Here is a 57,671-nt window from a genome sequence, read left to right on the forward strand (position 1 = left end):
GTGACAGGGAATTCAGATTCTTATCTTCTGTCACTCATGTAATTATTATTCTATTTTAAATTTAATGAATTTACCCATTCTTGAATTTCTTTTTCAATGTTATTTTCTATATAAACGTCATACACATTTTTCCACATTATCTGTGTATACTGTTATTTTCAACCCCATAATTATAACTTGGTACACGCTATACACTACTATAAACTGTACTCCATTTTAGGGAATCCCAGAAGGATCTCGTCATAAGAACTCATATCCATCTCTTTTTTCATAATCGCCGGTCTATATTTTTTATCACTCATTTCCACACTGCTTCTGGATTTTTTATTCATCCAGTCAAGATCAGGCTTTGTATATGGAACTTTCGGCTCAATCTCAAACAAATCCGCTTTTACTTCCTCTGCGATCATCTGTGCTACTTTTTTTGTTGTTCCGCTTGCACTGAAAAATGCCACTAATTTTTTACTCATAATAAAAAGCCCCTTTCTATACGTATTTTTCACAAAAAATAGATGTATAAGATTTACATTCATCTTACACATCTATTTTAAGCTCTATCGCTTCATTATGTCTAATGCTTATATTGAATTTTGTTTTATGCCTGAAAAGCATTAATCTCCTCGATCATTTTACGGACCGCCAAAGAATATGGAATATTCCGTCGCCAGGCAATCACCGTACTGGTCGTGATTTCAGGAGAAATTCTTCGCTGTACAAGAATATCCTCTCGCCAATACTTTGCAGCACCCTCAATTGAAATTGGATACCCCAGTCCATTTGCCGCCATAACTCCGGCATTCGTTCCAAGATTACTCGTAAAAGCAATCTGTAATTTTGAAAAGTCTTTCCCAAACCAGTTGGCAAGTTCACTTTGAACGTTCATTCTTTCCGGCAGGATCAAGGGCTTTCCAATAAGATCTTCTTTTTTTATAAACTCTTTTTCTGCCAGCGGATCATCTGGTCGCATTCCGACACACCAGTGATCGCAATCTGTAATTCTGATATAATCCAGCCCTTCGGTGTCCACCGGCTCCATGAATAATGCAATATCTACAAGTCCTTTGTTCATCATCTCATACACTGCATCTGCTGTTGCAGTATGCAATACAATCTGAACCAGCGGATATTTTTCTTTATATGTTTTACATATCTTCGCCAATGTCTCCACTGCTGCAAATTCACCGCATCCAATGGTTATCGTGCCCTCTACAACCTCTTCTTTTCCTTTCAGTTCCTCAAGCGTCCTTTCCTCAAGATTAAGAATCTCCAAGGCACGCCTTTTTAATAAAATTCCTTCATCAGTGAGCGATATTTTCTTCCCGTTTCGAATAAATAATGTTATTCCCAGGTCCTCTTCAAATGCCGCCATTTGTCTGGATAGCGTTGGTTGGGTAATATGCAATTGTTCTGCTGCTTTTGTAAAGCTCTGTTCTTTTGCTACTGTTAAAAAATAGCGTAATAATCTTAATTCCATATCTTTATATTCCTACAAATTTTTCTTGTAACCATTCTATCATATTGCGTCCCAAGCATCATCTATATTTACATGTAATATCTGCACAAAATACCGTGGGTTATTTTTCAACTGTCTATGCCTTCCAGGCCTTAATTTTACTGGCTTTTTGGCGAAGCTTTCAAAGAGTGCCGTGGCAAATGAAAAGTACTTTAATCATAAAATTCTCCTATTCTGAAATGCCCTATAATGCCGAGTTTTACAAGGTTTTATCGGCTTTTTCGAGCATTGTATTTTTCTTGTTAATTACTACACTTTTTGCAAACCACTTCAAAATAGGGCAAGGTATACTTGCCTTCATGCTTTTCATTTACAAAAACATCGTCTTCCGATATGTAGAAATACTCCTGCATAGCTTTTCGAATAGAAACAAGAGTATCCTGCCTGCATTCTAACAAATATCCCAATATTTGGTTATACAATTCTTGTATTCCAGGTATTCCCATTTTCCTTTCTCCTTTATTCTATCCAATAAACAAAACAAAAAATCTCTTAACTGTTCATAATAAAAAATTGTATAGAATGTTACTCCTATCATCTTTTTATTTTAATGCATTTTTATCCGTCCCCACTTGAACAAGTTCAGACTCAAATAATTCATATGGGCTTTTATTCAATTCGACAACAAGTCCATTGATTATTTTTATCAAACCATCTATCTCTCTTATTGTTTCTACCACCTCATATTTTTTTTTCAATTCATCGGTCCAATATTCAGAAACATAATATTCCTGCTCCACTTCTTCACTTAACAAAATATATGGTGTGTCCTCGTCAATCCATGAGTCACAAGAATTAACACCCATTCTTTCCTTATGATACTCCTCATAATAATCCGCAAAAAACTCTATCTGTTTTTCATATCCTGAATCAAATGCATCGTAGATCTGGCGACTTATATCCTCCATAACATTTTGCACTCCACATATATCTGATAATACAGTTTCCATTAGCTTTCCATCACAAGATTCAAGTTGCATAATAACTTCCTTCATCTTATTCAAGAGCATCATATATGTTTTCTTCATATTGTCTGCATTTTCAGCCCTATCCTCAAAATAATATATAAAGATATCAATATCCATTTTTAAATTTTCTAAGCCCTCAGCAATTGATAATATTTTCAATCTGATAGTATCGTATTCATCTGCATAATACCTAACGGCCACGATTTCATCAAAATATTTTTCATAAATCTCCTTTATAACAGACTTATCCCTTATAATCATACCTGCTTCATAATTTTGAACGCTATTATCAGAATAGTTTGCAGAACCAATATAAAGAACATTTTCCGTCCCAATTAACTTGGCATGATTTTTAAAGCAGACATACATTTCTACATCCTTTGACGAATATTGGCTTATATCAAATTGTTGCTTGATTTTACCCAATTCCATCACGATGGAGTCCTCTCTAAACTGGTTATGTTCATACTGACCATCAATCTTTGGATTCTTTAATCCAGGTAATGCAACAATAATACATAATTTTGTTTCAGGTGATAGTGTTTGTAATTCTCTCAGTTTAAGATTATTATTTCCATAACCTATTCTACTATATGTTAATATTCGGACTTCCTTAGCATTTGGAAAATCGTCAACGACCTGAGCAAATCCGTATTTTCCTTTTGTCCCTACAAACATTGCTGTTATCTCAGGTATTTCAACATTTATTTCAGCTTCATTATTCATAATAGTGATCCTTCTGTATACTAAATACAACCTTTATAACATCAGTTAACTGCTGCCTTGTTCTATCTTCGTCCTCTTCAAATATAAACGGCATTCTTATAAAATGAACATTTATATCTCCGCTAGGACTTTCACTCACCGCCACAGGAAATTCTTTCTCTTTTTCCTCGTACCTGTACATTGGGTAAAGCAAATAAACATCTTGAATATCACGCTTTCTCGCATATTCAAGGACTTGGTATAAATCACCTTGTTTATTGTTAATGATTGTTTTGGATACTGATACATAAAATAATCCACAAATAAAAAGTCCCACCGGGTTGCGCATAAAAATCAGAGGCGTGGTGGGTTCTGTTAACATTATTGTACAGCATTCAATGTTACTGTCAAGATTTCTTTTGTAAAAAATCGGCAACTTCCCATTGTTCCTTAAAATTATGCCAGCATTCTTGTCTCCGTATGTTCCCACGGTTCTCCCGAAAAATCAAGCAGAGACACAGACTGCAATCCCACATAACCGTCATCTGAAAGTGTAAATGCCACAGCACAATCATCACCCACTACAAGATAATAGTCCCATTCTTTGATCCGGAACTTTGGTGCTTTGATCTGTGTTCTTGAATATTGCTGCAACTGCTTTCTCGACCAGCCCGGCTCCGCAATATTGCCATATTCATCTAAAAGCTGCTGACTTTTTATAACTTCATGATTTCTTTCTGACATATGCGTTCTCCTCCTTCCAAGGCGCATTGAAGTGCTGTAACCACAAAAATTAGCATCAACGGCTTTACTTATATACTCCAGACTTAAAAGCTTGTTCTCCATAGCGGTATCACATTGATCACCGGTTCTTCATACGGATGTACCTTCTTCACGGCTTCAATCGTCTTATCGACATTTTCTGTATACACTGTTACTTCCACCTTCAACTCCGGTTCGCAGCTGATCTCACCGTTGGTTCCGATATACGGATCACATCCGTCAAGCGGACGCCAGTAACCCGTTACCGGACTTACCGACATGCACGAATCATAGTTCCCGATATGTCCCGCATCAACCTCCTGCAGTGCTTTCTGCACAACTTCCAGATGCGTCGGCGGGAGAAATATTTCTAATTTACAGTATTTAAACTCCATGTTCTATACCTCTTTTCTACACCGTTCTCTATGGTTTTATCTGATCTCTACTCCGGCCATATAAAATTACTGTTTCCTGCTTCCAGTCCATCGATCAGAATATTCTGGCCTGTGCAGAATCTGTTTTGCACCGCCATAAAATAAATCCATTCTGCAGCTTCTTCCACACTCATCCAGCGTTTTAAAGGAGTCAGATCCATGATCGCATTCCACAGTTTTTCATCTTCCATCACCGGTTTATTTAACTCTGTCATCACTCCGCCGAAATCCAGACTGTTGCAGGTCGCCTGATACGGAGCAATTCTCATCGCAACATTTTTGGTATATGAAAGGACCCCACCTTTACTTGCCGCATATTCCGGGAATTCCGATCCGGTATGGCCGCTTGCAGATCCAATCATAATCACAGATCGGATCTCCGGCTGTACTGCGTAATGTTCTGTGACCGCAATGGTTCCTTTCAGATTGATATCAATATCATCTTCATTTTGTACACCTGCGTTGTTGATCACGATCTGCATGGGCGGAAGTTCTGGATACATCTCTTTATCACGGATGTCCAGACAATAATGCTTATAATCCGGATGTTCTATTGTAGATTCTTTCCGGTCAAATCCATAAACTTTATGTCCGTTTTTCAGAAAATATTTCGCACACCCTTTTCCAATTCCGGAACTTGTACCTGTTATCAATACATTCACTTTCTACCTTCTCCTCTATAAGTTCTCTTTTTAATTTCTCTATAAATTTTCCTCTATATAATCGCCTTTATGAACTTTTCTCTACAAATTTTCCTTATAAGGTCACCTTATAATCTCTCCATCATATTCCTTGGCAATGCCTTTGTAAGCGCGCTTACCACGAACAGACAGATCACACGGTCAATATAATCTGTAAAAAACTGAACCACAAAGCATGCTCCTACCATTCCCATCGGGGTTTTGGCAAGAAGCTGCACCAGAACCGTAGAACCTGATGATGTAATCCCGCCAAATAAGAATGCCGTAATGCAGGAACTTACAATGGTTGACGGTAATGTAATTACCAGCGCTGCCACAAATATCCACCATTTTTTCGGCTTATATTTCTGATATACCAGACCTGTCACCAGACCAAGAATGATACCGACAGGTGCATAGTATAAAGAATATACGTCAACCGTCATTCCCATGAACAGACCACTGATCACATTCGGAAGCATTCCATAAATCGGACCTAATGTGGATGCAATGAATACGGTTCCGATACTGTCCAGGTAAATTGGAAGCTTCAGAAATAATGCAATCTGTCCTCCGACCAGATTAATGCAGATTGCAAATGCAACGATGCAGATTTTATATGTTGATACTCTATATGTTGATGTTTTTTTCATGACTTACTTCTCCTCACTTATAATACATTTTCCAAAATATCCAGACTCTCAGGTTCTACTTCCAGTACTCTCGAAAGCATCATTTCGAAAAAACGATATGTATCTACCTGTGTCAGTACTTTTGCATTCGGTTCTTTCCGGTAAAAATTCATCGAATCGACAACCGACTGCCCCAGTGATATCCCTTCTGTCTCAATCTGGACAAAGGATTCAAATCCTTCACAGATCGAAGGATCAATAAAATATGCTACAGCAAGAGGATCATTGATCACACATCCGACGATGTGTTCCCACTGCCAGTGAAAATCAAAATAAAACTTTGTGATCTTCTTAATAAATACACCTCTTTTTGCATTTATCCGGCACATATACTCAAGAATCGTTGGTGTCAGAACAATTTCTCTCGTCACATCCAGACCGATCATATGGATCTTCCGTCCATTCTGATACATTGCATCATATACTTTCGCTGCCGCATCCGGATCACACCAGTAATTGTATTCCGCTACCGGCGAACAATTTCCATGGCTTTTGAACGTTCCGCCCATAGACACGAATTCTTCGATCTGATCAAACGCAACTCTGTCTTGTTCGAGCAATGTTGCAAGATTCGTCATCGGTCCAAGTGCTATTACGGAAATGTGTCCTTCTTTCAGCTTTGATGCAAGGAATTCCACTGCTCCCATCTCCTGACGGAATCCTTCTACTTCTGGTAAAAAGCTTTCACCAAGTCCATCTTCTCCATGCGTGTCAAGTGCGTTGACATACTCCCGGCGCAGCGGTTTTTCTACGCCTATATAGACAGGAACACCTAACCTTCCCATATGCTTCAGCACTTTTTTCGCATTTCCGAATCCCATCTCTACCGGACAGTTCCCGCATACAATGGTGATTCCAACTATCTCGAGTTCTTCCGACTGCAATGCCAGCATGATAGCCAGGCTGTCATCGATACCCGGATCACAGTCAATAATTACTTTTCTTTTTTTCATTTTTCTTTTCCTTTCTCAATCTTCTACAGGACCTACCACTGGCAGCTCCTTACGAATACACTGCAATTCAAAAGGCAAAAAAATACTTTTGCTTACAGAACCCCCATAAACAAAAGTAATCATACATGTTATGTACTTTGCCTAGTTTTTTATACTGGGAGGTTTGCGAACCAGTTCAAAGTCATATTGTAGCATGTTTGCATAATCATGACAATATATTTATCCTTCCGGCCTTTACATTCCGGCTTTGTATATTTGATTACCGGATGCCAACGGGGACAGTAAAAAAAGCCATTTTTTCACGTCCCCGTGGTCCCAGAGTTATGGCAAAAATCCCTTACTCGTCTTCACGATCACTTTATCAAATACCATAAACATCGACGGCAATACAAAGATAACCACGATCATACTGATGATCGCACCTCTCGCCATCAAGATACACAGTGAGCTGATCATATCAATATTCGAATACAATCCGACACCGATCGTTGCTGCGAAGAAGCTCAGTGCACTTACCATGATCGACTGTGCCGATGTGCGGTGTGCAGTTGTGATCGCATCATATTTTTCTGCTCCGTGATTGCGTTCTCTCTTATATCTTGTCGTCATAAGGATCGCATAATCTACGGTAGATCCAAGCTGGATCGTGCCGATAACAATCGATGCAACGAATGGCAGCTTCGTTCCTGTATAATATGGAATTCCCATATTTACAAAGATAGCAAATTCAATCACGCCAACCAGAATGATTGGAAGTGAAATAGACTTGAACAGTATTAATATGATCACAAAGATGATACCGATTGATACCACACTGACCGTCTTAAAATCTGTATCTGTAATGTCGATCAGATCTGCCGTCAGCGGTCCTTCACCGATCAGCATACCGCCTTTGTCATATTTGTGCAGAATCTTATTCAGTTCTTTAATCTGGGCATTCAGTTCATCCGATGCAACCTTATACTCTGAATTGACCAGAAGCAGCTGATACTTATCATTCTTCAGCATCTCAGTTACGGAATCCGGGATCATACTCTGCGGGATTGCCGGTCCGATCAGCGCGTCCAGGCCAAGTGCCCATTTGACACCATCCACATCATCCATCTTGTTGATCATCTTTGCCACATCTGCGGATTCAACCGAACTGTCCACGAGGATCATGTGTGTCGTGTTCATGTCATAATCTTCCTTCAGTTTTTCATTTGCAATGATACTCGGAAGATCCTTTGGAAGCGTCTCATCCAGATTGTAATAAACGGATGTATGATTATTTCCATAGATTGCCGGGAATAAAAGTACAAGGAAAATGATCACATAGATCATATACCGTTTTGTAACTTTATCCGATATCCTTCCGATGTCCGGAAGAAACGGCTTATGCATGGTCTTCGTGATCCATTTATCACAGCACAGGATCATGGATGGAAGGATTGTCACACAGGCGATCACGCCGAGGACGACACCTTTTACCATAACCACACCGATGTCCATACCAAGCGTAAATGTCATGAAGCACAATGCGATAAATCCGGCTACCGTTGTAACGGAACTTCCGATTACGGATGAAAATGTCTGGGATATCGCATGTGCCATTGCACGCTCTTTGTCTCCGTTATATCTTGCCTGCTGCTCCTCATAACTGTGCATCAGGAAAATGGAATAATCAAGTGTAACGCCAAGCTGCAGTACCGCCGCCAACGCTTTCGTAATATAGGAAATCTCTCCTAGGAAATAGTTACTTCCCAGATTATAAATGATCGCCATTCCGATACTCAGCATAAAAAGTAACGGGATAAAATACGAATCCATCGTAAGTCCTAATACGATCACCGCCAGAACAACTGCGATCAGTACATATAACGGTGTCTCTTCCTCAGCCAGGTTCTTCGTATCCGTAACAATTGCAGACATACCACTTAAGAAACACTGCTTTCCGGCCAGTTTACGGATCTCCCCGATTGCTTCCATCGTTCCATCGGAAGAAGTACCCTCATCAAAGAAGATTGCCATCATCGTGCCCGTATCTGAATTGAATACTTCGTAGACATCTTTCGGCATCATGCTCTTCGGCATGCTGATATCTGCAAGTGAATCGTACCACAGAACCTTCTGCACATGATCTACTTTTTCGATCTTTGCTTTCAATGCCGATACATCTTTATCTTCCATTCCGTCCACGATAAACATTGAAAAAGCACCGGTTCCAAAGTCTTTTACCAGGATATCCTGACCCTGCATCGTCTCAATGTCTTCCGGTAAATATGTCAGCACATCATAATTGACTCTTGTATTCACATATCCAAGTCCCGCCGGAATCAAGAGTAAGATACTGATGATCAGTATCGGAATTCTGAACTTCACTACCTTTTTACCAAATGCAACCATATTCATAACCGCCCCTCCTTTTATGACCATTTTTTTACATCCTTTTTTATTTCTTCTTACTCTTATCATCATTTTTGACTATTGGTCATTTTTTGTATCTAATTGCAATATACATCAAAAAAAACCAACAGTCAATACAATTTTTGACTATTGGTCATTTTTTATTCTTATATTTCCAGCATCCCAAGTCTTGCCAGAACTTTCAGATCCATGTTCTTTACATTGTCTCCGAACTGGATACGGATGTGCTCACCTTCCATGTCTACAACGACGCCCTCACCGAATTTCTTATGCTTTACAATCATGCCTTCACCAAGTGCATCCGCAAGTTCCTGATAGCTTTTTCCAGGTTGCTTCTGAGATCCATGCCCGGTGCCATATCCATGATACATTCCATTTCCCTTTATGCCATATGTTCCCGCCGGACTATAATCTCCCCATTTTTTTATTCCTGCATATTCTTTTTGCTGATTCTCTCTCAGATTCCTCTTTCCCAGCAACTCACTGCAGAATTTGGACGGCTTATTCGTCGTAAATACATTCAGCTGATTCTTTGCTCTGGTCACACCTACATAGAAGAGTCTTCTTTCTTCCTCATAAGTTTCAAGTTCTTCCTTTGATGCCGTCCGCGGATTTGCCAGTACTTTTTCCGGCAATATCCCATCCATAACATCCAGAAGATAGACAGTATCATATTCCAGTCCTTTACTTGCATGCATGGTAGACAGAATAAACGGGCAATCCTTATCTGATACTTTTTCCTGAATGATCGTTCTCAGTTCTTCCAGTCGTTCCAGTAATTTTTCCGGAGATTCTACCCTGCTTCCGATCAACTTGACCGTCTCCAGCTTGTTGGCATTCATGCCCATTTTCTTCAGATAATCCTGATATCCCATATATGTCAGGATCTGGTTGACAGCCTCATCCCCCGGCATATTTAAGATACGTACCATCTGCCGTTTCAGATTACGGATATTATCTTCCTGATATTTCTCCAGATTGCCGTATTTTAATGCCGCATCCAGCACCTCCATATCTTTCTCCTGACTGATCTGTGCATATCTTAATGCATCTTTCTTGTTAAAGAACAATTTCAGCCGGTAATAGATCTGCATGAACAGTTCCGTATCTTTTGGATCCATTGCAAACCGGATGATATTCTGTACATCCAGAACCGTCCGGTGGGTAAAAAAGGAAAGGTCTGCATTCCGCATGCGATACGGAATATTCTTTCTTTCCAGCAGATCGATCAGTGGAATCGCACACTCATTATCCCTGTACAGAACTGCTGTCTCCGTCACCGAAGCATCTGCCCTGCCCCTATGTTCCTCCGATCCGCTCATGCCGGCCATTCCGGTCGTACATTCCTGTGCAGCTTTCATCAGATACACATACTGTGCTTTCCTCGATTTTAGAGAAATTTCCCGGATATCCGCTCCGGCTTCTCTTGCCGCTCTCATATGCTTCTCATGTCGGAGTGTATTCTTCTGAATGAATTTATCTGCCGCTTCTACAATCTTTGCATTTGAGCGGAAATTTTCTTCCATCAGAAGGACTTTTGCTCCCGAATGCTTCTTTTCAAATGACAGCAATGCCTCCGGATATGCCGCCCGGAATCCATAGATACTCTGGTCTTCATCTCCAACCATAAAAAGATTGCCTGTTCCGGCTGCCAGCAGCGCAATAATCGCATGCTGGATCTTTGATGTATCCTGCGCTTCATCCACACATATATATGGATATCTATTTTGAAAATATGCAAGCACACCCGGATCTTTTCGCAGAATATTATAGGCATACAACATCTGATCGTCATAATCCATCAGCTTCTGTTCTCGCATCTGCCTACAGTATTCACGGTAGATTCCTGCAATCCGAATATCTGACTCTTCCTCTAATTTTTGAAGTTCTTCTTCGTTCAGCATCATATTTTTTATATATGTGATCAACGTTCTTACATTCTTAAGATCACTCTCCGTCGGATATCCCATGCCATGATCCTGACAGATTTTGATCAGCATCCCCGTCGTTGCCTTTTCATCCTTCACAAGTTCAAACGGTGTCTTTCCGATCCGTCTTCCGTAATACTGGATAATCATTGCGCAGATTCCGTTGATCGTCCGAAATTCCAGTCTCTTTGCCATATCCTCGCCAAAACGGACTGCAAATCTTTCGGACATATCTTTTGTCGCTGCCACCGTATATGTAACCGTAAGTATGCTCTCCGGAGGAATATTCCTACAGTAGATCATATAACCAAGACGTGTCACCAGTACCGTGGTCTTTCCTGATCCGGGTACGGCAAGAAGCAGTACCGGCCCTTTTGTGCTCTGTACTGCTTCTTTTTGCTGTTGATTTAATTTTACCGAAAATGTTGTTTCAAATTCTTTCCATTCCATACTTCTTTTTATGTTAATTTGTGAATCCACTTATAGCTCCTAAATCGTAAAAATACCGGAATTCCTTTGAACAACTGATCCGACTGCACTGCAGCCACGACCAGTTCCACCGGGAGTTTCCACACGAATGCCGCCAAAAATGACAGCGGCATCACGATCCCCCATGTAGAGATCAGATTCGTGTACATAGAGAACTTTGTATCTCCCCCGCCTTGAATGACACCTACCGATACCGGCATCTGATATGACATTCCTACCATAACTATGCTCATGATCATAATGAAATGATCTGCCAGGACTGCTGCCGTATCTGTCAGTTTATACATGGATAACAGCGGTCCTCTCAATACAAATAGCAGAGAAGCAAGCACTACACCGATCAGAAGATCAATCACAGAAAGCGTTCTTCCATCAGATTTTACTCTTTCTATATCTCCCTCTCCGATATCTTTCCCGATCACAACTGCAGATGCAGATGATATGGCGATTACGATCACCTTCAGATACTGGAAGAATGTGCTGGATACAGAATTTGCAGCAATTGCATCTGCGGACAAATGTCCGAGAATTGCCGTCTGCATCGGTACTGAGATTGCCCAGATCATCCCTGAGCACATGATTGGAAATGCAACTTTTAAGAATGCCATCCATATCTTTCTATTCACCGGCGCAAATATGATTCTGATCAAATTGACGTCAAATAACCGGACTTTCGTATCTATCTTCCACACATACACCACAATGATCAATAGTTCCAGCATTCTTGCAGTTAACGTTCCCACTGCTGCTCCCTTGATCCCCATCTCCGGAAATCCAAAATGTCCAAAAATCAATGTGTAATTGATACAACCATTTGTGATCAATGACACTACTGATATGACAAATGAAATCTTCACTACCTCTACACTTCTAAGCATAGCAATCAGCAGATTACTTATCATGAAAAGTAAAAATGTCCACTTCAGGAGTCCCAGATATGCCTTTCCTTCCGCAATAATCTCAGGTGACGTCGTAAATATTCCCAGGAGCCGCTCCGGCATGCACGTACAGGCTGTCACGACCACTGCTGCGATCAGAATACTGAGTGCCAGTGCTGCTCCTGTCAGCTTCCGGATTTCCTCAGTCTCCTGCTTTCCCCAGTACTGAGAACAGATTGCTACCAGTGCATTTCCAATAGACAATGCCAGCTGGTTCACAATAAAGAATATCTGGTTCACCGTTGCCGCACCGGACAATGCATTCTGGCTGTAACTTCCAAGCATGATATTATCAAGCATATTCACACTGTAAGCCACCAGATTCTGAAGTGCCACAACCAGCATCAACCAGAAAAATGTCTTATAAAAATTTTTATCTCTTGTAAAAAATGTTGTTCTTGCAGTTTTCATTATCTCAACAGATTTCTTACCATTTCTGCATCAAATGTAACAGATTTCACATGATCTACCTCAATCTGATACAGGGCATTCGCCGCAATGTGTTCAGCCGCCTGCTCCAAATCACGGATTCCGGATGTATTAGAATATAACTTGATCAATTCATCCAATCCTTCCTCACTCATGATACACTCGTCTTCCTTAAGGCTCATTCTCTTTAATACCTTCGGAAGTGCGAATTTGGAGAAAATCACTTTCTTCTCTTCCGGTGTGTAATCAGGGATATCGATCACGGCAAATCGTGACATCAGCGGTGCACTGATCTGAGACTTGTCATTCGCAGTCGCAATCGGATATACTCCTACGGTCGGAATCATACACTCGATATAGTTATCTGTAAATCCAAGATTATCCAGTAATGTCAGAAGTACATCGGCCGGATTGCCATTTCCTTTTCCGGATGCTGCTTTATCCAGCTCATTAATGATGAATACCAGATTTGATTCTCCTGCCATGGCAAAGGCATCCATGATGATACCTGTCTTTGCATTGGCATAGATACGAGAACTTCCTGTCAGCTGCTCAGGATCATTGATCGAACTCATATCCAGAGTCGTCCATGGAAGCTTCAGGATACGTGCCACCGCATAGGCAATCTGTGATTTACCGGTTCCTGCCGGTCCCACTAACAGAAGTCCATATGCCGGCAATGTATGTGTACGGTTGATCTGGATTATGGTCTCGATGATTCTCTGCTTTACGCGCTCCATTCCGTAAAGTTCTTCATCAAGAATTCTGCGCGCTTCATCCGGATCGATCGCTTCAAAATAATTGCTCTTCCACTGTACATTCATCATAATAGAAAGCGCTCTCTGTGCATGACGTCTTTCTTCCGGTGATACTTCATGAGAACGTGCCACGGCAAGATTACGTCTTGCCCAAAGGCGGATATTATCCGGAAGGGTTCTTCCCGCACAGTTCATGAAGTCTGTGATACTCTGAAGACTGGTAAGCTTCATATCATCTCCTGCTTCGTCTTCATCTTCATCATTCTCCTCTTCTGCCGGTGCATTACTTGCCAGAAGACGCTCGATCATAAATTGCAGGAATCCATCTTCTGCAGATAACTTTGTACCGCCGCCAAATGCAATCTCGCGGATCTTGTATACTGCATATCCTTCTTCTGTATTCTCTCCTGAGAGACGCACATTAATATGATTCTCTCCGAGCCATTTTAACAGACTTACAAACCTTGCATCGATCTTTAAGATGTCTGCACTTACGGTTCCGTCTTCCTGCTGAAATTCGAATGATGTCCTCTTGATCGGATTGGTAAATACGCCGCAGGAATGATGTTCCCATTTACATTGCTTATTATCCAGGATCATCATTGGTTTTTCTATAGTTGCTTCATTTTCATTAGAGCGGATTACCGTATATGTACATTCCGCTGGTTTCTTCTCGTCCGGTGTTGCATTAAAATCAAAAACTGGCATATTCTTTTCTCCTTTTGTATATTCTTACATTTCCATGCATAATTATTGTTCATACTGCATTAGTGTAACATAATACACGCTCTTCTTCCAGAAGTATTTGTCAGGCAGCCTGCCTAACTCGTTGCGCCGCCTCAGCTGGAACCGGCTCCCGCCGTGCATGCATAACAATGCTTATCCATCCGTATTTTACGAACCTGATATGGCTTTCCTGTCACATCAAAAATTTTCTGATTTCCAACAACCGGAATTCCTGCCGCAAGATTAAAATCACAATCATACAACTGTCCATCATAATCCACGGAAATCTGCGTCCTGCACATCAATGCCCCCACTGTATCTGCATTGAATGCATCGAATAATTTTTTCATATAACGCTTTAAATTTCCCGATCTTTGAAGAAATGCACCGAATCTTCCCATTGGATTATTATACAATGTATAAAGGCTGTTAAATTCAATGCCAAAATCCTGCAACAATTTCTGCTTATATTCTTTTTCCATTGCTTCCTGATCAGGTGGGAAGAAAGCACCTGCCGGATTATAGACCATATTCAATACCAGTTCTGGATTTCTTCCATATCCTATCGCATTCAGGTGTTTGATTACTTCAATAGCCTTATCAAATGATCCTTCTCCGCGCACCTTATCCATCTCTGCCGCACGATAATACGGAAGAGAACACACAATTTCTACTTTATTCTTTGTATACACTTCCATTAGCTGTTCATATTCTTCCTCCAATAATATGACCAGATTCGTTCTGATGATTACATGGTTACAGATTCTACTGCTTTCTTCTATCAGATATTCCAGATGTGGATTCATCTCTGGTGCACCTCCGGTAATATCTATCGTTGCAATATTCTGTTCCTTTGCAAATGTAAGACAGGCATCCATCACTTCTTTTGACATTTCTTCTGTTCTTGCAGGTCCGGCATTCACATGGCAGTGTTTGCAAAGTAGATTACATTTCCGTCCGATATTCATCTGCAATACATCCAGATGCTCTTCTGTATCCATATACTTCTTATCCGGCACCATCTCCTGAAATACCGGAATCTCTGTCAGCTCATGAAAATCTTTGATGATATCATTCATTACACAACCTCATTCAATATTTCAATGGTATCTCTTACTATTTCCGGGCAGAAATCAAACAAAAGTCCCTCTTCCAGTATCTTCTGCATGCCCTCTGGATCTGCAATATCATGTTTTAATAATCCTTTACAGCTACAGACACCATATTTTTCCTGAAATTTTGTCAGGAACTCTGCTCTTTTGGCATTCATGATATCTTTCTGTTCCATATGCTCTGTATCACAATGTCCAAATTTCATTCCCAGTACGATCATTGCACCAACTACTGCACCGCAGGTTTCACCGATTCCCATTCCACCGCCAAATCCTGCAACCATCTTATATGCTTCTTCCTGTGTGATCCCCAGTTCTTCTGCAAATGCCCCTGCTACAACCTGAGAACATTCAATCCCTTTCATAAAAAGTTCCGCAATTTTTTCTTTTTCCATCTCTTTTCTCCTTATTCTCACTTACATTATTGTTCCAAAAATATTTCTATTTTTTCTAAAAATCCATCACTCAGATAATCCTCCAGCTTCCGATATGTAGATTCATTTATGATCAGTTTATCCGGCTGCTGATACTGCACCCATGCCATTGCGCACCAGGTGATTCCTCTTAAGCATGTAATCTCCATAAATACTTTCGTTCGTTCTTTTAATCCCGTTATATCAAAACGCGCCCTCACACATTTCAGATATTCATTCAGAAAATTTTCTATCTCTTCTTCCTTCAATATCACATCCGTTTTCCAAAACGTCGTTGTCGGTGCAAGGAAATGTCCCAGATCCTGTGCCGGATCTCCAAATAACGGCTTTTCCCAATCAATGAGATAGTTCGGCTTTCCTTCTCCTCCAATCAAGAAATTCGTGGAATTCAGTTCTGTATTAATACAGCATTGATACGGTGAATCTTCCATATGGAATTCTTTTGCCTTTTTCCATGCCTTATCAAGCAAATCTCGGATTTTCCTTTTCATCCTGTCTTTTCCAAGCGGTGAATCCATATATATCTTCACCATCTCTTCGCACTCTTCCAATATTGCGATCAGTGGATTCTCTGGCCGAATCAAACCCGATTCTGATTCCGGTATTCTGACACTATGTATATCAGCCAGACACTCTGCCGCATATTTTAAATCCGTATGATAGTCTAATGCTTTTCCCGGCAGATATTCCATTACCAGTACTCCGTGATCTAAAAATTTCCTGCTCCCGTCTACATAAAGCACTTTTGGCGTTCTTCCCGATGCTTCCAGCAATTGCAGTGCATGACATTCATACCCGATCTGATTTTCCAGATGCATCTGACTCCCACAATTGACACGTAACAGAAGTTTTTTCCCTGTCTTTGGATGCGTGAAGCTGTAATTAATATTATACTCTCCCTGTGCAAGCATTGTATATTCTTCTTCCTGTTCATTCGGAAGATTTAATGCTTTCCTATACTTTTCATTTTTCACATATTCATTTAATCCTTTTATACGTTCCATAATCCCGATCCCCTATTGGCTATATTGTTTCCTGACATTTTATCTTACATCTTTATATAACTTCGATATCGTCTCTATCGGCACACCATCCCGGTACATTTTTCTTAGCCGGTTCATCTTCCACATCACTTTTAACTGAGGAATCACCTTTTTAGGGAATCTCCGGTCTGACGTATAGATTCTGTGCCTAGCAATGCCAAGCTTTACTCCCATTTCCTTTAACGTAAGCGAAAACTGGTAATCTTCCATAATCGGAAGAGCCGGAAACATCCCCGCTTTGAAGAACAGTTCTCTTGTGATAAAAATCCCCTGATCTCCAAACATCACTTTTCTGTCTTTTATCCTATGATTTGAAATAACTCTGCATGTCCACATAAAAAACTGTCTGGAATGAAATGCAATGCCAAAGCATCCTGCTTCATGATCTTTTATCACTGCTTTGATTTCTTCCAGCGGTCTTTTCGGAAGTTCGCTGTCACTATGAAGAAAGAAAAGAATATCTCCGGTACTTTCTTTTGCGCCAAGATTCATCTGGTTCGCCCTGCCTTTTTCCGAATGCAGTACTTTAAATCCCGGTCTGATCATCGACAATGTTGCGTCTGTACTCCCACCATCGACTAGAATAATCTCACACTTTCCCTGTAAGTTTTCTAATTGCTCCAACAGTTTCTCTATCGTTGTCTCTTCATTATAGATCGGCACAATGATAGAAATCTTCTGTTTTTTTAGCAGGTAACGTCCAGTATGTGTGTTCTGAAGTAACTTCTGCGTCCTCATCCGGCTCCGATACGCCGTAATATCATCTCTGTCATCCATATCCTGCAATCTTCTTACATATCCGATTGTCAGTCCCATTTCCTGTAATGGCTGCACGGTCTGCTCCAGTACATTTCCTGTTCCATATGTCTTCTTTTCAAACACTTCACATACCGGTCTTTTCATTCCGACCAGATAATACCCTTCGTCTACGGTGGGACCAAAGACTACATCATTTACATCCAAAAGCCTGAACGCATACTCCAAATCCGAACATTTCAGTTCCGGTATATCCGTTCCTATTAATACACAGGAATCATACCCTTTTTCCAGTACATATTCGATTGCCTGATACATCCTTTCTCCCAGACCTTCCCCTGTCTGGGGAATATATTCTTTTGCTTTCCTGAATAATTTTTCCAGATATGCTTTCCCTTTTTTCGGTGTGTAGCATACGAATATGTCAGCATTTACTTTTTCGCATTCCTGTGCAATATCTTTCAGAAAATTCTCATGAAGTTTTGCACATTCTTCCGGCGAAAAATATGGCATCATTCTTGTCTTTGTCTGTCCCGGAATGGGAACTCTGGTAAATACGATCACTGCCCTCTTCATTTCCGTCGTTATCCCCTTATATAAATTTTGTTTTCATTCTATTCAACATCGATTTCCCTGTATCGGCTTTTTCATCTGTTTCTAATATTTCTGTCAAAATATGAGTGACATTCTTAGATCCGTTCCGATTTAGATTGCCTGCACAGGACGCACAATAGCTGTAAATCTTCTGCCCGCCACTATTTTTTAACGCTGCTCCCATATTTTTTGCAAGTTCTGGCTCTTTTACAGGGGCACAGCCACCTAAACCACAGCACTGTACCTCTTCGATTGGAATCAACTTTCCTTCTATGTATCGCTCTATCTCTCCTAACAGTTCTTTCTTTTCCCTGTCAGGACATGGAAGGAACACCTTTGCCGGAAACAGATTCTTCTTTCCGATTTCGAATTCCTCAAGCTTTTCATAGATGCTTACAACCTTTACTTCTTCCATTCTTGGTTTTAAATATGCATAGCAGTTCGGACAAAGCATGATTACTTCTTTGATTTTTCTTTTATGCAATTCTGATTGTATCTGACCTATAATCCTTTTTTCATCCTCTTTCATGCCAAGTTCTACAATCGGCTTTCCACAGCAGTCATATGCCACTCCTATGCCATATTTTTTCAGTTCATTTACCAGCCTCTTGGTCGTCTTTGGATAAAAAGAAGGAAAATTACATCCCGGAAACAGAATACTTTCCCCTTGTGCATGTCTGTAATTCCGGTATATATAATCTTTTTTTTCTTTTAACAGCATCCCATATCCTTTTTCTTCCAAAGTTCCACCGGATTTTTCTACTTTTTCTCTCCGGAGATTTAGAATATACTCTCTTCCATCAATATTCTCAGGGCATACCTCTGTGCACTTTCCACACAGGAAACAATGATAAGAAAGCTCTTTTAACTTCTCTGTATCTCCGATATCTATTCCGTACTTTTTTAGAAATTCACACTGATTCTGGCAGACATGACAATGGGTACATGCTTCTACTGTATTGTTATTCTTCATTTTTTTCCTCCTGCACATAGTGCTTCTTAAGAAACGCACCAAGCCCTATTACAATCCCTGCCAGAACAATTGCTATCCCGATATAAAAAATACGGTTCTCTTTGTCTGCAAGTCCTGCCATTCCAACCGTATACATAGCTGTTCCCGGAAGCATGAAGATCAAAGAACAAATGGAATATGTTGAAAATTTAATATCTGTCACACCATAAGCAAAATTCTGCAGATTATACGGAAATAATGGAACCAGTCTTGTGATCATTAGAATAAATACTTCATTATTTCCAGACTCATCAAATAACCATTTTTTTAAATATTTGTTCTTCATCGCCATCGGCTTAATAATGTCCTGTAAGAAAAATCTTCCTGCAACAAATGCTACCATAGCCCCAAGTGTAGTCGCTACGGAACAACAGATGGTTCCAAGTACCGGTCCAAATACCAGACCTGCAACGATTGCAAATGTCACCCCCGGAAGTGCAAGTACCACACAGCTTATGATGGTAAGTATGGTATAGATGCCAATCGCCAACACTAAATTTTCCTGTACCATGTTTTCCAGGAATTTCAGATTCTCTGTATTTCCCAGATAAGAAGACCAGCCAAATATGTGATTTAATATCAAAATCAGAACGATCATTCCGATAAATATCCACAATTTTTTATTTTTCATTCTTTTTTCTTCCTATATCCCACAATAATTAATACGATAAGTACAATAGCAGCAGCAACTGTAATATATTTTAGTATATCATAAACAGGGTTCTTCTGGATCTGCATATTCTGATAATTCACCCACCGAAGCATCCCCAGTTTTTTTCTTGTAAAATATTGGAACACATATCCTCCGATCAAAAACGCTATGGTTAATAAATCTAAAAATGTATAAATGATTTTTTTCATTTTTCTCCTTAATACTACCAAACGCTGTCACTGATATCCAGTGACAGCGCCCCTAATCTTTGTATTATATTTTCGCAGAAATTCTCTACACTCTCTGCTTTGTTTTATTTTGCTGCTTTTCCTGTAGAAAGTTCTCCAACTGTTGTGTGAACACACTCATCACTTGCCGGATCACCAACCTGTACCGGATAGTCATCATGCATTAGCCACTCATACCATCCACCATCATACACAGAAATGTTATCATATCCATTTTCATAAAGTACAAGAAATGGTACGGTTGCTCTCCAGCCTGTTCCATCATCATTTGTAAACCATAACAGATTCTTTCGAACACCTAGCTTTACTCTGTTACAAAAGCTGCGGATACATCACCGTCTTTTGCTCCATTCTCAATGATAAACAAACTATCTGTATCAAATCCTGCATCTTTCATTACTGAAATTGCTGTTTTTGCACATTTATTACCACTGTAGCAGAGAATATATACAGGCTCATCCTTGTCCATCTTGTCTTTTGCAAGATTGTACATCTCTGTCTGTGCTTCCGGTGTATCAAATTCCTTCAGGCTGCACTGAAGTGTTCCTTTCAGATGACCTGCTTTATAGGTATCATCATCACGAACATCTAAAAATTGTACATCTTTATCTCCTACCTTGTCAACGGCATCCTTTCCTGATACATATTTCCAATCGATATTTTCTTCTGTACGGTCTGTGGTCAATGCCCCATTTTCTTTACCAAGTGCTTCTGCTCCACCTTCTACTGTATAGATGGATGTTGGTTCAATTCCTGCATCTCTTAATACAGCTGTTGCTTTTTCAGCTCCACGTTTTCCACTGTTGCAGATAACATAGATATCTTTTCCGTCATTCAGATGATCTTTGGCATAAGTTGTCATCTCATCTACCAGGGAATCGTCCTCCAATGGGAAGATCGGGCACCACTCTGAATTTGCAACTCTTCCTTTGGAATAATTTTCCCATTCTCTTACATCTAACACGTGAACTCCGTCTGCAATTACTGTATCTGCCGCGGATACATACTGGTATTCATCATCTGCCAGTTCTTTCTTTTCCTCTGTATCCTTTTTATCATCCGTCTGTTCTGTCTTCGTATCTGCTGTCTTATCATCAGCCTTTGATCCACATCCAACAACCATTGTTCCTGTCATTGCAGCTACCAGTAATAATGTCACAATTTTCTTTTTCATCTTATTTTTCCTCTTTTCTTCTTTTTTAATTAAAACTCCAGTTTCTTTACAATATTTTTCATCTGTACCCCGTGTACAAGACTTGCTCCGCCGCGGATCGCCGCTGCTACATGTACCGCCTCTGTCATCTGTTCTTCGCTGACACCTTTATCCAGGCAGTCGTTCGTGTAAGCATCAATACAATATGGGCACTGTACGGTATGTGCCACTGCAAGTGCGATCAATGATTTCTCTCTTGCAGTCAGCGCACCCTCTTCGAATACCGCATTGTAATAAGCAAAGAATTTTTCTGCCAACTCTGATGCTTTTTCCCCGATTGTCCCAAACTTTGCAAGATCCTCCGGATTGTAATATGTTTCCATATTCTTTTTCCTCCCTTTTTTTTATTTTCCGGACTGTCTGTCCATATATATCTTTCTCAGCATAAAAATTAATGCCGAAAGAGAAAACAAAATCAATAATGCTGTTACAAGAAGTTTCGCTCCGCCAGTCAGCATACCGCCCACATAAGAATAGACGATGGTTGCCGGTAACTGTCCGATTCCCGTAGCAACAAAGAATGAAACAAATGACATCGAAGTAAGACCTGCCGCATAACTAACAATGTCAAATGATACAAACGGAAGAAGACGACAGATTAAAATCGTATTCTTTCCATAACGTTCAAAAAATGTATCAATTTGTTCAAGACCTGTTTTACTTGTTAATTTTTCCGCCACGTCACGTCCTAATATTTTTGCAATATAAAAGCATATGGCTGCTCCCGCCATTGCACTGCTCCATGAAAGAATCGCACCTTTCCACCATCCAAACAGGCTGGCATTGGCAAATGTAATTAAAAATGCCGGAAGAGGTGCTGCGATTGACTGAAAAATCATCAACAAGAAAGACATCAGTGCCGCATATACCCCATATGACGCAACAAAATCTCTTACAACTGTAAAGTCTCCGCTTGCAAACATCTTAAATATCCGGTTCATTGTCTTATGTATCCCCGGTACCCATAAATATGCAGCAATGCATACCAGTAAAACTATGATCAAGATTCCCTTTTTTATCCAATCATTTTTCTTTTTCATATATTCCCCCTTCATTCATGACTTGCATGCTATCATTAAATATTATTTTACCAATAAATAATCTATCTGTCTAATTGTGTTTATTGATATGTTTTCATCATTTATATATTATTTCTATATATGCATACTTTCATCAAGTCCCTGCTTTTACCGGATAACAATACAAAGCACACAGAAAAATCGGATCTTTAAGATTTTTCTATATGCTTATTTTTTACTTATCCTTATTCAGTTTCTTTTCCAAGCCTGATTTTTTCCATTTTCTTCACAAATTCCTCATCCGCATGGTCAAACAGATAGTTCCTGTCACTGACCCGTTGTTTTTCATTATCTTCTTCAATCAATTTCTTTGTATATTCAATCTCTTCTAAGAAATCTCTGGAAGAAATACGGGTTCCACCCTGCCCCATCGTGATTACCTGCTCTACCCCATCGGAAGTCACGACCGTCACATGATACTTTCTTCCGATATGATGAACGACCTTTTCAATGTACTGATCGGCAGTTTCGGCTTCTTTGGTATATACGACATGGATATTATGATACTTCTGGATCTCCAGTGCATAGCCTTCTACCTTGTATGCGTCAAATACCAGAATCAGGACACATTTCTTATACCCCTGATAATTACACAGGATATCCATCAGTTTATCTCTGGCAGCCTCGATGCTGACTTTTGCCAGTTCTTTCAGCTCTTGCCATGCAAAAATAACATTGTATCCGTCAACCAGCAGGTATTCCTGCATAGCCTCTTCTTTTTTGCGCTGTTTTTTTGCATACTCACTTTCGTAAGTTTTTGGTGTCAGTCCACCTTTTCTTTCTACTTTTCCATATGTGCGGATAAAGATTTCTTCCAGTTCTTTTTCTGCTGCTTTAGAATAGACTCCCGGTGTTCTGGCCGCTCTCGGTACCTGTCTTGCTGCCTGCTCTGACTGCCTCTTTGCTTCTTCTAATGCCTGTTCTTTTTCAAGCTGATTCTCCAAATGCATGTACTCTGGCACTTGATTCCATGGAACGTTAAATCCTGCACCATGGGAACAGAAGACGGATCCTGTCGGATTCTCGATATCGCGCTCCGGATCATAACCAATCTCTTCGATCACTGCCTCTGCGTTCCGGCAAGGTTCATAGCCGCGGAACGTACAGGTCAGATGTCCCTGTCCTCTTGTATAAGAATTCACTTCCATCTGATAATCCCGCATACCTGTAACCGGTGCATATCCCTCGATCGTCGTCATCTCTCCTTCTGTCTGCGGTGTACCGGTCTCCCCATTCATCCGCTGAATATCTGTAAGTGCCCGTCCGATCATTCCCGATGGAATTTCCAGCTGAAAATCATAATACGGTTCCAGCAGCATACTTTCGGCCTGCATCAGTCCTTGGCGCACCGCACGGTAGGTTGCCTGCCGGAAATCCCCGCCTTCGGTATGTTTCAGATGTGCCCGTCCTGCCGTCAGTGTGATCTTCATATCCGTGATCACAGAACCTGTCAGCACACCCCTGTGTTCTTTTTCCAGAAGATGGGTAAGGATCAGACGCTGCCAGTTCTTGTCTAACATATCCTCACTACAATCCGTTCCGATCACAATACCGCTGCCTCTTTCTCCCGGTTCCATCTTCAGATGTACTTCCGCATAATGCCGGAGCGGTTCGAAATGCCCCACACCTTCCACTGTATTCTGGATGGTCTCTTTATATACGATATTTCCCGTATCGAATTCCACATCTACACCAAACCTGTCTTTGATCAGACTTTTTAATATCTCGATCTGGACTGCTCCCATAAGTTTTGCATGAATCTCTCCCAGTTCTTCATTCCATACGATCTTAAGCATTGGGTCCTCTTCTTCGAGTATACGTAAATTTCCGAGCATTTTGTGGACGTCACACCCCTCCGGGAGTTCGATCTTGTAGCTTAAGACAGGCTCCAGTGCCGGTGCTTCGGAATCGCATTCTATGCCAAGGCCTTCACCTGGATAAGTATAATTCAATCCGGTTACTGCACATACCATGCCGCTTTTCGCTTCCTGTACCATCTCATATTTTTCACCGGAATAAATGCGGATCTGATTGACCTTTTCTTCCCAGCTGTTCATAACTGTCTCAGATCTATCTTGTGCAAGGTCGGATTCCTTCTTACTCTGCTGCTTTCCTGCTATTCCGGTCAATGTATCTTTTACCTTCAAAGTTCCGGATGTCACTTTCAGATACGTCAACCGGCTGCCAGCTGGATCTCTGGATATCTTGAAAACTTTCGCGCCAAAATTACTTGTATTAGTATCTGTGCTATTTATCTGTTCATTCTTTTCAACATAACCAGTCATCCCATCCATGAATTCCTGTACGCCTTCCATCTTCAGCGCCGAACCAAAATAACACGGATATGCTTTCCTGTTACCGATTATCTCAGCAATTGTATCCTCTTCTATTTTCTCCGACTCCAGATACTCTTCCATCGCTTTCTCATCACACATGGCAAGACTGTCATACGTTTCTTCCGTTATCTCCGAAAAATCGATACACCCTTCATCCAGTCTGTTCTGCAGATCTGCCAGTACCTTTGCCTTATCCGTTCCCACCTGATCCATCTTATTGATGAATATGAACGTCGGTATCTGATATCTTTTGAGCAGTCTCCAAAGCGTACGCGTGTGTCCCTGCACACCATCGGCACCATTGATCACCAGGATCGCATAATCCAGTACCTGTAAGGTACGTTCCATTTCTGCAGAGAAATCCACATGCCCCGGTGTATCCAGGAGCGTTATCCCCAGATTTCCCATCTTTAATTCTGCCTGCTTGGAAAAGATCGTGATTCCTCTTTCCCGTTCCAGCTCGTATGTATCTAAAAATGCATCTTTATGATCTACCCGTCCAAGTTTTCTGATCTGCCCACTTAAGTAAAGCATACATTCCGATAATGTTGTTTTCCCGGCATCTACGTGAGCCAGGATTCCAATTGTAATATGTTTCATAATTTCTTTCCTTATTATCTGTCGTTATCAGTCACTATTACCATTACTTATCAGTATTCTTTTTTACGATATTCTTATTATACATCATAATTTATATTTTGTACTTTTTTTCATAATTTTGCAATTTACTATTGTTTTTTCCTGAAAAATCTGTTTGACTATTAGTGAGGACATATTAAAAAAAATAATAAATAAGCGAGGTATTGTTATGAAACCAATAAAAGAAGGTAAAGTCCGTGAAATTTATGATAACGGAGACAGCCTGATTATGGTTGCCACTGATCGTATCAGTTGTTTTGACGTAATTCTTAAGAATATTGTTTCCAAGAAAGGAACTGTTCTGACGCAGATGTCTAAATTCTGGTTCGACCTGACAAAAGACATTCTTCCAAACCACATGATCTCTACTGATGTGAAAGATATGCCTGAATTCTTCCAGAAACCAGAATATGACGGTAACAGCATGATGTGCAAAAAGCTTGAGATGCTTCCAATCGAATGTATCGTACGTGGTTACATCACAGGAAGCGGATGGAAGAGTTATCAGGAAAATGGTACTGTATGCGGCATCAAGCTTCCGGAAGGATTAAAAGAATCGGATAAGCTTCCAGAGCCAATCTATACACCATCTACAAAAGCTGAGATCGGAGATCATGATGAAAATATTTCTTACGAGCAGAGCATTGCCCACCTTGAGAAATATTTCCCTGGCAAAGGCGAAGAATACGCAGCCAAACTTCGTGACTGTACAATCGCTCTCTATAAAAAATGTGCAGACTACGCATTGAGCCGTGGTATTATCATCGCCGATACAAAATTCGAATTCGGTCTTGATGAGAATGGTAACATGGTGATCGGTGATGAGATGCTTACACCTGACAGTTCTCGTTTCTGGCCAGTAGAAGGTTATGAACCGGGACATGGACAGCCATCATTCGACAAACAGTTTGCACGTGACTGGCTGACTTCTCACCCGGATAACGACTGGACTCTTCCGGATGACGTAGTTCAGAAAACAATCGACAAATATCTTCAGTGCTACAAGATGATCACAGGCGAAGAACTTGCTTAATTTTCCTGTATCCAGAGAATCAAACTCCTTGCGGTTCTCTCAGATATCTGATTAGGTAGCGATACATACTCCCGTCGGCAACTGTCTCATTGACAGTTTCTGACGGGAGTTTTATTATATTTACAGAACTTGCCATCGACAACGTCTCTTGTATATTTGGATATCTACAGGATCTGCCGATGACAGTTTTTACATTTTTATACAAAATTCTATAGAAAGAAGTGGCTTTATATATGCAAAAAACATATTTTTACCGTGGACTTTTCTATCTCATGGGACTTCTTATTCTCGCTCTGGGAATCACGCTGAACACAAAAACCGGCCTCGGTGTATCTCCTATCATCTCAGTGTCATTCAGTATCTCTACGATCTGGCATTTTAATTTTGGAAATACTACACTGGTTCTTTATGCTCTTTTTGTTGTCGTAGAGATGATCCTACATACGATCCGAAGTCTCCATGCCAGACAATCGGAAGGTCTTCCTCTGGAACACGCTAATCAGATGAACCTGAAACTGGTCCTTTTTATGGACATTTTACAATTCCCGCTAAGCCTGATTTTCACCCGGTTCCTGAATATATTTTCCGGTATGATCCCTGATCTTTGGACAACTTATCCGGATTCTTTTGCCGGAAGTTTTCCCGGAAGGATCCTCTTTCTGATCATTGCCATCATTCTGACAGGCGTCGGTGCCGCCATGTCTTTGAACATGCGTATCATCCCCAATCCCGGAGATGGAATTGTTCAGGCAATCTCCGATTTCATCCACAAAAGCGTAGGATTTACCAAAAATTGTTTCGACCTTTTTAATATCTGTCTGACAATCTCTGTTGGTCTTATCTTTGCGCATCACCTGGTAGGCATCGGAATCGGAACGGTCCTTGCCGTGATCGGGGTCGGACGTGCTATCGCCGCATTTAATCATTTCTTCAAACAGCCGATGGCAGTACTTTCCGGTATGAACGAATCTTAATGATCTCTTAATCCGGGTTCACAGCTATTTCTTCATCTTTGGCTCAAAGATCAGGGACGCCAGATAGCCAAAGATGAGAGCCGCTGATATACCTACTGCACTGGCTTTAAATCCTCCCATAAAGATTCCGATAAATCCTTCTTTTTCTACGGCTTCTTTTACACCTTTCCACAGGAGATTTCCAAACCCCAGTAACGGTACACTGGCTCCTGCTCCGGCAAAATCCTGAATAACCGGATATATCTTAAATGCTCCCAGTACAGAACCGCTGCAGACCAGAAGCACCATGATTCTTCCGGGCATCAGCTTCGTCCTGTCCAGCAGTATCTGCGTCAGAGCACAGATCAGTCCCCCTACCCAGAATGCATTGATATAATCCATAATCTTTTCCTCCTAGCAATGTTCTAAGACAATTCCATGTGCGATCCCCGGTACACTGGCTCCTTCATTATAACTGACGGTTGACATAAGCGCTCCCGTCGGTACAAAGAGTACACGTTTCCACTCTCCTCTTGATATCTTTGGCAGGATATAAGCGGATAATGTTGCGGCCGCACAACCACAGCCACTTCCTCCGGCATGTGTATCCTGCAGATTCTGATCAAAGATTGTCATTCCGCAATCCATATGATTTATCTTGATATCATGTTCTTTTCCCCTCATAAGGTCGAATAAAATACTCTGCCCCACATAGCCAAGATCTCCGGTAATGATCCTGTCGTAATCTGTTTCTTTTCTTTCAAAATCCTCCAGATTCTGAATGATCGTATCACATGCGGCCGGAGCCATACATGCTCCCATATTCTGTGAGTCTTTCAGACCGTAATCCACAATTTTTCCTACTGTCACCCCGGTTATCCTCACATGACTTCTATTTTTCCCCACGATAAATGCTCCGCTTCCGGTCACTGTCCAGTGTGCCGATAATGGTCTCTGATTCGCATATCCGAGAGGAAAACGGAATTCTTTCTCAGCACTTCCGAAATGACTGGATGTTACCGCCAGCATCCGTTCTCCATATCCCGCAGCTACACTCATCGAAGCCAGGGCAAGTGCTTCTCCGGAAGTCGAACATGCTCCATATAATCCGAACATCGGGATCTGAAGTGTCTCTACTCCCATTGAAGTTGCCACTCCCTGCCTTAACAGATCTCCACCGAACAGATAACGGATACTCTCCGGTGCCAAATGTGCTTTACCAAGAGCCAGAAGACATGCTTCCTTCTGCATGGTGCTTTCTGCTTCTTCCCAGGTATTCTCCCCGAAAAGATCTTCCTCTGCCACCATATCGAACATACCGCCCAAAGGTCCTTCTCCTTCTTTTTTCCCAACAACCGAAGCACTCTCTTCAAGGTACGGAGATACCTCAAAGGCTATACTTTGCTTTCCCTTTATCATTCATCTTATCCTTTCCCGACATATTTACATATCTGAGATCCTCTGCCGTCATAATACTCCGACAATTCTTAACAGCCAGTAGAACAGTCCCAGAACCCAGCTTGTAAAGATTCCATACAGAATCACCGGACCTGCAATCGTAAATATCTTACAGCCGATTCCCATAACCTGTCCTTCTTTTTTGTATTCGATCGCCGGTGCTGCCACCGAATTGGCAAATCCGGTGATCGGAACCAGCGCTCCGGCTCCGCCCCATTTTGCAATCCTTGGATAGACATTGAATCCCGTCAGTACTACACTCAGAAATACCAGAAGCATAGAACACCAGCCGCCACTTATATCTTTATCTAATCCTGCCTTCTCACAGATATTCAAAATCCCCTGTCCCAGCACGCAGATTGCGCCTCCTGTTACGAATGCTTTTGTCATATTAGCAGGCAGATTATGCACCGGTGTTTTTTGCTTTACATAATTTTCATAAGCCTGCTGCTGTCTTTTTTTATCCATTTTTTACCACCTTTTCCAAAAAAACAGTAATGCTCCTAATCCTTTTCCAAAAGCGATTCCTATAATAATCGCTCCAATCCCTCTCACAAGCCGGATTCTCCTGATGAAGATCGGGAAGAGATCCAGCATCTCAGTAAGAGCCATCGCCCAGCATCCTACAAAGATTCCACCGAAAAGTCCCGCCAGCGGAACCAGCCAGCTTCCGTATGGTATCGTGGGATGATAGACAGAGATGATTGCTCCGATACTGCCGCCCACTGCAATGGCATCTTCATAGAGCATAACATGCTCACCTGTATGTGTCCTGTCCGCAAAATCCGACACCACCCCCAGTCCGATAATAAAAGAAAATAAACCTCCGGCCGCCGTAATTCCGGCACTAAGTCCCAGAATTGCCAGTAATATGTTTTTCATCCACATCCAATTCTTTCTCCTTTCTGGAGTACGTTTCCACAAGCGTCGTCTGTATATCATTTTCATACAGTCGCATCTCTACCTCCATTGGTGTCGGATCTACCGACAGCCGTTTTTTACCGAAATGATTAAAGAATGTCAGAATTCCGATGATAATACCAATACAATACATAAATTCCAGAATCGTAAATCCATTCGACTTTGTTCCGGTCAGAAGTTCGTATATCTGTCCGAACATTTTTGTCACGCCTACATCATTATTGAATGCCATTGTTGAAAATGCCGCTCCGAAAAAACTGATCAGCACCACCATGACAATCTTCGCCACGTGAATAGCTCCGCCTTTCCCATCCTGTTCTTCATATGTCACGATGAAATCCGTCTCCCCGATATTTTCCACAGAAGCCTCCGGATAGATTTCATGGATCTTCTGTATCACTTTTAAGACCGACATGACCACTCGTCTTTCCCTTTTATTATCCGGGTGATGAAATGTCAGAAGATGCGTACTTCTGATTCTAGCCAGCATTACAGGATTGGCGCATTCAATCTTCAATACATCTCCAAGCGTTACCGACTTTTTTGCGACCTCTATATTCCGGTCTGCTTTTATATATATATCATCAGAATTCGCGGCCATCTTCTTCACCTCCTGTTTATCTCATCATTTTTTGCAGTTATTTCCATTCTTTTTATCAGTGTTCCTTCATTGACTCCGTGATTGCCTCTTACATCATGGAAGTAATAAATCAGCCCGATGATCACTGCCAATGTCACAACAAAGATCAGGCACATCCTGATCTTTCTTCTGGCATCCTCCATCTTACTCACCCTTTCCATCCAAGTTTCATGAGTTAGTATGGCTGATTTTCCAGAATATATTCATGATGTGCCTGTCAGATACGTTCTCTTAGATTTTTTAATATTTTCTTTTCCATTCTGGAAACCTGAACCTGGGAAATTCCCATTTCCTTTCCTACCTGAGTCTGTGTCTTTTCGGCAAAATATCGCAGATAGATCAGTTTTCTTTCTTCTTTATCCAGACTTGTCAGAAGCTCTTTTAACAGCAGATGATCCAGTACTCTTTCTTCCGCACCGTCCTCCTTTCCTACTTTTTCCATCAGTGAAATCTCCTGTCCTTCTTTTTTGTATACCGGCCGGTGTAGTGATTCTACATCCGTACATGCATCCATCGCCATCGTAAGTTCTTCCGGTGACACATCAAGATACTCTGCAAGTTCTGTGACCGACGGCTCCCTTCCAAGCTTTCTTCCGAGTACTTCCTGGGCCTGATATCCTTTATAAGACAGTTCTTTTAACGACCGGCTTACCTTTATCATCCCATCATCTCTTAAGAAGCGCTTGATTTCTCCACTGATCATCGGAACAGCATAAGTTGAGAATTTCACTTCATAACTCAGATCAAACTTGTCGATTGCTTTCAGTAATCCAATCGTTCCGATCTGAAACAGATCTTCCAGCTCTGTTCCCCTTCCCGTAAATCTTCTTACAATACACCAGACCAGTCCTGTATTTTCCTCCACAATCTGAGCTCTTGCTTCTTCATCCCCTTCGTGAGACTTCTGAATTAAAGCGATTGTGTGGTCCATACCTTTCGTCCTTTTCCAATTGTTTTCTGCATTTTCACAATAGTTCCTTTTCCCGGCTTTGAACTTACTTCTACCTGATCCATGAAAGCTTCCATAAAAGAAAATCCCATCCCGGACCGGTCAAGCTCCGGTCTTGTAGTAAATAACGGTTCCATCGCCTTCTTTACATCTTCCATTCCTTTTCCATGATCTTCTATCTCGATATACAAAGTATCCCCGCATGTCTTACAACGAAGCGTGATCTTCTCTATCCGGCTTTCGTATCCGTGGATGATCGCATTGGTTACAGCCTCTGATACCGCAGTCTTTACATCTGCTACTTCCTCCACTGTCGGATTCAGCGATGTCATAAATGCAGCAACCGCCACTCTTGCAAATGCTTCATTGGATGAATAACTGTCAAAAATAATCGTCATTTCATTGGTATTTTCCATTTATTTCTCCTCCTCATAAATCTGCATAATCTTTGTTACTCCTGACATCATAAGAATCTTCCTGATCCTCTCGCTTGTATGTACCGCACACACTTCACCGCCCAGCATATAGATCTTTCTGTAACGACCCATGATCACTCCGATTCCGGAACTGTCACAGAATTTTGTATCCGCAAAATCAAAGATCACATAACGTATGTGATTGTGTTCAATCAGATGATCTGATTCTTTTCGTATCTCTTCTGCATTATGATGATCCAGCTCCCCCGGTAAAAATATAGTAAGACAATTTTCCTGTACCTGATATTTCATGTTATATACTCCCCTTACATACTTAAGTATAAAAGAAAAGGACATACACTTTACCGTGTATATCCTTTTCTTTCGTACATTTTCTAATTATTATTGTCTTTGGTCTTTTTGGCATTTTGTACATCAAGAGCATTCTGTGCCTCTGTTGCTGCCTCTGTCCCGTTATATTTTTCGATGATCTTCTGATAATACGTATTCGCCTTATCCTGCTTACCCTGTTTTTCATAGGACTGTGCAAGAAGAAGCATAGCCGCACCATCCTGATATCCTTCGTCCATCTGTACGACTTGCTCCAGATTCGTCACTGCCGTATCATAATTTGCCACCTGATAATTCTTCTGTGATGTTACATACAGACTCTCACAGACTCTTGGATATATCTTTCCTGTCAGTGTATCATACTCTTCTTTTCCAGATGCTCCAAGTGTCTCTGAATTAATCTTCAGAAGTTCCTCTGCCAGTGCCGAATTACTCATATCTCCGGTTGAATAATGAGATATAACGGTCATCAGTGATTCATAGCTTGTCTTTGTGATCTCTGCTGTCTGCTGCTGATTCTCTGCTTCTTTACTGCTGCTCCGGTAATTATCCAGCTCTTTTTTCAGTGCACTGATCTGTGATTTCTGAGTTGCGATCTGATCACTGAACTTAACGGTCTGCTTATTCAGCTTACTCTGTCTTGATGCAGACACAGCCGGCATGATTAAGAATCCCATAACTGCCACACCTACAATAACACCGATTGCAATATTAACCATTGTATGCAGGCCGACATTATCTTTTAATCCTGAAGCAACCGGTTGAATGATCGTCTCATTTCCGATATTATAAGTAACTGTCTGTCTGCCCTTTTTCTTCTTTCCGGTATCTTTATCGTCTATCAGGCGGATGTTTCTTGACTTCCGTACCTGATTCAACTCATGCATGTAACGCATCGTGATATCGTCGGTCTTATCCAGTTTGTGAGCGATCCGGATATTCTTTCTCGCTTCTGCATACTGTTCTTCCATAATGTAAAGGAGCGCCAGAAGCTGGTATGCTTTCACATACGTCGGATGCATCTCGATTGCTTTCTTAAGCTGCATAACCGCCAGATCTTCACATCTCTGATAACAGTAATCCAAAGCCTGATTATATCTTTTTATAGCCTGATTGATTCTGTCCAGATCATCTCTTTTTTCTTTTACTTTCTGGATATAATAATTCGCAATATTCTCCTTAGGCTGAAGATTCTTGCTTAAGACCCATTCTGCCAGCGCTTCTACCACATCGCCTCGTCCATAATAAACAAGTCCCAGAAGATTTCTTGACGCAATATTATCTCTGTTATATTGTAAACTCTTCTTAAGCGATGTAATGGCACCGGTCAGATCCCGGATATTCGCTTTGTTAAGTCCGTCATTATACCAGTAATTCGACTGATACGCCAGTTTTGTTGTGTAATCCATATACTTCCCTCTATATTCTCTCTACCGCAGTTTACTGTGGATCATCCTGCTTTGTCTGTTCGATTACTTCTCTTAAAAGATCTGTCATGTCTGTCAGATCATCCTGGTAAATCGCATCTCCCAGTTCCTCTACTTCCAGACTTGGCTGGAACTTCTTTAATTCTTCTTCAAAATCAAGCATCTATGGCACCTCCTGCCAGTAACTTCTTCATCATTCCTACGAGGTACAAAGAGCCAAGACAGTATATCTCTCCCGTCTCTCCCCGTTCATTCATTGCCGTTCTCACGGCATCTTCTAATCGTTCTTTACAGTACACCGGTCTGTCTGTGTATCTTCGGAAGACATCAGCAAGTTCCTCTGCCGGAACACCTCTTTCGTCCTCGATCTGTGTGACAACATAAGCTTTCACATCCAGATTCTCACACAGATATTCTATCATCTGATCGTACTTTTTATCCGATACTGCTGAAAATAGTAATACCATTTCTCCGCGTTCGGACTCATCCAGTGCTTTTACGCTTTCTACAAACGCTTCCATTGCGCCCGGGTTATGTGCACCGTCTACGGTAATATGTGCTCCTACCCGTTCCATTCTTCCTTCCCAGTGAAGTTCTGCAAGTGCTTCCTTCCACCGGTCCATATGTATCTCTTCTCCCGCAAGCAGATATTCCGACGCCTCCAGTGCAAGCTCTGCATTCATCGCCTGGTAACATCCGCACATCGGTACCTGAAAGATAACATCTTTATCATACGCACTCCGTCTGGAAAATGCAATATATTTGCGGTGAACTTCCTGAATTTCATACGCATTTTTCGTAACTTCTCTACAAGATACGCCCAGTTCCGAAGCTTTTGCCTTAATGACTTCCGCTGCTTTTTTACTGCTTCCGTCAAAGAACACCGGAACACCCGGCTTAATAATTCCGGCTTTCTCACCCGCAATCTTCTCGATCGTATCACCGAGGATCGCCGTATGATCCAGACTGATTGATGTTATGATGGCAAGTGCCGGATTGTCTATTGCGTTTGTCGCATCCAGCCGTCCGCCAAGTCCCGTCTCCAGAATGATATATTCTACATCTGTCTCTGCAAATGCTGTCATACCCATTCCAAATAGAAATTCGAAATACGAAGGATGTTCGATCCCGTCTTCCACCATCTGACGTACTATCTTTAAAACTTTTCGAAACACCTTCAGAAATGTCTCATTATCAATCTGTATATTATCTACCCGTATCCGCTCATTTACAGATACAAGATGAGGGGATGTAAAGAACCCTGTTCTCTTCCCCTCTGCCATAAGTATGGCCTGTAAGTATGCACATACAGACCCTTTTCCATTTGTACCGGCGACGTGGACAATCTTTCTGTCCGCCGCCGGATTACCCAATCTTTTTAAAAACATTTTTGTGTGCTCCAGCGTATGTTTCTTTGTAAATTTCGGAATTTCTTCGATATACGCTGCTGCCTCTTCATATGTGAACGTTTCCGGTTCTTTTTTAGTTAACATCATAATCCTGATCCACCCAAGATTTGCTCTTATCGGTTGCTGTGCCTTCCTGTTTTACAAGCTGTCCGTTCTGATATGTGTACTTATCCGACATCCGGAATATCGTATCACTGGAACCAACCTGTCCAACCTGAATCACATCACCGTCTTTTAATTCTGTCTCCGACAGATTAATACGCGTATTATTCAGGAAGCTGCTCTTCTGCTTTTCACCATTGACATATACGCGGCTGTATTTTGTGAAGTTCTCACCGTACAGACTATATCCACTGTTCAACTGCGGAACAATACTGCTCAGTGACACATTACGGATTCCCATCACCATATGGCCTTCGGTGATTGGTGCTTTTCCGTTATATACATACTGCTTTCCATACAGGATATCATACTGCAGGAGTTCCAGATCTGAAAGGTAATTCTTTGTTCCCTTTCTCTGCTGATGATAATTGAATACGGTACCGGAATGGATATCCAGTCTGTTCAGTACCTCTGACATCAGCTGATATGCCGGGATATTCTTATCATGCTTCTGAAGTCCGATATTATCCCAGATTACATAGTTCGTATTATATAAGTAACGGCTCTTTAAGTCTTCTGCCTTCAGTCCCATAGTCGGAAGATGATCTCCGTAGAATACGACAACAGATGGTTCATTTCTTTCTTCCACTGCCTTGATCAGATCACCTACAAACTGATCCATCTCATAGACCTGGTTAACATAATATTCCCATTTATTTTTCAGCGCTTCGTCTTCGATTCCTTCAACCTTGATCTTCGGATTCTCGATCACCTGTGTCTCCGGATAGTTTCCATGTCCCTGTACACTGACAGTAAATACAAAATCTTCCTGTTTTGTTGTATCCATGGCTTCCATAATATGATGTGTCAGAATCTCATCTTTTGCCCATCCATTCTCTGTCGTCTGCAGGACATTCATAAACTCCTTACTGGTAAATGTATCAAATCCCATGTTATTAAATACATTGGCACGGCTGTAGAAATTTCCTGTGTTATCATGTAATGCATGTGTTCCGTATCCAAGAGAGGCAAGCGCTGTCGCCGCACTCTCCGTCGGATGTTTTTTTGAATAAGTCTTATACGGATATTCTCCAGGTCCGAAATAACGAAGGTTCATACCTGTCAGCACTTCAAACTCTGTATTTGCCGTACCTGCTCCTACAGACGGTACTTTAAAATATCCGTTTGAATAATTCTGATATAAATTGTGCAGATTCGGGCATGCATCTTCAGATGTGGTGAAAAACTCTGCGTTTGCAACGTCAAAATATGACTCCAGCTGCACAACAATGATATTCGGAAGTTCATCAGAAGAACGGCTCGTAGCCGTCTGATTTAATTCTCCGTCCTTGTCAATCTTTGCCATTGCTTTCTTCGTATATCCATTTGGCTCACTGATTCCCGTGTTAAAAAGACTTGCCGAGAAGCAGTATGGAAGACCATAATCCTCATAAGCAAATGCAATATTTCCAAAATAAGTAGATACCACTCGTTTATCTATTGCTATATTCGTTACAAAAGTGTAAAGAACGCCACATACAATAATTCCGATCAGTGCTGCAATATGATGTATCTTACCTGCATACTGCCCACCGCGTCTCCACATAGATATCAGCCAGATCAGAAGTGCTACCGCTCCGACAGCGATCACAACCACTTCAAATCCATTACAGTAATTATTGATCAGCGCAATTCCATCCCCTGCGATCTTAAGATCCTGTGCATTGAACGGTGTAACTCTCTTTAACAGGATATAACCATTCGCGATTCCAAGGATCACCCAGATCGCACCGATGATCATACGGACAAATATCCTTCGTTTGAACAGATATACAATCGAAAATGTCACAAAGATCATAAATGCATTGTATAAAAATACCATCGGTGTTCCTGTCATATAGTCCCAGGCTGCAACAACGGAGTGTCTGGAAATTGCTTCTATTACAAAGTTAATGATGCATGCAAGCAACGCATGAAATATCAAAGAGAATCTATTCATGAATGCATAGACCGGCTGCATCTTCTTTGCAAATGCACTGTTGCGTCTTGCTTCCAGTATTCTCTCACGTCGTTCATGTCTGCCTTTCCAGTATGCAATGACATCCTCTTTCTTCAAATTTTTTATTTTGCGGATTTTACCCTTGATATCCGGTTTTTTTAACTGAAGTTTTTTCATATAATCCCCTTTGATATCTAATCCGCAGTTATCCTGTTACCGATAACTGCGGAAATGTATTGTTTATGACTGTTTTGCTTTTAATCCTTCCAGTCTTTCTTTTACCTGTGCCATCATCTGCTGGTAGGTCTCCAGTTTGTCTCTTTCTTCCTGAACCTTTGCAGCAGGTGCTTTACTTACGAATTTCTCGTTATTTAACATACCGTTAGAACGTGCGATTTCTTTGGTAAGTCTTGCCTCTTCTTTTGTCAGACGCTCGATCTCCTGTTCAAAGTCGATCAGCTCTTCCAGTGGAAGGTATACGGTTGCATCCGGAACTACGATAGATACTGCATCGTCTGCAATACCGCTCTTGTCTTTCTGGATTACCAGTTCGTTCAGAGCTGCCATGTTCTGTGCAGCATGTCCAAGAAGTGCAAGTCCTGCTCCTAGTTCTTCATCCTCACATACAACGAATGCTGTAGCTTTTCTTGAATTTGGAACGTTCATCTCGGCACGTACGTTACGGATTCCGCGGATGATCTCTTTGTAGTGGTCTACAATGTTCTCATCTACTGGGAAGTTCCACTCTTCTTCATATACCGGCCAGTCAGACATCATCAGTGATTCTTCTTCCGGTACTAACTTGCTGTAGATCTCTTCTGTAACGAACGGCATATATGGATGCAGCAGTTTCAGTGATTTCTTCAGGACTTCTCTTAATGTCCACAGTGCCGCATTGGCTGCTTCCGGATCTTCATCTGCATGATAGATCGGATATTTTGCCATCTCAATGTACCAGTCACAGAACTCATCCCACATAAAGTCGTAAATCTTGGAAAGTGCGATACCAAGTTCGAACTTATCCATATTTTCTGTAACATCTTTTACAAGGCTGTTGCATTTTGACATGATCCAGCAGTCTGCAGGACGTTTTTCAAAGTTCGCCGGTTTCTTCAATTCTTTTTCATCCAGGTTCATCATGATAAATCTGGAAGCATTCCATACTTTATTGGCAAAGTTACGGCTTGCCTCTACACGTTCGTTATAGAAACGCATATCGTTACCAGGTGCATTACCTGTCATCAGTGTCATACGAAGTGCATCTGCACCATACTGATCAATGATTTCCAGTGGATCGATACCATTTCCAAGAGATTTACTCATCTTACGTCCCTGAGAGTCACGGACCAGACCGTGGATAAATACGGTGTGGAACGGTGCCTTTCCGGTATGCGCGTATCCTGAGAATACCATACGGATTACCCAGAAGAAGATGATGTCATAGCCTGTTACCAGCACATCTGTCGGATAGAAGTAATCCAGATCTTCTGTCTGATCCGGCCATCCAAGTGTTGAGAATGGCCACAGCGCAGAACTGAACCATGTATCCAGTGTATCTTCATCCTGTGTAAAGTGTGTGCATCCACATTTCGGGCATTTCTCCGGTGCGCCGTGTCCGACAACAACTTCACCACACTCATCACAGTAGTAAGCCGGGATTCTGTGTCCCCACCAGATCTGACGGGAAATACACCAGTCACGGATATTCTCAAGCCAGTGCAGGTAGATCTTGTTGAAACGTTCCGGTACGAATCTTAAATCGCCGTTCTTGATTGCTTCGATGGCTGGTTTTGCCAGTTCTTCCATCTTAACAAACCACTGCTGCTTGATCATTGGCTCTACAGTTGTATGGCAGCGGTCATGTGTTCCTACGTTATGAGAATGTGGAACAACTTTTACCAGGTATCCCTGCTCTTCCAAGTCAGCTACCATTGCTTTTCTTGCTTCGTAGCGGTCCATTCCGGCATATTTTCCACCATACTGCTCATTGATCGTTGCATCATCGTTCATGATGTTGATCTCCGGCAGGTTGTGACGTTTTCCGACTTCAAAGTCGTTAGGGTCATGTGCCGGTGTGATCTTAACCGCACCTGTTCCGAATTCTTTGTCTACATAGTAGTCGGCAACGATCGGAATCTCTCTGTCTGTCAGAGGCAGTTTACACATTTTTCCTACGATGTCTTTGTATCTTTCATCATCCGGGTGAACTGCGATTGCAGTATCTCCAAGTAATGTCTCCGGACGTGTGGTTGCGATCTCCAAATAATCATCTGTTCCAACGATTGGATATTTGATGTGCCAGAAGAATCCGTCCTGTTCCTCATGTTCAACTTCTGCATCGGAAAGAGAAGTCTTACATACCGGACACCAGTTGATGATTCTGGATCCTTTGTAAATATATCCTTCGTTGTATAATTTGATGAATACTTCTTCTACGGCTTTGGAACATCCTTCGTCCATTGTGAAACGTTCTCTGTCCCAGTCACAGGATACACCTAATTTTTTTAACTGTCCTTCGATAGTTCCGGCGTATTCTTCTTTCCACTGCCATGTTCTTTCCAGGAATTTCTCTCTTCCTAATTCTTTCTTGTCAATTCCTTCTTCTTTTAACTGATTTGTAACCTTAACCTCAGTAGAGATAGCCGCATGGTCTGTTCCCGGAATCCAGAGTGCATTGTATCCCTGCATTCTCTTATAACGGATCAGGATGTCCTGCAGTGTATTATCCAGGGCATGTCCCATGTGAAGCTTACCTGTAATGTTCGGTGGCGGCATTACTGTAGTAAATGGTTTCTTGCTTCTGTCTACTTCGGCGTGGAAATATTTGTTATCACACCATTTTTCATATAATTTTGCTTCAATCGCTTTGGGATTGTAAGTCTTTTCCAGGTTTTCGCTCATAGTTTCCTCCTCATTTCACACATTTTTCACATTTTTTTATTAAATGAAAAAACCCTTTACATCGACGTAAAGGGCGATTGTAGTCGCGGTACCACCTTCATTATATAGGAAGAAATCCTTCGCTATATATCTCATCTTATTCTTTAACGGGAACGACTCCGGGATGAACTAATTCTACTTTATCATAAGTTACAGGTTCATTCATCCGGCTCCGAAGCTACCTTCCGACGTCTCGTATTCCTTAAGTGTCTCTCAGCCGATGGATCACTCTCTCTGGTATGGACGAACTTACGTGTACTCCTCTTCATCAATGCCTTTACGTATAAACTACTGAATATGATAGCCATCGAATCCCCATTTGTCAAGGATTTTAGGGATTTTTCAGAAACTCTTAAGGGTTACACCAATCCGAAACACTTCATGATATAGAGCCATCCCGTCAGGGTAAATGCGCTGCACATAGTCGTCAGCATAACTACACTCGAAGACACAACTCCTTCATGTCCCATATTCTTAGCCATAACATAACTGCTGACTGTTGTTGCCGATCCGAGCATGACTAAGATTGCGATCAGTTTCTCTCTCCGAAACCCGATTGCCACTGCAAGTGGCATGAACACTGCTACAAATCCCACTAATTTGATAAACGCAGCGATCACGGTCGGTTTAATCTTGCCAAATGCTTTCTTAATGTCAAATGTAGCTCCCATCGCCATCAGTCCCATCGGTGTTGCTACGCCGCCGATACTGCTGACGGCCTTATGTAAGATCACCGGCATCGGAAGTTTCAGTGCCGACCATAACAGACCTGCCACAATACCGATGATGATTGGATTCGTAATGATACCGATCAGTGTCTTCTTGATCAGTGCTTTATCCATGCCTTTTTGTCCCGGCTTGAAAAATGACAGTACAACCACCGCCATAATATTATAAAGCGGCACACTTCCAATGATCATAAGCGGTGCCTGACCGGAATTACCATAGATATTCTGGATAAATGCGATCCCCAGAAGTGCCGCACTGCTTCTGTACGCTCCCTGGATAAATTCTCCCTGAATACTTCTGTCTTTCAACAGGCAGGAGATTCCGATTGCGATCGTGATACTGATCAATGTAATAATAAAACAGAAGATTACAAATTTCGTATCCCACGCTTCCTTGATATCTACGACCGCCAGATCGCCGAATAATAATACCGGCAGTGGTATCCGGAAGACGAATTTGTTCATCTTATTGGCAAACTCTTCGTCCATCCACCCGATCTTATTGAAGAACAGTCCCAGTATCATCATTAAGAAAATGGGGACTGTTGCATTTAAACTGAATACCAGATTGTCCATTTCTTTATTTCCTCTCTTGTTCCTCTACTCTTATGCAAATATCTTCTTATATATATTATAGTCCTCTTCTTTAAATACGTTGAAAATCACTCTTTCCAGTTTTGAAGAAGACAGATACTTGTCCACTGTCTTCACCGCAATCTCTGCCGCCAGTTTATTCGGGAAATGGAATTCTCCCGTTGAGATACAGCAAAATGCAATCGACTTAAGTCCTTCTTTTTCCGCCAGTTTCATACAATTCAGATAACACGACTTTAATTCTTCTTCCTGCTTTTCTGTCACCTGCATGCCAACAATCGGACCTACGGTATGGATGACATGTTTCGCCGGGAGATTATATCCTTTTGTAATCTTCGCTTTTCCGGTCGGTTCTTCATGTCCTTGTGCTTCCATAATCTGTGCACATTCATTACGAAGCTGGATACCTGCTGCCGAATGGATCGCATTGTCGATGCATCCATGACACGGCACAAAACATCCAAGCATCTGGCTGTTCGCCGCATTTACGATCGCATCTACGGAAAGTCTTGTAATATCTCCCCGCCAGAGAGATATCTTATCCACATTCTTGATCGTCTCACATGGGAATTGTCCACCGATAGTCGGAAGTTGTCCCCATTCTACGATTCCTTTCTGTTCTGCTTCTTCCTTTAGCAGTTCATCCTGGATCCTGGTATACTCCGGATCTGCCTCGCCCGGCCAGCGGACATTCATAAGACTTCTTAGAAGTCTTCTTCTACCGGTATAATCTACCGGATCTGCAAGTGATGCATAACCTGTATTTTCTTTTTTCAGATAGTCGATCAGTATTCTTACTCGTTCTTCCCGGTTCATATGGTCTAATACGCCTTCTTTCTTGATTCTTACTTATTTAGAAATCTTATTTATTTTCATCGTTGTTATATATATTTCTTAATTTCAGAATATGCCTCGAACAACTGCTCATACGATGTTCTGCAGTTCGCCGGACTCGTAGACGGCAATCCAATTGCCATAATCCCAGTCTTAGGATAGCAAAATTTCTTATATAGTTGAAATGCTTTCGTTCCTGTCGTAAAAATGGCCTTAATATCTGCACATTCAAGGATCCGGCTCAGATCATTCGGCTGTGGATTACGGATACTGCTGTCATCTGCTCCTTTAATATCACACCCCGCCAGCACATCCCAGACTGCAATACCATTTCTTAATGCAAATGCGATCTTGCCTTCTCTCGTCTCCGGATACGCTTCGCCACAGACATCGGATACAACTTTCCAGAATCTGTTTCTTGGGTGTCCATAGTAGAATCCGACTTCTCTGGATTTCGGCGATGGCATAGTTCCGAGCATCAGAATCTTAGAATGTTCATTATAGATTGGCTCAAAATTGTGGATAATGTGTTGTGTTTCCATGTCTGAATTAACTCCTCTGTTTTCTATTGTATTCCATACATCTACGGAAAAAGACATTACTTTTATGATAGCATGCCCCATATAATATTTCCAGTATGCTATCCGTATGTAATGTAAAACACCTATAATCAATCCGATTACTGCTCTAAAAGATACAGGATGTAAAATATAACCTTTCTCATACCTGTTACATTTACATCCTGTTCATTCACTCTGTTACACTTCTATATCTTCTGTATCAAATGTTCCGAATACTTCATTATAAAAATCTGTTACTCATTTACATCTATCCTTTTTTGGTCTTTCCACTTTATTATAAATCCAGCAAGCAGGAATATCACACCCGCCCCGGCAAATATACAGCCCATCCAGAAATATGACTTTAACCCTATATCTACCGTACGCCCCAGCATCTTGTCCGATAAGAAGCCCATAGTCCGGCTTCCCATAACTCCTATAAGTCCGGCAAAAATTCCTCCACAAATCAAACTTTCCACTCCGAGTGAAAATAATCCTCTGTGTCTTGGATACCCAAGCAATACCGTCAGGATTGCACAGAGCAGAACTGCTGCTCCCGATACAGCCCGGCAGGTCGTTGATACCAGCGTCGTATATAATCTGGCAACTTTCCCCTGTATCGTACTGGTATCTTTCATATTACCATACAGATTAGATGCATAACTATTCAGTACATCCTGAACGTCATCCATCTCATCTTTTAACTGCTGTTTCATAAGTTTCAGCATATCTTCCGTTAACTCTGGATTTGAATCCTTAATTTCTTTCATGCTGTCTTCCAGTAACTGATTCAGTTCTTTGGAAATATCTACATCCTTATATCCCGTTCCTTTTGAAAGATCATTCACCATTTCATCCATGACCTTTTCTGTAATTTTCTGTACTTCCTCGTTCTTCTCAATCTTGTTCTGTATCTTCGCAATCCACTGTGTATCATCTGCTCCTGCATAGCCAAATACTGCATCCATCATTCTGTGAGAGATTGCCGTATCAATCCCTGCCTGACTGATTGCTTTGACAAGTACCTGCTTTGCAAGCAGACTTCCTCCAAGTACCGACACACTTATAATGAAGAGGATACCGATCAGTACACTTAATATTCTTTTACCAATTCCCATGATTTCTTCCTTTCTTTATGATTCATTAATTCGCCGTAACTAATCTATATACTTCTATTAAAAACGCATCTGCATGAATTGTCAATTTATATTTTTTAATATATTTATCTTATTTTTCTATTTCTGCATATCACTTTTTTCTTTACATTGTTCGGCAAGTAATTGTTTGTTATAATAATGTGAGATATTATGATCAATAACATACGGGCAAAGGAATGATTTTCATGAATGAAACGAACTTATCTTTAAAATATCTGATCGATCAATTGCATAAAGAACAGACCCTGACCAAAGAAGAATGGATCACACTGATCGAGGGACACACTCCGGAACTTTCCGAATATCTCTTTTCCCTGGCCCGCGAAGAACGCCACCGTTATTATGGACACGATATCTACGTCCGCGGTCTGATCGAATTTACCAATTATTGTAAAAACGACTGTCTGTACTGCGGTATACGGAAAAGCAACGGCAACGCACACCGGTACCGCCTGTCAGAAGCCGATATCCTAAAGTGCTGTAAGGAAGGTTATGAACTTGGATTCCGCACCTTTGTCCTGCAGGGCGGCGAAGACGGATATTATACAGATGAACGCATCATCCATTTGATCCGGATAATTAAAGAACGCTATCCCGACTGTGCCATTACACTTTCCATCGGGGAAAAATCCAAAGATAGCTATCAGGCTTACTATGATGCCGGCGCCGACCGCTATCTTCTGCGGCATGAAACTTATAACCACGAACATTACAGAAAGCTTCATCCACCGAACCTTAGTCCTGAACACAGACAGCAATGTCTGCGGGATTTAAAGGACATCGGTTATCAGATTGGCTGCGGATTCATGGTTGGCTCTCCTTACCAGACTTCGGAACACCTTGCAGAAGACATGCTCTTCATGAAAGAACTGAATCCACACATGATCGGAATCGGTCCGTTTATCCCACATCATGACACTCCGTTTGCCGGAGAATCTGCGGGAACACTGGAACTTACTTTATATATGCTCGGCCTGATCCGGCTGATGATCCCGAAGGTTTTACTTCCTGCCACAACCGCACTTGGAACCATCCACCCAAAGGGGCGTGAACTTGGAATCCTGGCAGGCGCCAATGTCGTAATGCCGAACCTGTCACCAACGGAAGTACGGAAAGATTATCTTCTATATGATAATAAGATCTGTACCGGTGATGAATCCGCCCAGTGCAGACACTGTCTGGAAATGCGGATGAAATCCATAGGCTATCAGGTTGTAACAGACCGTGGCGATTCTTTGAATATTTAGGTAACATCAACTTTTTATACAGTCAGCTTTTATATACAGCTGTCAGAAAGTGAGGAACATATCATGAGTTTAAACAGCACACCTTCTTCAGAACGTATACATATCGGGATCTTCGGCAGACGCAATGCCGGAAAATCAAGTCTTATTAATGCTCTCACCGGGCAGAATCTTGCGATTGTCTCCGATGTGCGCGGAACAACGACCGATCCTGTATTCAAATCCATGGAGCTGCTTCCACTGGGCCCTATCGTCATGATCGACACTCCGGGGCTCGACGATGAAGGCGAACTTGGAAAACTCCGCATTCAGAAAGCTTATCAGGTCCTGAACAAGACCGACATCGCTGTGCTCGTGATCGATGGCACCTCAGGAATTACGCCGCAGGACAATGCGATCCTTACACGCATACAGGATAAAAATATTCCCCTCTTACTCGTCCTTAATAAAGCCGATCTGGTATCGGAACATACACATCAGGAAATGATCGTGTCCACTCATCTGAAATATAAGATTCCTTTAGAGCATATCCTGTGGACCAATACAACTGAAAATCTTCATATTCATGAGTTGAAAGAACGTCTCGGAACTTTAGTCCCTGCGGAAGAATCTTCCAGGTTCATCGTCCGGGATCTTGTAACCCCCGGAGATTTCATTGTACTTGTTGTTCCGATCGATTCTGCCGCGCCAAAGGGAAGGCTGATTCTCCCACAGCAGCAGACGATCCGCGATCTTCTGGATGCCGGAACTACTGCAATCGTTGTAAAGGAAACAGAACTCAAAAGTACGCTGGATTCACTCGGGAAAAAGCCTGCACTGGTGATTACCGACAGTCAGGCATTTAAAGAGGTTGACAAAGATACTCCTTCCGATATCCCGCTTACTTCTTTCTCCATTCTTTTTGCAAGATATAAGGGGAATCTGGGAACCGTCGTCCACGGCGCAAGAGCACTGGACACGCTGGAAGACGGAGATACGATCCTGATCAGCGAAGGCTGTACACACCACCGCCAGTGTGACGATATCGGTACTGTCAAGCTGCCACGCTGGGTTCGTGAATATACGGGAAAAGATATAGATTTTGAATTTACCAGTGGAACTGAATTTCCACTGAAGCTGAACCATTATAAAATGATCATTCACTGCGGTGGCTGTATGCTGAATGAGCGCGAAATGAAATATCGCCTAAAATGCGCCGGTGACGCCTCTGTACCAATCACCAATTACGGAACTGCGATTGCTTATATGAAAGGGATACTTGAACGCAGTATTGAGATATTCCCACAGTTACGAAAATAAACAAAGTAATGAATAACAAAAGGAGATTTTTATGCAGATCAGAAAAGCGACAATGAATGATCTTCCGGACATCCTTGCAATCTATGCTTATGCCCGGAAATATATGAAAGAACACGGCAATCCGGACCAGTGGCGGGACAGTTATCCTCCGGTTTCACTTACCACACAGGATATCCAGTCCGACTGCTTATATGTCTGCATCATTCAGATAGAAGAAGATGAGCAAATCGGAGGCGTATTCTATTTTCACAGGGAAGAAGACCCTGATTACCAGACAATTGACGGTTCCTGGTTAAATGACAGACCCTATGCCGTTGTTCACAGAGTTGCCACGGCACCTGGTACAAAGGGCGTAGCTACCTTCTGTCTGAACTGGGCTTATGAACAGTTCCCAAATATTAAAATTGATACACACGATGATAATATTCCCATGCAGCATCTGCTCGTCAAATTAGGCTTCACCTGCTGCGGGCATACTACCCTGCAAAACGGTGATATCCGCCTGATCTATCAAAAAGCTGACTAAATAGAACCCGGCAGCCGGAGATATTATACATTCTATGTAACATCCCCGGCTGCCAGGTTTTTATCTATTCTTCTTTTTCTTCTAATGCTTCCACATTCAATCCCCTCGGCTCAACCGGTGTAGAGAATACAATCTGTGTCTGTGTCTTTCCGAAATGCTGGAGCTGTCCGATGAATCCATCCAACTCAATCGTACTCGGGAATGCCACCTTCATAAGCATAGAATTCTTCTTGTTATAACTACAAGAAGGCGGCAACACTTGGAATTTAATGCACCCTTCCAAGTATCTCCCCAATCGGTGCCGCTATCGTAAGCTTTGCACCTACTTCTCTGGCTGTTGCACTCTTATTGATCACCACAAGATGTTTCCCGCGGAAATAATCAATAAATCCTGCCGCGGGATACACAACCAGAGACGTGCCTCCTATGATTAGCGTATCTGCTTCACTGATCGCTTTGATACTCCTGCTGATCACATCCGAATCCAGTCCTTCCTCATAGAGTACTACATCCGGTTTGATCATTCCGCCACAAGTGCATCTTGGAATTCCGGATGCATTTTTTACATATGCCGCATCATAGAATTTGTGGCATTTCATACAATAGTTCCGGTGAATACTTCCGTGCAGTTCCAGTACATTCTTACTTCCGGCCGCCTGATGAAGTCCGTCAATATTCTGTGTAATCACGGCCGTTAATTTACCCGCCTCTTCCAATTCTGCAAGTTTCAAGTGTGCAGCATTCGGTTTGGCATCCAGAAACATCATCTTCTCCTTATAAAATTCATAAAACCCTTCTGGGTTCCGTACAAAGAAACTATGACTTACGATCTGCTCCGGCGAATATTTATACTTTTGTTGATATAACCCGTCCGCACTTCGGAAATCCGGAATATTGCTCTCTGTAGAAACCCCTGCTCCTCCGAAGAATACGATTCTTTTACTGTCATCAATAATGTTCTGTAATTGTTCTACTTCTTTCTCGTACATATCTGTTCCTCCTGAATCTTTATATTTTTTATTCCTTACGAATGCATGGCGATGCAAAAAAACTGCCCACAGCCTCCAAAGGCTGCATGACAGTCATTTTCCTTCTTACTTTTTATTCTCTTTTCTGATCCATGCAGCCACTTCATGCAAGTCCGCCAGTTCTGCCGTAATTCCTTCTTTTGCCTCTTTTGACACAACTGCTATGTCCGGCACATAGATCGTATATCCGCCCGCTGCCTTTCCTGCCAGAAGTCCCGGTGCACTGTCCTCCAGTACCAGGCATTCCTTTGGATCCTGCCCAATCAGCTCTGCTGCTTTCAGGAAAATGTCCGGCTCCGGCTTCCCACGCTCCACCATATCTCCGTAAATCGCATTCGAAATCAGATGTTCTATACCGGACATATGTATCAGCCTGCTCGCACGCTTTCTTTCTGTGGATGTCGCAACCACAGCCGGAATCTCATGTTCTTTTAAATATTCTAATAAATCCTGCAGTCCTTCTTTATGCGGAACAGATTCTTTTGTCACTTCGTCGAAATACTCATGCTTCATTGCACGCGCTGTATCGTAATCCAGTCTGTCTCCAAAATATGCTGCAAATTTTTTTCGGATCGCCTGTGGATTTCTTCCCCGAAAAGAATCTGTCAATGCTACCGGAATATCCACGCCCAGCTTTTTACCTGCGTAAATCCATCCTTTGGTAGAAAGACGTTCTGTATCGAACATCGTTCCATCCATATCAAAGATTACACCTTTTACCATATACTTTATGACTCCTTATTCTCACTGTAACCGGTAAAGAATTCGGATAACGCATCCAATGTCTTCACAAGCACCGGAAGCTCGGTATCATCCAGTTTATCCAGAATGGCCTGTGTCATCTGTCTGTGATAATCTTCATGATGGTGGTAAGCCTTCACACCTTTTTCTGTCAGCTTGACAAGAACGACTCTTCTGTCTTCTTCGCTGCGATGACGCTCTACATATCTTTTGTTCACCAGACTGTTCATGGCAGTCGTAAGGGATCCTACGGTAATATTAAGCTTTCTGGCAATCGAAGACATATTATTCCCGTCGCCAAGTCCGACTGCCTCGATCACATGCATATCATTATTCGTAAGGTCTTTGAACTCATCCGTAATGATTGCCTTTTCTTCCAGTTCCCATATTTCATTGATCAGACTGACCAGTGTCTGATTGATCATCTTATATGCATCATCCATTCCCATCTTCTGTAATTTCCTTCACTTTAACTCTTCATTCTTTACTCTTATTCTTTATTATACCCTTTCTGGTATCAGAGAATCAATAACTTCTTTTACAGTTTCCAGATGAGTTGCCTGATATGCATACGCTCCACAGAAAAGTAACGCATCATCTATCTTTCCTTTTGCCGCATTGATCAGTGCCTGAGTGATACAATACGGCGTGGTTCCCGGATTACAATGCTTCAGACACTGAAAACAATGCGCCGGTGCAATACGCCCCAGTTCTTTTACTTTTTTCATAAATGGATTCAAGATTGCACGTCCCGGCATTCCCACCGGACTTTTTACAATCACGATGTCTTCTTTTCTTGCATTCAGGTAGGCTTCTTTATAGCGGATATCTGCATCGCATTCTTCTGTTGTAACGAATCTTGTCGCCACCTGTATGGCATCTGCTCCGAGGGAAAATGCACGCGCTGCGCTTTCACTGTCATGAATTCCTCCCCCCATCGCAACAGGAATCTTTTTTCCATATTTTTCCGAAAATGTATGAATGACCTGCATGATGGCTATGATTTCTTTTTCGTAGGAAGTTCGGCATTTTACATAGTCTTCTGCCCCAGCATCTATACCATACGTTTCCAGCTGCTCTTCATGAAATCCAAGATGTCCCCCTGCGAGCGGTCCTTCGATCACAACCAGATCCGGGATTCTGTGGTATTTTTTGTCCCAATATTTTAATATCACATTTGCCGATTTTGCAGTCGATACGATCGGTGCGAGTAAGATGTCGGACTCACCCACATATTTCGGAAGATCCGTCGGAAGTCCCGCTCCCGATACGATCAGATCTGCTCCTGCTTCTACCACCGCATGCACATATTCTTCATAGTGCTCCATGGCAACCATCAGATTGAATCCAATGATTCCGTCCGATGCAATCTTTCTTGCTTTCTCATACTCTGATTTTATCGCTCTTAAATTCGCTTTTAATGGATCTTTTATAAAATCTTCTTCTCTAAAACCAGGCTGAGCGGCAGAGATGATCCCTATGCCGCCCTCCTTTGCAACTGCTCCAGCAAGATTTCCAAGGCTGATACCAACTCCCATACCACCTTGAATGACTGGAACTTTTGCTGTCTTTGTTCCTATTTTCAGTGGTTGTATTTTCATATATTTTCCTCACTCTATTATAGAATCTGTTCGTCCATAAACATTGCCTGTAAAATACATCGTTTTCTTATGATATATAGCAGTGATTTACTCTGCTCCATATTACATATTCCTGAAACGCTCATATCTATGTTCTATTAACTCCTGCTCTGACAAACTTTTATATTTCATCAGAAATTCTTCGATTGCCTCATCCATCTGCATGATCACAACATCCATATTCTGAACGATATATTCCTCCGGCTCTGCAAAGACACGCTCTACAATTCCCTGTGCCTTCAGATTCTCTGCCGTCAATTTCATCACTTCTGCTGCTTCTTTGGCCTTGGAGCTGTCTTTCCAGAGGATACTTGCGAATCCTTCCGGCGAGAGGATGGAATAGATGGAATTTTCCAACATCCATACTTCATCTGAAGTGGCCATCGCAAGTGCTCCGCCACTTCCGCCTTCTCCAATGATGATTGAAACAACCGGAACCCTTAATCCGGACATCTCATAGATATTTCTGGCAATGGCTTCTCCCTGTCCGCGTTCTTCTGCTTCGAGTCCACAGAATGCTCCCGGTGTATCAACCAGACAGATGACCGGACGAGAGAATTTCTCTGCCTGTTTCATAAGTCTTAAGGCTTTTCTGTATCCCTCCGGCTGTGGCATACCAAAGTTTCTTTCGATATTTTCCTTCGTATTTCTTCCCTTTGCCTGTGCAATCACTGTTACCGGCGTGCCATGGAATCTTGCAACGCCACCGATGATAGCTTTGTCATCTGCGAAATACCGGTCTCCGTGGAATTCTACAAAATCTGTAAAGAGTGCGTCAATGTAATCACTGCCTACCGGCCGGTCTTTGCGTCTGGAAAGTTCTACTCTCTGCCATGCGGTCATATTCATCTTGCTGCCTGATGTCAGTTCCACATCACATTTTTTTCTATTAAATCCTGTTCCTTCTCCTACCTCATGAAGTGCCAGAATCTTAGAAAGTGTCTCTTTCATCTGAGGGCGCTCCACAATGGCATCCAGAAATCCATGTTCCAGTAAAAACTCTGCTCTCTGGAAACCATCCGGAAGCTTCTGTCCGATGGTCTGCTCAATCACTCTTGGGCCTGCGAACCCGATCAGAGCTTTTGGCTCTGCCAGGATCACATCACCGAGCATCGCAAAGCTTGCGGTTACTCCGCCAGTCGTGGGATCGGTCAGTACGCTGATGTAAAGAAGTCCGGCATCACTGTGGCGCTTCAGTGCTGCGGATGTCTTTGCCATCTGCATCAGAGAGACGATTCCCTCCTGCATGCGGGCCCCTCCGGAGCAGGCAAATAAGATGACCGGAAGTCTTTCTTTCGTTGCCCGTTCTACCGCCCTTGCTATCTTCTCTCCAACTGCCTCTCCCATGCTGGCCATCAGGAATCTTCCATCACAGACTCCGATAGCCGCCTCGCGGCCGTCAATCTTTGCTTTTCCTGTTACAACTGCTTCTGAAAGCCCTGTCTTTTCCTGTAATTTCTTCAGTTTTTCTTCGTATCCTTTGTATTCCAGAGGATTTCCTCCCTGAAGATCCGAATCCCATTCTTCAAAAGAACCTTCATCTGTGATCATCTCGATTCTGCGTCTTGCATGCACGCGGAAATATCCTCCGCACTTTGGACAGATATAATGATCTTTCTTTACATCCTCCGCAATGATCGCTCCCCCACATTTATTACATTTGCGAAGTAATCCTTCTGGAACTTCCGGTCGTCTGGTAAATGTAATATAATTCTTTCTTCCGACAGCAATTCTGGTCTTTTTAAATACGTTGTCCAGCTTCATCAGCAGTCACCTCTACAGCCTTTCAATAAATTCAATATCTATATTTCCCTCAATATAATCCGGATGATTGACAATCCCATACTGATAATCAACATTCGTATCGATTCCTTCTATAATGACTTCTCCAAGTGCACTCTGCATCTTACGGATCGCTTCCTGACGATTCTTCGCCCACACGATCAGCTTGGCCACCATGGAATCATAATACGGCGGAATCGTATAGCCGCTGTATATCGCAGAATCAATACGGATACCCTTTCCTCCCGGAAGATACATATCTGTGATCGTTCCCGGGGACGGACGGAACCCTTTCTCCGGATTCTCTGCATTGATCCTGCACTCGATCGCATGACCGGTCAGTCTGATATCTTCCTGTGTATAGGATAATTTCTGTCCGGATGCAATGCGGATCTGTTCTTTCACAAGATCTACACCTGTCACCCATTCTGTGACCGGATGTTCCACCTGGATTCTGGTATTCATTTCCATGAAATAAAAGTTCCCGGATTTTTCTAATAAGAATTCGATGGTTCCGGCATTCTCATAACCTGCCGCTTTGGCAGCTTTTACCGCAGCGTCACCCATCTTCTTTCTCAGTTCATCCGATAATGCAACAGACGGAGATTCTTCGATCAGCTTCTGATGATTGCGCTGAATAGAACAATCTCTTTCTCCCAGATGGATCACATTGCCATATTTATCCGCCAGGATCTGGAACTCAATGTGTCTTGGATTCTCTACAAAATGTTCAATGTACATCGTCGAATCGGCAAATGCCATCTCGGTCTCTTTCTGAGCCGTCTGGAATGCAGACTCGAACTCTTCCGGTGTCCAGGCGGTACGCATACCTTTGCCCCCGCCTCCTAAAGCTGCCTTAATGATAACCGGATAGCCAATCTCTCGGGCAAGTTCTGCACCGGTCTTTGCATCGTAGACGGGTTCTTTGCTTCCCGGAATGACCGGTACTCCCGCTGCCATCATCGTATTTCTCGCAACCTGTTTATTTCCAAGACTTGCAATGACTTTTGAATCCGGCCCGATGAATGTAATATTGCACTGCTCGCACAGCTCTGCAAATTTACTATTCTCTGACAGGAATCCAAATCCCGGATGGATTGCATCTGCACCGCTTATGATCGTTGCACTGATGATATTTTCCATACTGAGATAGCTGTCCTTTGACGGAGCCGGCCCGATGCAGATGGCTTCGTCTGCAAGCTTGGTATGCAGTGCTTCTTTGTCTGCCTCGGAATAGACCGCTACGGTCTCAATTCCCATCTCACGGCAGGCGCGGATGATACGCACCGCGATCTCTCCTCTGTTTGCGATCAATACTTTTTTAATCATCTTTCTTTACACTCTCCTATGTTGCTCTTATCTATCCGACCATGAATGTAAGCTCTGCACTTACGACTACTTTTCCATCCACGCTCGCAACTGCCTCGCCGACACCGACAGGTCCTTTTCTGCGGATGATCTTCGTCTCCAGACGTACCTTGTCTCCCGGGACGATCTTTCCTTTGAATTTGCATTTATTAATACCGCCGAAATATGCAATCTTTCCTTTATTTTCTTCCAGGCTTAAGATTGCAACCGCACCGGCCTGTGCCAGTGCTTCGATTGTCAGCACGCCCGGCATTACAGGTTCTTCCGGGAAGTGTCCCGCAAAGAATTCTTCTCTGTAAGATACGCATTTATATCCCACTGCATATTCTCCCGGCACATAATCTTCGATGTAATCCAACAGAAGAAATGGATGACGGTGCGGAATGATTTCTTTGATCTGATTGATGTTCAAATGATTCATATTGTCCTCCTACACGATGCGAAATAACGGCTGTCCGTATTCCACGCCTTCCTGATTATTTACCAGAATCTCTGCAACCGTTCCGCTGTAATCGCTTTCGATCTCATTCATCAGCTTCATGGCTTCCACGATTCCGAGTGTCTGTCCTTTTTCTACTCTGTCTCCGACTTTTACGAAGCTTTCTGCATCTTCTGCAGGTGCTGAATAAAATGTTCCTACCAGCGGAGACTCTACAATATTTCCTGCGACTGCTTCTTCCGCAGCTGCTCCCAGTGTCTGATCCCCTTCTGCATTCGTTTTTCCCATCTCAGCAGAAACCACTCCGGCAGAAGCTGTTCCGGTCATATTCACCGGTGCAGACACATTTTCCGTCACATAGCATGTATTTTCTTTCTTGCTCAAATGCAGTTTGATACCGTCTTCCTCATATTTAAAGCCTGTCAGATCTGACTTTGACACAGCATCTATGAGTTCGATCATTTTCTCCATTTCCATATGTCTTTGTCCCTCCTGCAATTCTCCGCTAGTCTTCATATCTCTTTAACAGTAACACCGCATTATGTCCGCCAAATCCAAGTGAATTTGTCAGTACATAATTGACTTCTTTTTCTACCGGCGCACCGATCGCATAGTTCAGGTCACACTCTTCATCCGGAGTTTCAGTTCCGACTGTCTGATGGATGAAGTTGTCCTGGATTGTCTTCACACAAGTGATAAATTCCACACCTCCGGCCGCACCGAGCAGATGGCCGATCATGGATTTTGTCGAGTTGATCACAACATCTTTTGCCGCATCGCCAAGAGCCAGTTTGATCGCACGTGTCTCGAACAGGTCATTGTGATGTGTACTGGTTCCGTGTGCGTTGATGTAATCCACCTGGGAAGGTTCGATTCCGCCTTCTTCCATCGCAAGTTCCATTGCTTTGGCTGCACCGCTTCCGTCTTCTGCCGGAGAAGTAATGTGATATGCATCTCCCGTAGAACCGTATCCGACAAGTTCAGCATAGATGACTGCACCACGTTGTTTTGCATGTTCCAGTTCTTCCAGAACAACTACACCTGCACCTTCTCCGAGAACGAATCCATCCCTGTCTTTATCAAATGGTCTGGATGCCTTCATCGGATCTGTAGAAGTCGAAAGTGCTGTCAGGCTTGTGAATCCTGCGACTCCGGTCTCACAGATACATCCTTCTGCTCCACCCGCCAGCATCACTTCTGCGTCACCATACTGGATCGCACGGAATGCATCACCGATGCAGTTTGTTCCACTGGCACATGCTGTAACGACATTCGTACATTTTCCCTTCAGACCGAGCTGAATGGAAATATTTCCTGCTGCCATGTTCGAGATCATCATCGGAACCAGAAGCGGATTAACTCTTCCCGGTCCTTTAGTCCGGATTTTTTCGTATTCTTTTTCTACAGCCTGCAGGCTTCCGATACCGGAACCCACAATTACACCGACACGGAACGGATCTTCCTTTGACATATCAAGTCCGGCATCTTCGAATGCTTCTTTTGCCGCTGCCACCGCATACTGGGAAAATGGTTCCATTCTTCTTGCTGCCTTAAAATCCATTCTGTCTTTTGCCTGAAAATCTTTTACCTCTGCTGCAATCTTTACTTTATATTCTGTGGTGTCGAATTTGGTAATCTCTCCGATTCCCACTTTTCCTTCTTTGATGCCGCTCCAGAACTCCTCTACCGTATTTCCGATCGGAGTCACTGCTCCAAGTCCTGTCACTACAACTCTTCTCTTCATATATCTTAATCTCCTTTACATCACCATACCGCCGTCTACATGCAATACCTGTCCAGTAATATATCCCGCATCCTCTGACGCAAGAAATGCAACCGCATTCGCCACATCTTCTGCTTTTCCGAATTTTCCAAGCGGAATCTGTGCGGCAGACGCTTCTTTTATCTTTTCCGGAAGTACTTCTGTCATGTCGGTCTCGATAAATCCCGGTGCAACTGCATTGACCGTGATTCCTCTGGATGCCACTTCTCTGGCTGCTGTTTTGGTCAGTCCGATCACACCTGCTTTGGACGCCGCATAATTTGCCTGTCCTGCATTACCGCTGACACCTACAACAGATGCCATATTTATGATGCGTCCGCTTCTCTGGCGGATCATCTGGCGGAGCGCAGCTCTTATTGTATGAAATGTTCCCTTCAAGTTTGTGTCCAATACCTTATCAAAATCTTCTTCTGACATCTTCATAAGGAGTCCATCCTTTGTGATTCCTGCATTATTAACCAGAATATCAATTCTTCCCTGCTCCTTGATCACCGTCTCGATGAATTCTTTACAGGCATCAAAATCGGCCACATTACATTGTATGATCACCGCTTTACCGCCTGCAGACTCAACTTCATTCTTTACTTCTTCGGCTCTTTCTCTGGAACCGTTATAGTTGATCACAACTGTTGCTCCTTTTGATGCAAGCTTCACAGCGATTGCTTTTCCGATTCCTCTGGACGCTCCGGTTACAACTGCAACTTTTCCTTCCATTGTCTGACTCATCTTTAAGCTTCCTCCATCATCTTTCCACTATCTGCAAGTTCGGTGCAGACTTTATCCACATCCTCCCACTGGGAAATGTGGAATACTTTCACACTTCGGTCGATTTTTCTTAAAAATCCTTCCAGTGTCTTACCCGGTCCGATCTCAACAAATGTATCAACACCGTCTGCGATCATGCGTTCCATGCTCTGCATCCAGCGCACCGGTGAACTGATCTGTGTCGTAAGAAGTCCCGGAGTTTCTCTGATGTCTGTTACCTTCTCTGCTGTTACATTCGTTACATACGGAATTCTTAATTCGTGAAATCTGGTATGTTCCAGTTCTTCCGCCAGTTTCTCTCCTGCCGGAACCAGCATCTGAGAATGGAACGGTCCGCTGACATTTAACATAATGGTGCGTCTCGCCCCTGCTTCTTTTAACTTTGCAGCCGCTTCTTCTACAGCGTCGGTCTTACCGGTGATGACGATTTGTCCCGGACAGTTATAGTTTGCGACCGACACATCAGCAATCGGTTCGATCACTTTTTCGATTTCCTCTGCCGCCATAGAAATGACCGCACACATGGCTCCTTCTCCTGCCGGAACCGTGTTCTGCATCAGGATTCCTCTTTTTCTTACCAGGCGGATCGCATCCATATCGTTCATTCCTCCGGCAGCTGCGATCGCCGGGTATTCTCCCAGGCTTAATCCTGCTGTGATATCTGCTTTCAGTCCTTTACTTTCCGCAACTCTTGTCATTGCCAGACAGGTCGTGACCATTGCTGCCTGTGTATATTCCGTCAAATCCAGCCTGTCATTTTCTTCAAAGCAAAGTTCCTTCATATCCAGATCAAGTTCCTCACCTGCCTGGTCAAATATGTATCTTGCAATCTCACTGTTTTCATAAAAGTCGGCTCCCATGCCGGCTTTCTGAGCACCCTGTCCCGGATAAATAAATGCAATCTTACTCATAGAATCCCTGTCCTCCGATTAATGCATCTGTCTCTGTTACCAGTTTCTGGATCAGATCTTTACATGACATTCTTTCTTTTACCATGCCGGCAATCTGTCCTGCCATTACGCTTCCGTTCTTTACATCACCCTCTACGACTGCTTTTCTGAGGCCGCCAAGTGTGAGCTTTTCCAG

General features: G+C 42.3%; 60 protein-coding genes, 2 pseudogenes, 1 riboswitch and 1 other annotated feature (1 of these 64 running past the window's edge). Of the genes and pseudogenes, 5 read left to right on the plus strand and 57 right to left on the minus strand.

The annotated features are described in order from the left end of the window. Positions 1-218 precede the first annotated feature (218 nt). From NCY30_RS05380 to NCY30_RS05505, 26 genes and pseudogenes are all read right to left on the minus strand, one after another. A pseudogene (locus NCY30_RS05380) lies at positions 219-470 on the minus strand (flavodoxin); the annotation flags it as partial. A gap of 125 nt (positions 471-595) precedes the next feature. Further along, a complete protein-coding gene (locus tag NCY30_RS05385; protein ID WP_055214918.1) occupies positions 596-1,474 on the minus strand; it encodes a LysR family transcriptional regulator in 879 nt (292 codons plus the stop codon). Between the two features lie 281 nt (positions 1,475-1,755). Further along, a complete protein-coding gene (locus NCY30_RS05390; protein ID WP_250818535.1) occupies positions 1,756-1,959 on the minus strand; it encodes a hypothetical protein in 204 nt (67 codons plus the stop codon). A 96-nt stretch (positions 1,960-2,055) separates the two neighbouring features. After that, positions 2,056-3,207, minus strand: a complete 1,152-nt coding sequence (locus tag NCY30_RS05395; RefSeq protein ID WP_250818536.1) for a phospholipase D-like domain-containing protein — start codon at positions 3,205-3,207, stop codon at positions 2,056-2,058. After that, positions 3,200-3,676 carry a hypothetical protein gene (locus NCY30_RS05400; protein WP_155115995.1) on the minus strand — a complete coding sequence of 159 codons (477 nt, stop codon included), beginning with the start codon at positions 3,674-3,676 and terminating at the stop codon, positions 3,200-3,202. The genes NCY30_RS05395 and NCY30_RS05400 overlap by 8 nt, the downstream gene beginning before the upstream one ends. Then, a complete protein-coding gene (locus NCY30_RS05405) occupies positions 3,643-3,930 on the minus strand; it encodes a DUF2804 family protein (protein ID WP_055214911.1) in 288 nt (95 codons plus the stop codon). The genes NCY30_RS05400 and NCY30_RS05405 overlap by 34 nt, the downstream gene beginning before the upstream one ends. Before the next feature lie 83 nt (positions 3,931-4,013). Beyond that, positions 4,014-4,343 carry a cytochrome c biogenesis protein gene (locus tag NCY30_RS05410; RefSeq protein WP_006428259.1) on the minus strand — a complete coding sequence of 110 codons (330 nt, stop codon included), beginning with the start codon at positions 4,341-4,343 and terminating at the stop codon, positions 4,014-4,016. A 47-nt stretch (positions 4,344-4,390) separates the two neighbouring features. Next, positions 4,391-5,044, minus strand: coding sequence for an SDR family NAD(P)-dependent oxidoreductase (locus NCY30_RS05415; RefSeq protein ID WP_055180550.1), 654 nt, complete (start codon positions 5,042-5,044; stop codon positions 4,391-4,393). Positions 5,045-5,151: 107 nt separating this feature from the next. Then, positions 5,152-5,715, minus strand: coding sequence for an ECF transporter S component (locus tag NCY30_RS05420; RefSeq protein WP_006428257.1), 564 nt, complete (start codon positions 5,713-5,715; stop codon positions 5,152-5,154). Positions 5,716-5,732: 17 nt separating this feature from the next. After that, positions 5,733-6,707 carry a nucleoside hydrolase gene (locus NCY30_RS05425; RefSeq protein ID WP_250818537.1) on the minus strand — a complete coding sequence of 325 codons (975 nt, stop codon included), beginning with the start codon at positions 6,705-6,707 and terminating at the stop codon, positions 5,733-5,735. Positions 6,708-6,842: 135 nt separating this feature from the next. Further along, positions 6,843-6,887: riboswitch (PreQ1 riboswitch) on the minus strand. A gap of 141 nt (positions 6,888-7,028) precedes the next feature. Beyond that, a complete protein-coding gene (locus tag NCY30_RS05430) occupies positions 7,029-9,092 on the minus strand; it encodes an efflux RND transporter permease subunit (protein ID WP_250818540.1) in 2,064 nt (687 codons plus the stop codon). Between the two features lie 167 nt (positions 9,093-9,259). Next, complete coding sequence (locus NCY30_RS05435; protein ID WP_250818538.1) at positions 9,260-11,521, minus strand: ATP-dependent helicase; 2,262 nt, start codon at positions 11,519-11,521, stop codon at positions 9,260-9,262. Continuing rightward, entirely contained in the window at positions 11,500-12,879 is a 1,380-nt protein-coding gene (locus NCY30_RS05440; protein ID WP_055180554.1) for an MATE family efflux transporter, read from the minus strand. Before NCY30_RS05440 ends, NCY30_RS05435 begins: the two co-directional genes overlap by 22 nt. After that, positions 12,879-14,363, minus strand: coding sequence for an AAA family ATPase (locus NCY30_RS05445; protein WP_055180556.1), 1,485 nt, complete (start codon positions 14,361-14,363; stop codon positions 12,879-12,881). Before NCY30_RS05445 ends, NCY30_RS05440 begins: the two co-directional genes overlap by 1 nt. A gap of 131 nt (positions 14,364-14,494) precedes the next feature. Then, positions 14,495-15,460: an arsenosugar biosynthesis radical SAM (seleno)protein ArsS gene (arsS, locus tag NCY30_RS05450; protein WP_055180558.1), complete on the minus strand. Its 966-nt coding sequence runs from the start codon at positions 15,458-15,460 to the stop codon at positions 14,495-14,497. Beyond that, positions 15,460-15,888: a C-GCAxxG-C-C family protein gene (locus NCY30_RS05455; protein WP_250818539.1), complete on the minus strand. Its 429-nt coding sequence runs from the start codon at positions 15,886-15,888 to the stop codon at positions 15,460-15,462. Before NCY30_RS05455 ends, arsS begins: the two co-directional genes overlap by 1 nt. A gap of 26 nt (positions 15,889-15,914) precedes the next feature. Continuing rightward, positions 15,915-16,931, minus strand: coding sequence for an aminoglycoside phosphotransferase family protein (locus tag NCY30_RS05460; RefSeq protein ID WP_022415872.1), 1,017 nt, complete (start codon positions 16,929-16,931; stop codon positions 15,915-15,917). A gap of 39 nt (positions 16,932-16,970) precedes the next feature. Then, on the minus strand, positions 16,971-18,302 hold the full coding sequence (locus NCY30_RS05465; RefSeq protein ID WP_022415873.1) for a TIGR04283 family arsenosugar biosynthesis glycosyltransferase: 1,332 nt from the start codon (positions 18,300-18,302) through the stop codon (positions 16,971-16,973). 16 nt (positions 18,303-18,318) lie between these two features. Then, complete coding sequence (locus NCY30_RS05470) at positions 18,319-19,293, minus strand: (Fe-S)-binding protein (RefSeq protein WP_022415874.1); 975 nt, start codon at positions 19,291-19,293, stop codon at positions 18,319-18,321. Beyond that, entirely contained in the window at positions 19,283-19,963 is a 681-nt protein-coding gene (locus NCY30_RS05475) for a TVP38/TMEM64 family protein (RefSeq protein ID WP_022415875.1), read from the minus strand. Before NCY30_RS05475 ends, NCY30_RS05470 begins: the two co-directional genes overlap by 11 nt. Further along, the gene (locus NCY30_RS05480; protein ID WP_022415876.1) at positions 19,960-20,193 is read right to left on the minus strand and encodes a hypothetical protein; all 234 of its coding nucleotides are present in this window, start codon (positions 20,191-20,193) and stop codon (positions 19,960-19,962) included. The genes NCY30_RS05475 and NCY30_RS05480 overlap by 4 nt, the downstream gene beginning before the upstream one ends. 104 nt (positions 20,194-20,297) lie before the next feature. Continuing rightward, entirely contained in the window at positions 20,298-20,426 is a 129-nt protein-coding gene (locus tag NCY30_RS05485) for a hypothetical protein (protein ID WP_330376366.1), read from the minus strand. Positions 20,427-20,536: 110 nt separating this feature from the next. After that, positions 20,537-21,406 carry a rhodanese-like domain-containing protein gene (locus NCY30_RS05490; protein ID WP_055180561.1) on the minus strand — a complete coding sequence of 290 codons (870 nt, stop codon included), beginning with the start codon at positions 21,404-21,406 and terminating at the stop codon, positions 20,537-20,539. A 29-nt stretch (positions 21,407-21,435) separates the two neighbouring features. Beyond that, positions 21,436-21,768 carry an arsenosugar biosynthesis-associated peroxidase-like protein gene (locus NCY30_RS05495; protein WP_022415879.1) on the minus strand — a complete coding sequence of 111 codons (333 nt, stop codon included), beginning with the start codon at positions 21,766-21,768 and terminating at the stop codon, positions 21,436-21,438. Between the two features lie 21 nt (positions 21,769-21,789). After that, positions 21,790-22,485 (minus strand): TVP38/TMEM64 family protein, encoded by a 696-nt coding sequence (locus NCY30_RS05500; protein ID WP_022415880.1) that lies wholly within the window; start codon positions 22,483-22,485, stop codon positions 21,790-21,792. Between the two features lie 224 nt (positions 22,486-22,709). Beyond that, complete coding sequence (locus NCY30_RS05505; protein WP_022415881.1) at positions 22,710-25,460, minus strand: translation factor GTPase family protein; 2,751 nt, start codon at positions 25,458-25,460, stop codon at positions 22,710-22,712. 208 nt (positions 25,461-25,668) lie between these two features. Between NCY30_RS05505 and NCY30_RS05510 the strand changes: the two genes are divergently transcribed. After that, entirely contained in the window at positions 25,669-26,532 is an 864-nt protein-coding gene (locus NCY30_RS05510) for a phosphoribosylaminoimidazolesuccinocarboxamide synthase (protein ID WP_161158927.1), read from the plus strand. Positions 26,533-26,765: 233 nt separating this feature from the next. Continuing rightward, positions 26,766-27,506 carry a DUF6198 family protein gene (locus tag NCY30_RS05515; RefSeq protein ID WP_130096229.1) on the plus strand — a complete coding sequence of 247 codons (741 nt, stop codon included), beginning with the start codon at positions 26,766-26,768 and terminating at the stop codon, positions 27,504-27,506. A 24-nt stretch (positions 27,507-27,530) separates the two neighbouring features. Here the strand turns inward: NCY30_RS05515 and spoVAE are convergent, their stop codons facing one another. The 18 genes from spoVAE to NCY30_RS05605 form a co-directional block, all read right to left on the minus strand. Next, on the minus strand, positions 27,531-27,887 hold the full coding sequence (gene spoVAE / locus NCY30_RS05520; protein ID WP_006428246.1) for a stage V sporulation protein AE: 357 nt from the start codon (positions 27,885-27,887) through the stop codon (positions 27,531-27,533). 12 nt (positions 27,888-27,899) lie between these two features. Then, a complete protein-coding gene (locus NCY30_RS05525) occupies positions 27,900-28,904 on the minus strand; it encodes a stage V sporulation protein AD (RefSeq protein WP_022415884.1) in 1,005 nt (334 codons plus the stop codon). A gap of 48 nt (positions 28,905-28,952) precedes the next feature. Continuing rightward, positions 28,953-29,411, minus strand: a complete 459-nt coding sequence (locus tag NCY30_RS05530; RefSeq protein ID WP_022415885.1) for a SpoVA/SpoVAEb family sporulation membrane protein — start codon at positions 29,409-29,411, stop codon at positions 28,953-28,955. Between the two features lie 3 nt (positions 29,412-29,414). Then, on the minus strand, positions 29,415-29,831 hold the full coding sequence (locus NCY30_RS05535; RefSeq protein ID WP_130096230.1) for a stage V sporulation protein AB: 417 nt from the start codon (positions 29,829-29,831) through the stop codon (positions 29,415-29,417). Next, positions 29,791-30,465, minus strand: a complete 675-nt coding sequence (locus NCY30_RS05540) for a stage V sporulation protein AA (protein WP_130096231.1) — start codon at positions 30,463-30,465, stop codon at positions 29,791-29,793. Before NCY30_RS05540 ends, NCY30_RS05535 begins: the two co-directional genes overlap by 41 nt. 5 nt (positions 30,466-30,470) lie before the next feature. Continuing rightward, on the minus strand, positions 30,471-30,656 hold the full coding sequence (locus NCY30_RS05545; protein WP_130096232.1) for a hypothetical protein: 186 nt from the start codon (positions 30,654-30,656) through the stop codon (positions 30,471-30,473). A gap of 65 nt (positions 30,657-30,721) precedes the next feature. Continuing rightward, positions 30,722-31,435, minus strand: coding sequence for a SigF/SigG family RNA polymerase sporulation sigma factor (locus NCY30_RS05550; protein WP_022415888.1), 714 nt, complete (start codon positions 31,433-31,435; stop codon positions 30,722-30,724). Next, positions 31,414-31,869, minus strand: a complete 456-nt coding sequence (spoIIAB, locus tag NCY30_RS05555; protein ID WP_006428239.1) for an anti-sigma F factor — start codon at positions 31,867-31,869, stop codon at positions 31,414-31,416. Before spoIIAB ends, NCY30_RS05550 begins: the two co-directional genes overlap by 22 nt. Next, positions 31,870-32,181 carry an anti-sigma F factor antagonist gene (gene spoIIAA, locus NCY30_RS05560; protein WP_022415889.1) on the minus strand — a complete coding sequence of 104 codons (312 nt, stop codon included), beginning with the start codon at positions 32,179-32,181 and terminating at the stop codon, positions 31,870-31,872. 83 nt (positions 32,182-32,264) lie between these two features. Continuing rightward, on the minus strand, positions 32,265-33,629 hold the full coding sequence (locus NCY30_RS05565) for a tetratricopeptide repeat protein (protein ID WP_006428237.1): 1,365 nt from the start codon (positions 33,627-33,629) through the stop codon (positions 32,265-32,267). Between the two features lie 31 nt (positions 33,630-33,660). Beyond that, a complete protein-coding gene (locus NCY30_RS05570) occupies positions 33,661-33,810 on the minus strand; it encodes a hypothetical protein (protein WP_006428236.1) in 150 nt (49 codons plus the stop codon). Beyond that, positions 33,803-35,143 (minus strand): bifunctional folylpolyglutamate synthase/dihydrofolate synthase, encoded by a 1,341-nt coding sequence (locus NCY30_RS05575; protein ID WP_195512818.1) that lies wholly within the window; start codon positions 35,141-35,143, stop codon positions 33,803-33,805. The genes NCY30_RS05570 and NCY30_RS05575 overlap by 8 nt, the downstream gene beginning before the upstream one ends. Next, on the minus strand, positions 35,130-37,334 hold the full coding sequence (locus tag NCY30_RS05580; RefSeq protein ID WP_130096234.1) for an LTA synthase family protein: 2,205 nt from the start codon (positions 37,332-37,334) through the stop codon (positions 35,130-35,132). Before NCY30_RS05580 ends, NCY30_RS05575 begins: the two co-directional genes overlap by 14 nt. Positions 37,335-37,397: 63 nt before the next feature. Continuing rightward, positions 37,398-40,058 (minus strand): valine--tRNA ligase, encoded by a 2,661-nt coding sequence (locus NCY30_RS05585; protein ID WP_055193489.1) that lies wholly within the window; start codon positions 40,056-40,058, stop codon positions 37,398-37,400. Between the two features lie 66 nt (positions 40,059-40,124). Beyond that, positions 40,125-40,378 (minus strand) — a binding site (T-box leader). Positions 40,379-40,456: 78 nt separating this feature from the next. After that, positions 40,457-41,401, minus strand: coding sequence for an AEC family transporter (locus NCY30_RS05590; RefSeq protein WP_055180654.1), 945 nt, complete (start codon positions 41,399-41,401; stop codon positions 40,457-40,459). Positions 41,402-41,431: 30 nt separating this feature from the next. Next, complete coding sequence (locus NCY30_RS05595) at positions 41,432-42,235, minus strand: protein-ADP-ribose hydrolase (RefSeq protein ID WP_006428231.1); 804 nt, start codon at positions 42,233-42,235, stop codon at positions 41,432-41,434. A 65-nt stretch (positions 42,236-42,300) separates the two neighbouring features. After that, positions 42,301-42,795 (minus strand): DNA-deoxyinosine glycosylase, encoded by a 495-nt coding sequence (locus NCY30_RS05600; protein WP_044920429.1) that lies wholly within the window; start codon positions 42,793-42,795, stop codon positions 42,301-42,303. A 272-nt stretch (positions 42,796-43,067) separates the two neighbouring features. Beyond that, on the minus strand, positions 43,068-43,931 hold the full coding sequence (locus NCY30_RS05605; RefSeq protein ID WP_055193493.1) for a hypothetical protein: 864 nt from the start codon (positions 43,929-43,931) through the stop codon (positions 43,068-43,070). A gap of 215 nt (positions 43,932-44,146) precedes the next feature. On the opposite strand from NCY30_RS05605, the gene hydE reads away from it, so the two are divergent. The 3 genes from hydE (at position 44,147) to NCY30_RS05620 (ending at position 47,039) form a co-directional block, all read left to right on the plus strand. Next, positions 44,147-45,217 (plus strand): [FeFe] hydrogenase H-cluster radical SAM maturase HydE, encoded by a 1,071-nt coding sequence (hydE, locus tag NCY30_RS05610; protein WP_373595351.1) that lies wholly within the window; start codon positions 44,147-44,149, stop codon positions 45,215-45,217. A 63-nt stretch (positions 45,218-45,280) separates the two neighbouring features. Then, a complete protein-coding gene (hydF, locus tag NCY30_RS05615) occupies positions 45,281-46,513 on the plus strand; it encodes a [FeFe] hydrogenase H-cluster maturation GTPase HydF (protein WP_055180662.1) in 1,233 nt (410 codons plus the stop codon). A gap of 31 nt (positions 46,514-46,544) precedes the next feature. Further along, positions 46,545-47,039, plus strand: a complete 495-nt coding sequence (locus tag NCY30_RS05620) for a GNAT family N-acetyltransferase (protein WP_006428226.1) — start codon at positions 46,545-46,547, stop codon at positions 47,037-47,039. A 64-nt stretch (positions 47,040-47,103) separates the two neighbouring features. On the opposite strand, the pseudogene NCY30_RS05625 reads toward NCY30_RS05620, so the two are convergent. The 13 genes and pseudogenes from NCY30_RS05625 to fabK form a co-directional block, all read right to left on the minus strand. Next, positions 47,104-47,262: pseudogene (locus NCY30_RS05625) on the minus strand (Lrp/AsnC family transcriptional regulator); the annotation flags it as partial. Between the two features lie 43 nt (positions 47,263-47,305). Then, entirely contained in the window at positions 47,306-48,028 is a 723-nt protein-coding gene (locus NCY30_RS05630) for an NAD-dependent protein deacylase (RefSeq protein ID WP_006428224.1), read from the minus strand. A 105-nt stretch (positions 48,029-48,133) separates the two neighbouring features. Beyond that, positions 48,134-48,790: an HAD family hydrolase gene (locus NCY30_RS05635; protein ID WP_022415902.1), complete on the minus strand. Its 657-nt coding sequence runs from the start codon at positions 48,788-48,790 to the stop codon at positions 48,134-48,136. 5 nt (positions 48,791-48,795) lie between these two features. Further along, positions 48,796-49,251, minus strand: coding sequence for a MarR family winged helix-turn-helix transcriptional regulator (locus tag NCY30_RS05640; RefSeq protein WP_044920427.1), 456 nt, complete (start codon positions 49,249-49,251; stop codon positions 48,796-48,798). A 57-nt stretch (positions 49,252-49,308) separates the two neighbouring features. Next, positions 49,309-50,409, minus strand: a complete 1,101-nt coding sequence (locus NCY30_RS05645; protein ID WP_006428221.1) for an NAD(P)H-dependent flavin oxidoreductase — start codon at positions 50,407-50,409, stop codon at positions 49,309-49,311. 102 nt (positions 50,410-50,511) lie between these two features. After that, on the minus strand, positions 50,512-52,212 hold the full coding sequence (locus tag NCY30_RS05650; RefSeq protein ID WP_055214880.1) for an acetyl-CoA carboxylase carboxyl transferase subunit: 1,701 nt from the start codon (positions 52,210-52,212) through the stop codon (positions 50,512-50,514). A 12-nt stretch (positions 52,213-52,224) separates the two neighbouring features. Continuing rightward, the gene (locus NCY30_RS05655; protein ID WP_006428219.1) at positions 52,225-53,559 is read right to left on the minus strand and encodes an acetyl-CoA carboxylase biotin carboxylase subunit; all 1,335 of its coding nucleotides are present in this window, start codon (positions 53,557-53,559) and stop codon (positions 52,225-52,227) included. A gap of 31 nt (positions 53,560-53,590) precedes the next feature. Then, a complete protein-coding gene (gene fabZ, locus NCY30_RS05660; RefSeq protein WP_055180667.1) occupies positions 53,591-54,019 on the minus strand; it encodes a 3-hydroxyacyl-ACP dehydratase FabZ in 429 nt (142 codons plus the stop codon). A gap of 9 nt (positions 54,020-54,028) precedes the next feature. Continuing rightward, positions 54,029-54,514, minus strand: a complete 486-nt coding sequence (gene accB / locus NCY30_RS05665; RefSeq protein ID WP_130096240.1) for an acetyl-CoA carboxylase biotin carboxyl carrier protein — start codon at positions 54,512-54,514, stop codon at positions 54,029-54,031. Between the two features lie 28 nt (positions 54,515-54,542). Next, positions 54,543-55,781 (minus strand): beta-ketoacyl-ACP synthase II, encoded by a 1,239-nt coding sequence (gene fabF / locus NCY30_RS05670; protein WP_006428216.1) that lies wholly within the window; start codon positions 55,779-55,781, stop codon positions 54,543-54,545. Between the two features lie 15 nt (positions 55,782-55,796). Further along, positions 55,797-56,546 (minus strand): 3-oxoacyl-[acyl-carrier-protein] reductase, encoded by a 750-nt coding sequence (gene fabG / locus NCY30_RS05675; RefSeq protein WP_006428215.1) that lies wholly within the window; start codon positions 56,544-56,546, stop codon positions 55,797-55,799. A gap of 2 nt (positions 56,547-56,548) precedes the next feature. Next, complete coding sequence (gene fabD / locus NCY30_RS05680) at positions 56,549-57,496, minus strand: ACP S-malonyltransferase (RefSeq protein ID WP_006428214.1); 948 nt, start codon at positions 57,494-57,496, stop codon at positions 56,549-56,551. Beyond that, a protein-coding gene (fabK, locus tag NCY30_RS05685) for an enoyl-[acyl-carrier-protein] reductase FabK (protein ID WP_006428213.1) crosses the window boundary here: on the minus strand, positions 57,489-57,671 show its end. 756 nt of this gene lie beyond the right edge of the window; only the last 183 of its 939 coding nucleotides appear in the window; its start codon lies off the right edge, out of view; its stop codon occupies positions 57,489-57,491. The genes fabD and fabK overlap by 8 nt, the downstream gene beginning before the upstream one ends.

This window comes from Dorea sp. MB18-49 (assembly GCF_023669465.1).
Classification (GTDB): Bacteria; Bacillota; Clostridia; order Lachnospirales; family Lachnospiraceae; genus Dorea_A; species Dorea_A longicatena.

Coding starts and splice junctions, on each gene's coding strand:
- NCY30_RS05385 (WP_055214918.1), bottom strand. CDS start 1,474: ATGGAATTAAGATTATTACGCTATTTTTTAACAGTAGCAAAAGAACAG.
- NCY30_RS05390 (WP_250818535.1), bottom strand. CDS start 1,959: ATGGGAATACCTGGAATACAAGAATTGTATAACCAAATATTGGGATAT.
- NCY30_RS05395 (WP_250818536.1), bottom strand. CDS start 3,207: ATGAATAATGAAGCTGAAATAAATGTTGAAATACCTGAGATAACAGCA.
- NCY30_RS05405 (WP_055214911.1), bottom strand. CDS start 3,930: ATGTCAGAAAGAAATCATGAAGTTATAAAAAGTCAGCAGCTTTTAGAT.
- NCY30_RS05410 (WP_006428259.1), bottom strand. CDS start 4,343: ATGGAGTTTAAATACTGTAAATTAGAAATATTTCTCCCGCCGACGCAT.
- NCY30_RS05420 (WP_006428257.1), bottom strand. CDS start 5,715: ATGAAAAAAACATCAACATATAGAGTATCAACATATAAAATCTGCATC.
- NCY30_RS05425 (WP_250818537.1), bottom strand. CDS start 6,707: ATGAAAAAAAGAAAAGTAATTATTGACTGTGATCCGGGTATCGATGAC.
- NCY30_RS05430 (WP_250818540.1), bottom strand. CDS start 9,092: ATGGTTGCATTTGGTAAAAAGGTAGTGAAGTTCAGAATTCCGATACTG.
- NCY30_RS05440 (WP_055180554.1), bottom strand. CDS start 12,879: ATGAAAACTGCAAGAACAACATTTTTTACAAGAGATAAAAATTTTTAT.
- NCY30_RS05445 (WP_055180556.1), bottom strand. CDS start 14,363: ATGCCAGTTTTTGATTTTAATGCAACACCGGACGAGAAGAAACCAGCG.
- arsS (WP_055180558.1), bottom strand. CDS start 15,460: ATGAATGATATCATCAAAGATTTTCATGAGCTGACAGAGATTCCGGTA.
- NCY30_RS05455 (WP_250818539.1), bottom strand. CDS start 15,888: ATGGAAAAAGAAAAAATTGCGGAACTTTTTATGAAAGGGATTGAATGT.
- NCY30_RS05460 (WP_022415872.1), bottom strand. CDS start 16,931: ATGGAACGTATAAAAGGATTAAATGAATATGTGAAAAATGAAAAGTAT.
- NCY30_RS05465 (WP_022415873.1), bottom strand. CDS start 18,302: ATGAAGAGGGCAGTGATCGTATTTACCAGAGTTCCCATTCCGGGACAG.
- NCY30_RS05470 (WP_022415874.1), bottom strand. CDS start 19,293: ATGAAGAATAACAATACAGTAGAAGCATGTACCCATTGTCATGTCTGC.
- NCY30_RS05475 (WP_022415875.1), bottom strand. CDS start 19,963: ATGAAAAATAAAAAATTGTGGATATTTATCGGAATGATCGTTCTGATT.
- NCY30_RS05480 (WP_022415876.1), bottom strand. CDS start 20,193: ATGAAAAAAATCATTTATACATTTTTAGATTTATTAACCATAGCGTTT.
- NCY30_RS05490 (WP_055180561.1), bottom strand. CDS start 21,406: ATGAAAAAGAAAATTGTGACATTATTACTGGTAGCTGCAATGACAGGA.
- NCY30_RS05495 (WP_022415879.1), bottom strand. CDS start 21,768: ATGGAAACATATTACAATCCGGAGGATCTTGCAAAGTTTGGGACAATC.
- NCY30_RS05500 (WP_022415880.1), bottom strand. CDS start 22,485: ATGAAAAAGAAAAATGATTGGATAAAAAAGGGAATCTTGATCATAGTT.
- NCY30_RS05505 (WP_022415881.1), bottom strand. CDS start 25,460: ATGAAACATATTACAATTGGAATCCTGGCTCACGTAGATGCCGGGAAA.
- NCY30_RS05510 (WP_161158927.1), top strand. CDS start 25,669: ATGAAACCAATAAAAGAAGGTAAAGTCCGTGAAATTTATGATAACGGA.
- NCY30_RS05515 (WP_130096229.1), top strand. CDS start 26,766: ATGCAAAAAACATATTTTTACCGTGGACTTTTCTATCTCATGGGACTT.
- spoVAE (WP_006428246.1), bottom strand. CDS start 27,887: ATGGATTATATCAATGCATTCTGGGTAGGGGGACTGATCTGTGCTCTG.
- NCY30_RS05525 (WP_022415884.1), bottom strand. CDS start 28,904: ATGATAAAGGGAAAGCAAAGTATAGCCTTTGAGGTATCTCCGTACCTT.
- NCY30_RS05530 (WP_022415885.1), bottom strand. CDS start 29,411: ATGGATAAAAAAAGACAGCAGCAGGCTTATGAAAATTATGTAAAGCAA.
- NCY30_RS05535 (WP_130096230.1), bottom strand. CDS start 29,831: ATGTGGATGAAAAACATATTACTGGCAATTCTGGGACTTAGTGCCGGA.
- NCY30_RS05540 (WP_130096231.1), bottom strand. CDS start 30,465: ATGGCCGCGAATTCTGATGATATATATATAAAAGCAGACCGGAATATA.
- NCY30_RS05550 (WP_022415888.1), bottom strand. CDS start 31,435: ATGGACCACACAATCGCTTTAATTCAGAAGTCTCACGAAGGGGATGAA.
- spoIIAB (WP_006428239.1), bottom strand. CDS start 31,869: ATGGAAAATACCAATGAAATGACGATTATTTTTGACAGTTATTCATCC.
- spoIIAA (WP_022415889.1), bottom strand. CDS start 32,181: ATGAAATATCAGGTACAGGAAAATTGTCTTACTATATTTTTACCGGGG.
- NCY30_RS05565 (WP_006428237.1), bottom strand. CDS start 33,629: ATGGATTACACAACAAAACTGGCGTATCAGTCGAATTACTGGTATAAT.
- NCY30_RS05570 (WP_006428236.1), bottom strand. CDS start 33,810: ATGCTTGATTTTGAAGAAGAATTAAAGAAGTTCCAGCCAAGTCTGGAA.
- NCY30_RS05575 (WP_195512818.1), bottom strand. CDS start 35,143: ATGATGTTAACTAAAAAAGAACCGGAAACGTTCACATATGAAGAGGCA.
- NCY30_RS05580 (WP_130096234.1), bottom strand. CDS start 37,334: ATGAAAAAACTTCAGTTAAAAAAACCGGATATCAAGGGTAAAATCCGC.
- NCY30_RS05585 (WP_055193489.1), bottom strand. CDS start 40,058: ATGAGCGAAAACCTGGAAAAGACTTACAATCCCAAAGCGATTGAAGCA.
- NCY30_RS05590 (WP_055180654.1), bottom strand. CDS start 41,401: ATGGACAATCTGGTATTCAGTTTAAATGCAACAGTCCCCATTTTCTTA.
- NCY30_RS05595 (WP_006428231.1), bottom strand. CDS start 42,235: ATGAACCGGGAAGAACGAGTAAGAATACTGATCGACTATCTGAAAAAA.
- NCY30_RS05600 (WP_044920429.1), bottom strand. CDS start 42,795: ATGGAAACACAACACATTATCCACAATTTTGAGCCAATCTATAATGAA.
- NCY30_RS05605 (WP_055193493.1), bottom strand. CDS start 43,931: ATGGGAATTGGTAAAAGAATATTAAGTGTACTGATCGGTATCCTCTTC.
- hydE (WP_373595351.1), top strand. CDS start 44,147: ATGATTTTCATGAATGAAACGAACTTATCTTTAAAATATCTGATCGAT.
- hydF (WP_055180662.1), top strand. CDS start 45,281: ATGAGTTTAAACAGCACACCTTCTTCAGAACGTATACATATCGGGATC.
- NCY30_RS05620 (WP_006428226.1), top strand. CDS start 46,545: ATGCAGATCAGAAAAGCGACAATGAATGATCTTCCGGACATCCTTGCA.
- NCY30_RS05630 (WP_006428224.1), bottom strand. CDS start 48,028: ATGTACGAGAAAGAAGTAGAACAATTACAGAACATTATTGATGACAGT.
- NCY30_RS05635 (WP_022415902.1), bottom strand. CDS start 48,790: ATGGTAAAAGGTGTAATCTTTGATATGGATGGAACGATGTTCGATACA.
- NCY30_RS05640 (WP_044920427.1), bottom strand. CDS start 49,251: ATGGATGATGCATATAAGATGATCAATCAGACACTGGTCAGTCTGATC.
- NCY30_RS05645 (WP_006428221.1), bottom strand. CDS start 50,409: ATGAAAATACAACCACTGAAAATAGGAACAAAGACAGCAAAAGTTCCA.
- NCY30_RS05650 (WP_055214880.1), bottom strand. CDS start 52,212: ATGAAGCTGGACAACGTATTTAAAAAGACCAGAATTGCTGTCGGAAGA.
- NCY30_RS05655 (WP_006428219.1), bottom strand. CDS start 53,559: ATGATTAAAAAAGTATTGATCGCAAACAGAGGAGAGATCGCGGTGCGT.
- fabZ (WP_055180667.1), bottom strand. CDS start 54,019: ATGAATCATTTGAACATCAATCAGATCAAAGAAATCATTCCGCACCGT.
- accB (WP_130096240.1), bottom strand. CDS start 54,514: ATGGAAATGGAGAAAATGATCGAACTCATAGATGCTGTGTCAAAGTCA.
- fabF (WP_006428216.1), bottom strand. CDS start 55,781: ATGAAGAGAAGAGTTGTAGTGACAGGACTTGGAGCAGTGACTCCGATC.
- fabG (WP_006428215.1), bottom strand. CDS start 56,546: ATGAGTCAGACAATGGAAGGAAAAGTTGCAGTTGTAACCGGAGCGTCC.
- fabD (WP_006428214.1), bottom strand. CDS start 57,496: ATGAGTAAGATTGCATTTATTTATCCGGGACAGGGTGCTCAGAAAGCC.